Genomic DNA, 56,664 nt, shown 5'->3' on the forward strand with positions numbered 1-56,664 from the left:
GCGCAGACGGTGCAGGTGTCGGCCTACCCGGACGCGTACGCGCAGTGGGAGAAGCAGGCCACCGACCTCGTCAACCAGCACTGGACCAAGTAAGAACGCCACGAAGGCCGGCACCCCGGGCAGGGGTGCCGGCCTTCAGCGGCTCACCGGGCGGCGGCAGTGGTAGACCAGGGCCGGTGGCAGGTTCGCCCAGACCGTCCGCCCGATCGTCACCTCCTCGAACGCGCCGGTCAGCAGGTGCCGGAAGCGGCGGGCCGGCCGGGTCGCGAGCGCGTGCCGGTACGCGAACGTGGTGAACACGCCGCTCGGCCGTAGCGCCGCCCGCACCGCGTCGAGAACGGCCAGTTGCCGCCCGGCGCCGAAGGCCGCCCAGGGCAGCCCGCTCACCACCACGTCGGCGGCGGGAAGGTGCCGCTCGGTCAACACCCGGTCGAGGGTGGCCGCGTCGGCGCGTACCACCTCGACGGCGGCGTGACGACGTGCCAGCGCGGCGGCGAAGCTCGGGTTGAGTTCGACCGCCAGGTGCTGGCCGCGCCCGGCCAGCCGTTGCTGGATGGCCCGGGTGAAGGCGCCGGTGCCGGGGCCCAGCTCCACCACCAGCGGATGCCCGTTGCGGGGCACGGCGGCGGTGATGTCCCGGGCGAGAACCGACCCGCTCGGCAACACCGCGCCGGTGGCGAACGGGTGCCGGGCGAACTGGCCGAGGAAGGTGGAGGCGTCGCTGATCACGCCGACCGACGGTAGGCGCGCGGACGCCGCCCCGATCTCGTGCGGCGGGCCGGCACACCGGCCAGTCGGAGGAGGGGCGCCGGCCGGTGGAAGGGCTGGCCGCGGCGTCCGGCTCCGTATGGTGGCCGCATGGGGAGCAGGCGGTGGAGCTGGTGGCCCGAGCTGCTGCTCGGGCTCGGCACGGCCGCGCTGGGGTTGATCAGCACTCGGATCGTCATCCCCGGCATTCCGCGCGAGGCGTGGGCGGGGGTCTTCGCGGTGCTCACCGGCCTGGTCCTGGTGGGCGTCCGGCGCTGGCCGTGGCCGGTGCTGCTCGCCACGTCGGCGCTGCTGGTGGTGGCCGACGTGGTGACGGTGACCGGCGCGGACACCGCCCAGTTCGCCGCCGCGGTCGCGTTGGGCTACGTCGCGTACCGGTCGAGCTGGCCGGCCACGGCCGCCGGGTACGCGTTGCTGCTGACCGTGACGCTGATCAACGTGATCGACCCGGGCAACACGGAGGTCCTCCGTGGCGGTGTCGGCGTGTTGCGGCTGGTGATGCTGGCCGGGATAACCGCCGCGCCGGTGGCGTTCGGCCGCTATCTCAGCGGCGTGCGCCAGGCCGCCACCGCGGCCGAGGAGCGGGCCCGGGAGGCGGAGGAGCGGCGGGCGACGGAGGCCCGGATGGTTTGGCTGACCGAGCGCACCGCGATCGCCCGGGACCTGCACGACATCGTCGCGCACCACGTCGCGGCGATCGCGCTGCGGGCCGGCGCCGCCCGGTACGCGGTGCAGCACACCGGCCGCCCCGACGAGGCGGTGTTGGCGCTCGACGAGCTGCGGGACACCGCCGGCCAGGTGCTGGACGAGCTGCGGGAACTGCTGGAGGTGCTCCGTGACCCGGACGCGGTGGCGCCGGCCGAGACCTCGGTCGACCCGGCGCAGGTGATCCGGGACGCGGCCCGGCGGGTACGGGAGGCCGGCCTGGCGGTGCAGGTACGGATGCCCGAGGTGCTGGACATGCCGCTGGTGGGTGGCACGACCGCGGCCCGGGTGGTGCAGGAGGCGCTGACCAACAGCCTGAAGCACGCCGGGCCGGGCGCGGTCGTCTCGGTCGACGTCCAGGTGACCGGTGGCGCGTTGCTGATCGAGGTGTGGGACAGCGGCCCGGCCCGTCCGGGCCCTCGGCTGCCGGCCTCGGGGCACGGGCTGCGGGGCATGCGGGAGCGGGTGGGCCTGCTCGGTGGGACGCTCGTCGCGGGTGGCACCGAGGGCGGCGGCTGGCGGGTCCGGGTGCGGCTGCCGATCAGGGAGAACGAATGATCAGAGTGTTGGTGGTCGACGACCAGACGCTGGTCCGGGCCGGGGTCGGCCTGGTGCTGCGGACGGCCGGGGGCTTCGAGGTGGTGGGCGAGGCCGGCGACGGCCACGAGGCGGTCCGGCTCGCCGAGCGGCTACGGCCGGACGTCATCCTGATGGACCTGCGGATGCCCCGGCTGGACGGCATCGAGGCGACCCGGCGGATCCTGCGGCAGCAGCCGGCGGCCCGGGTGCTGGTGCTGACCACGTTCGCGGACGACGCGAACGTCTACGGGGCGCTCGGCGCGGGCGCGCAGGGCTACCTGGTGAAGGACGGCGCCCCGGAGGAACTGGTCGACGCGGTCCGGCGGGCCGCCCAGGGTGAGCCGCTGCTCGCCCCGCCGGTGCTGGCCCGGGTGCTGCGCCGCGCGCTCGCCGCGCACGACCGCGACCGTACCCCCGATCCGGCCGTCGCGGGGCTCGGGCTGCTCAGCCCGCGGGAGCGGGAGGTGCTGGCGCTGGTCGGGGCGGGACTGTCGAACGCGGAGATCGCCGCCCGGTTGCACCTCGGCGTGACCACGGTGAAGACGCACGTCTCGGCCGCGATGGAGAAGCTGGAACTGCGGAACCGGGTGCAGGCCGCGGTGGTGGCGCACCGGCTCGGCCTGGTCGACGACGGGTTCAACCCGGTGCCGGATCCGGGTGGACCCTAGGGCCACGACCGGCCACCCGGAGGACCCGCCCCGGCCGCGGGCAGGACGTCACCGGCCGACGCCGCGACGACGCTGGTAGGCATGATCTTCCTGGACTCCCTGGTGGACCGGCTCGACACCCTGCCGCCGGGCCTCCTGCTGCTGGTCGCGGCGGCGGTGCTCGCCGGCGAGGTGGGGCTGCTGGCCGGGCTGGTGCTGCCGGCCGCGACCACCATGCTGACGGTCGGCCTGCTGGCCCGTTCCGGCCGCGTCGACCTGGGCGCCGCGCTGGCGGTGACCACCACCGCCGCGTTCGTCGGGGATCAGCTCGGCTATCTGGAGGGACGGCTGCTCGGCCCCCGCCTGCGTGGCGGGCCGGTCGGCAGGTGGGTGGGGGAACCTCGCTGGCGGCGGGCCGAGGCGCTGGTCGCCGCCCGGGGCGGGACCGCGGTGCTGCTGGGTCGCTGGACGGCGTTCGCCCGCACGCTGGTGCCCCGGGTGGCCGGGGCGGCCGGGTTGCCGTACCGCCGGTTCGTGCTCTTCGACGGCCTGGCGGTCGTCGTCTGGGTGCCCGGCACGGTGCTGGTGGGCTGGGCGGCCGGCGGACTGCCAGCCGGTCTCCCGGCCGCCGCCGGGGTGGCGGTGGTGGTGGCGGTCGCGCTCGCGGTGGCGTTCCGCCGTCTGCGGGTACGCCGACGGCGCGCGGCCCGCCGCGCCTGCTCCGGGCCGGTGCCGGCGCGGGCGGGCGGCGCCCGCCGCCGGCCGGGTTCCCGCCGTCCGGGGGAGGGCCGGACCGCGCCCGTCCGGCGGGGCGCGGTCGACCGCTGCTGACCCGGCCGGCTGCTCCGCCGGAAACCGGTCACCGGGTACGACTGGCTGCCGTCAGGTCGGGTATGCGGGCCTGCGCGTGGTGCGGCCCGCCGACGGTCAGCGCTTCCCGCCCGGCACCCATAGCACATCGCCGCCCGGATTAGCCGTTCTTGACAGGATAAAGAGCAGATCGGAGAGCCGGTTGAGATACTTTGCCGGGAGCGTGCTGGTCCGATCGGGGTCGTGCGCGACCAACGCCCATGCCGCACGCTCGGCGCGCCGGGCGGTCGTCCGTGCCACGTGCAGCAGCGCCGCGCCCGCGGTGCCGCCGGGGAGGATGAAGGAGTCGAGCTTGCCCAGGCGCGCGTTGAACTCGTCGCACCAGCCCTCAAGGCGCTCGACGTACTCCTCGGTCACCCGCAGCGGCGGGTACTCCGGGTCCGGCTCGACCGGTGTCGCCAGGTCCGCGCCGACGTCGAACATGTCGTTCTGCACGGACTCCAGCACCCCCCGCAGCTCGTCCGGGAGCTGCCCCAGGGCGAGCGCGACGCCGATCGAGGCGTTGCACTCGTCGACGTCCGCGTACGCGGCGATCCGCGGATCGGTCTTCGGCACCTGCTCGTTGTTGCTCAGCCTGGTCATGCCGGCGTCGCCGGCCTTGGTGTAGATGCGCGTGAGGTGGACGGCCATGACGCACAGCCTACGGATACCGGACCTGACCATCCCGGTACGGCCCGACCGGCCGACCGCGGTGGGGCCGGGTGACGCCGGCGACCCGGCGGTCAGCGACGTCGACGTCATCCGGGTACGCGGGGACGCCCGGCTGGCCGGCACCGTGCACGTGGTGGGCGCGAAGAACTCGGCGTTGAAGCTGATGGCCGCCGCGCTGCTCGCACCCGGCCGTAGCGTGATCACCAACGTGCCCCGGATCACCGACATCGCGATCATGGGTGAGGTGCTGCGCCGGCTCGGCTGCGGCGTACGCTTCGGCCCCGACGACCCGGTCGACCCGATGGTCGCCGGCGGCGGCAAGGAACGGTCCCGCTCGGTCGTCATCGACGTGCCGGAGCGGCCGGGCGCGGAGGCCGACTACGACCTGGTCCGCCGGCTGCGCGCGTCGATCTGCGTGCTCGGCCCGCTGCTGGCGCGGCGCGGGCACGTCCGGGTGGCCCACCCCGGCGGCGACGCGATCGGCTCGCGCGGCCTGGACATGCACATCGCGGGGCTGGCCCGGATGGGCGCGGACATCTCCGGTGAGCACGGCTTCGTCATCGCCGAGGCGCCCGACGGGCTGCACGGCGCGGACATCGTGCTGGACTTCCCGAGCGTGGGCGCCACCGAGAACCTGGTGATGGCGGCGGTGCTGGCCCGGGGCACCACGACGATCGACAACGCGGCCCGGGAGCCGGAGATCGTCGACATCTGCACCATGCTGAACCGGATGGGCGCCCGGATCTCCGGCGCCGGTTCCTCGACGGTGCAGATCGTCGGCGTGCCCGACCTGCGCCCGGTGCGGCACGCCACGGTGGGGGACCGGATCGTGGCCGGCACCTGGGCGTTCGCCGCCGCGATGACCCGCGGCGACGTCACCGTGACCGGCCTCGACCCGGCCTACCTGGAGGTCGCGCTGGACAAGCTGGTCTCGGCCGGCGGGCTGGTGGAGACGCGCGGCGACGCGTTCCGGGTCCGGATGGACGACCGGCCGGCGGCGGTGGACGTGGTCACGCTGCCCTATCCGGGCTTCGCCACCGACCTGCTGCCGATGGCGATCGGGCTGGCCGCGGTGAGCCACGGCGGCTCCCTGATCACGGAGAACATCTTCGACGGCCGGTTCATGTTCGCCAACGAGATGATGCGGCTCGGCGCGGACATCCGCACCGACGGCCACCACGCCCTGGTCTGCGGCCGGGAGCGGCTCTCCGGCGCCCCGGTCCGGGCCACCGACATCCGGGCCGGCGCCGGCCTGATCATCGCCGGGCTGTGCGCGGACGGGCTCACCGAGGTCTCGCACGTGCACCACGTCGACCGGGGCTACCCGGACTTCGTGGCGGACCTGCGGGCGCTCGGCGTCGAGGTGGAGCGGGGCACCGCGCCGGAGGAACCGGACCTGGCCATCTGACGGTCCTTATCTCTCGTTAAGTAGGGTTCTCCCAGACGTTGTCGGAAACGGGCGAGGGAGAAGCAGATGGCGGGTCGACTGGCGGTCGTCGGTGCCGGGCTGATGGGCTCGGGCATCGCCCAGGTGGCGGCGCAGGCGGGCTGGCAGGTGACGCTGCGCGACGTCGACGACGCGGCCACGAAGCGGGGCGTCGACGGCATCCGGAAGTCGCTGGCGAAGTTCGCCGAGAAGGGCAAGATCGAGGCGTCCGACGTCGAGGCGACGCTGGCCCGGATCACCCCGACCACCGAGCTGGAGGCGGCGGCCGACGCGGACATCGTGGTCGAGGCGGTCTTCGAGAAGATCGAGATCAAGCACGAGGTGTTCCGCGCGCTGGACAAGATCTGCAAGGCGGACGCGGTGCTGGCCACCAACACCTCGGCCATCCCGGTCACCCAGATCGCCACCGCCACGCAGCGTCCGGAGTCGGTGGTCGGCACCCACTTCTTCTCGCCGGTGCCGATGATGAAGCTCTGCGAGCTGGTCCGGGGCTACAAGACCGCCGACGCGACGATGGACACCGCCCGGTCGTTCGCCGAGGAGATCGGCAAGACCGTCGTGGTGGTCAACCGGGACATCGCCGGTTTCGTCACCACCCGGCTGATCTGCGCGCTGGCGATGGAGGCGGTCAAGCTGGTGGAGTCCGGCGTGATCTCCGCCGAGGATCTGGACACCGCCTGCAAGCTGGGCTTCGGGCACGCCATGGGCCCGCTGGCCACGGTCGACCTGACCGGCGTGGACGTGCTGCTCAACGCCACCCGCAACATCTACACCGACACGGCGGACGAGAAGTTCTTCCCGCCGGAGCTGCTCCAGCGCATGGCCACCGCCGGTGACCTGGGCCGCAAGTCCGGCCAGGGCTTCTACCCGTACTGAGCGGGTCGACCGCCCCGCCCCGGACGACTCACGGCCGGGGCGGGGTGAGCGCGCCGCCGATCAGCGCGAACGCGTCCGGGATGACGGTGCCCCAGTAGCCGAAGTTGTGTCGCCCGTCGGCCCAGGCCGCGCGTACCGGGCGTTCGGGCAGCACCCGGGCCAGCGCGCGGACGTCCTTCAGGAAGTTGTCCTGCCGGCCGCACCAGAGCCCGACCGGTGTGCCGCGCAGCCTGTCGACGCCGGTGAAGACCGCGTCGCCGCGGCCGACCGCCGGTGAGAAGGCCGCGACCATCCGCAGCCAGTCCGGGTACGTCTCAGCGAGCAGCAGCGCCCCGAAGCCCCCCATCGACCAGCCCCAGACGGCCAGCCGGCTGCTGTCGAAGCCGCGCCGGGCGCACCAGGCGGGCACCTCCTCGCGCACCATCCGCTGCGGGTCGTCGTTGCCCGACGGGCGCCAGGAGAGCCGGCCGCCGGTGGCGCCGGCGAGCGCGAACGGCGGGGCGCCGCGACGTACCGCGTCGGTGAGGAAGCGGGCCAGCCCGAACCGGCCGTAGTCGCGCGGGGTGGCCGAGGCGCCGTGCAGGACCAGGCAGACGGGCAGGCCGCGACCGTCGCCGTATCCCTCGGGCACGGCGGTCCAGAAGTCCACCTCCCGGCCCCGCGCTCCGGAGGCGATCCGGATCAGCCGTTCGTCGCCGGCCGGTGCGTCCGGCAGGGTGGGGCCGGGCCCGGGGCGGGGCTCGGCGAGCTGCCGGGCGGCCAGGCCGCCGACCAGGCCGGCGACGGCGATCCCGCCGGCGGCGGTCAGCACCGTCCGCCGGCTCAACGTGCGTCCCATGCCGGCGAGTGTGCCACCTCGGGTTAGGCGGGGCCCCTTCCTATACGCCAGGCGTCAAGAAGGGGCTCCGCCTCGCACCTCAGCCGTCGCGGCGGGTGGTCCAGCGGAAGGTGGTCAGGCAGAGGACCAGGCCGATCACGCACCATGCGCCGAGCACCAGCGCCACCTTGCCCAGCTCGAACGAGCCGCCCGGCTCCTGACCGCCGAAGCTGTCCGGCAGGAAGACCGAGCGCAGGCCCTGGCACATCCACTTCAGCGGGAAGATCGCCGCGACCTGCTGCATCCAGGTGGGCAGGCTGGTGAAGACGAAGAACACGCCGGAGATGAACTGGAGGACCAGCGCGACCGGGGTGACCACGGCCGAGCCGCTGCGGGCGGTGCGGGCCAGCGACGAGATGGCGATGCCGCAGAGCGTGCAGGCGGTGACGCCGAGCACGGCGACCCAGCCGAACGTGAGCCACTTGGCGGCGGTCTGCGGCAGGTCCAGGTCGAACAGCGCCACCGACACGGCGAGCAGCAGCGCGGTCTCGGCGACGCCGATCACCACCACCATGATCACTTTTCCGGCGAACCAGACCCACTTCGGCATCGGCGTGCCCCGGTAGCGCTTGAGCACGCCCCGGTCCCGCTCGATCGGGATCCAGATGCCGAGGTTCTGGAAGCTCACCGTCATCAGGCCGGTCGCGATCATGCCGGTGATGAAGTACTGGGTGTAGCTGACGCCCGGGGCGATCTCGTCGCTGAAGATCGCCGCGAAGATCAGGATCATGATGATCGGGAAGCCCATCGTGAACACGACGGACTCCCGGCTGCGCAGGAACTGGGTGATCTCCAGCCGGCCCTGGCGCAGCGCCAGCGCGCCCGCGCCGGTCCGCCGGGCCGGCGCGGCGACGACCGGGGCCGTCGGCTTCGTCGTGGTGGTCATCAGTGTCCGATCATCCGCAGGTAGACGTCTTCCAGGGTCGGCCGGGTCACGGTGAGGCCGGGCACCTCGCCGCCGAAGCGCGCGGCCAGGTCGTACACCAGCGCCGTCGGCGTCGCGGTCTGCGCCGACCCGGGCGTCCCGTCCGGGTTACGCCAGGAGACGGTCGCCAGCGCCTCCTGCCGGTTGCCAAGCATGTTCGGCGGCGCGACCTCCACCACCCGGCCGGCCGCGATCACGCCGACCCGGTCGGCGAGCGCCTCGGCCTCGTCCAGGTAGTGGGTGGTGAGCACGATGGTGGTGCCGGCGGCGGCCAGGTCCCGGATCAGTTCCCAGAACTCGCGCCGGGCCTCGGGGTCGAAACCGGTGGTCGGCTCGTCGAGGAAGAGCAGCTCGGGGCGGCCGATGATGCCCAGCGCCACGTCCAGGCGGCGCTTCTGGCCGCCGGAGAGCGTGTGCGTCCGCGCCTTCGCCTTGGCGCCCAGCCCGACGCGTTCGACCACCTTGGCCGGGTCGTCGGCGTCCGGGTAGAAGCCGGAGAAGTGCCGGACCACCTCACCCACGGTCAGCTCGTCGAACTCGCCGGTGCCCTGGAGCACGATCCCGACCCGGGCACGCCAGTCGGCGTCGGGTCTGGCCGGGTCGACACCGAGCACCCGCACCTCGCCGGCGTCGCGGTGCCGGTAGCCCTCCAGGATCTCGACCGTGGTGGTCTTGCCTGCGCCATTCGGGCCGAGCAGGGCGAACACCTCACCCCGGTGGACGTCCAGGTCCACCCCGGCCACCGCGACGTTGTCGCCGTACGTCTTGCGCAGTCCCCGTACGGAGATCGCGAGCTGCTGGTCCATGACTCAAGTGTGCGTCCTGCTGCCGTCCGAGCCGGTCCCGGGTTCTCTATATACTCGGGGTATACACTCGGTGTAGTCTGGGTCCATGACCGTTCCCCTGACCCTGCTCGGCCTGCTCGAACGCGAACCGAGCCATGGCTACGACCTGAAACGCGACTACGACACGTTCTTCGGGCGCGGCAAACCGCTGCCGTACGGGCAGGTCTACTCGACGCTGAGCCGGCTGGCCCGGGACGGCAAGGTGATGGTCAGCGACGTCGAGCCCGGCGCCGGCCCGGACCGTAAGCGCTACGTCATCACCGACCGGGGCGCCACCGAGGTGGAGCACTGGCTGACCGAGCCGGTGGAACCGGAACCCCACCTCCAGACCGTGCTGTTCGCCAAGGTCGTGCTCGCGCTGATGCTCGATCGTCCGGCCGAGGCGTACCTGGATACCCAGCGCGCCGCCCACCTGCGCCGGATGCGCGAGCTGACCGAGGTCAAGCGCAACGGCGGGCTGGTCGACGTGATGCTCGCCGACCACGGCCTCTACCACCTGGAGGCGGACCTGCGATGGATCGAGACGACCGGCGCTCGACTCGACGCGCTGCGGACGGAGGTCCGGCGATGACCGTGACGATCGAGGCCCGCGACGTCACGTTCGCGTTCGGCGAGACCCCCGCGCTGCGCGGCGCGAGCCTGGCCGTGGCGGCCGGTGAGGTCGTCGCCGTGATGGGGCCCAGCGGCTCCGGCAAGTCGACGCTGCTGCACTGCCTGGCCGGCATCCTGCCGCCCGACTCCGGCGAGGTCCGCTTCGACGGCAACCGGATCGACACGCTCGGCGAGGCGGAGCGCAGCGCGCTGCGCCGGGACCGCTTCGGGTTCGTCTTCCAGTTCGGCCAGCTCGTCCCCGAACTCACCGCCGCGGAGAACGTCGCGTTGCCACTGCTGCTCGGCGGGGTCCGCCGCGCGCCGGCGTTGCGGGCCGCGCACGGCTGGTTCGACCGGCTCGGGCTGGCCGGCCTGGAGCACCGCCGCTCCGGTGAGCTGTCCGGCGGGCAGGCGCAGCGGGTCGCGCTGGCCCGGGGCCTGGTCGCCCGCCCGCAGGTGCTCTTCGCCGACGAGCCCACCGGCGCGCTCGACTCGCTCACCGGCGAGGAGGTGATGGCCCTGCTCGTCGACACCGCCCGGGAACAGGGCACCACCGTCATCCTGGTCACCCACGAACCGCGCGTCGCCGCGTACGCCGACCGGGAGGTCGTGGTGCGGGACGGTCGAATCAACGCCCCGGCCGGAGTCGCCTCGTGATCGCCCTCGCGCTGCGGCTCGCCGTCGCGGGCGGCCGGGAGGCGCTCGTCCGGCTGGCCGCCATCGCCGCCGCCGTCGCGATCGGCACCGGGCTGCTGCTCACCACCGTCGCCGGCGTGCACGCCACGAACGCCCAGCTCGGCCGGTACGCCGCGACGTACCCGCAGGAGACGGCGGGGGGCGCCACCGATCCGCTGCTCTGGTCGACCCGGTTCGACTACTTCCACGGCACCCAGATCCAGCGCATCGACGTCGCGGTGACCGGGCCGGCCGCGCCCACCCCGGTCGGCGTGCCCCGGGCGCCCGGCCCCGGCGAGTACTACGCCTCCCCGGCGCTGCGGAAGCTGCTCGCCACCACCCCGGCCGACCAGCTCGGCGACCGCTATCCCGGCCGCGACCTCGGCCCTGTCGGCCCGGCAGCGCTCACCTCGCCGGACGCCCTGCTCATCCTCGTCGGCGGCACCCCGGACCGGGTGGGCGCGTTGGCCGGGGTGCGGGAGGTCACCCGGCTGGACGGCAACGAGGCGCCGCTGCCGGAGACCGCGATCGACCTCATCCTGGGCGTGGTGGTCGGCGGGCTGCTCTTCCCCGTGCTCATCTTCATCGGCACCGCGACCCGGCTCGGCGCCGCCCGCCGGGAGCAACGCTTCGCCGCGATGCGCCTGGTCGGGGCCACTCCTCGACAGATCTCGGTGGTCGCGGCCGTGGAAGCCACGCTCGCCGCGGCCGTCGGCGCCGCGGTCGGCTTCGCGCTGTTCCTCGCGTTCCGCCCGCAGCTCGCCGGGATCCCGTTCACCGGCATGCCGTACTTCCCCGACGATCTCGCCCTCGGGGCGCCGGACGTCGTGGTGGTGGCGCTCGGGGTGCCGGCGGGCGCGGCGGTCGCGGCCCGGGTCGCCCTGCGCCGGGTGCGGATCTCCCCGCTCGGCGTCACCCGGCGGGTGACACCGAGGCCGCCGCGGGCGTACCGGTTGATCCCGCTCGTGCTCGGGTTCGCCGGGCTGGGCCTCGGCCTGCTCTACCGGCCCGTCACCGGTGACGGCCAGACCGCGCTCTTCCTGCCGTCCCTGCTGCTGGTGATGACCGGGCTGGTCACCGGCGGGCCCTGGCTGACCATGGTCGGCGCGCGGGCGATGGCGGCCCGGGCCAGCCGACCGGCGGCGCTGATCGCCGCCCGCCGGCTCGCCGACAACCCGGCGGCCGGGTTCCGGGCGGTCAGCGGCGTGATGCTCGCGTTGTTCGTGACGACCGTGGCGGTCGGCGTGATGGGCACGATCGCCGCCGAGCGCGGTCCGGCCCCCCGGGGTTCGCTGGAGGCGGGTCGGCTGTCCTTCTATCTGGGGGACGACGCGCCGGTGCCCGCCACGCTGCTGACCGACCTGGCCGCGGTGCCCGGCGTGCGGGACCCGGTGGTCGTCCGGGAGAACCCGGTGCGCGGCGGCGACCGCGAGCCCGGCGTGATCGCCTGCGCTGACATCCCACCGGCCTACGGGCGGTGTCCGGCCGGGGCGGTCGTGGCCGAGGTGGCGCCGGACCTGGTGCCCTGGTTGGCGTCCGCCTCGGCGGATCGGGTCTGGTCGCCGTCGACGGTCGACCCGGCCGCGCTCGCGCGGCTGCCGGTGGAATCCGTGGCGCTCGACGCGGACGGTCCGGCCACGGTGGAGCGGGCCCGGACGGTCATCGAGGCCGCGTTCCCCGCCTACGTGGTGGCGCCGAACGTGCCCGGCGACTTCGAGTCCGACTTCGCCAACACGATGCGGGGCTGGCAGCGGTTGGCCGACGTGGTCGTGGTGGCCAGCCTCGTGCTCGCCGGATGCAGCCTGGCGGTCGGTGTGGCGGCCGGCCTCAGCGAACGGAAGCGGCCGTTCAGCCTGTTGCGGCTCAGCGGCGCGCCGGTGCGGCTGCTGCGCCGGGTGGTGGCGCTGGAGAGCGTGGTGCCGATGCTGACCGTCGCCGCGGTCGCGGTCGGGATGGGCCTGGTCGCCGCGCACCTGTTCCTCCGCGCGCAGATGGACTACGACCTGCGGCTGCCCGGGCCCGGGTTCGCCGCCGTGGTGGCCGTCGGGCTGCTCGGCTGCCTGGCCGTCATCGCCGCCACGCTGCCGCTGCTGGAACGCGTCACCGGCCCGCAGACCGCCCGCAGCGAGTGACCCGCCCGGTGGGTCGGCCACATGTGCGGGCCCGGCCGACCCACCGGCGCGGACATCCAACTGTGTGGTTTTGCACAGCCGCTTTTACTGAACGGTAACTTAGACTCCGGCCATGGACGACGCGATGCCGGGACGCCTGCCGGAGCGGGACCGCCCGTGGGTGATGCGCACGTACGCCGGGCACTCCTCCGCCGCGGCCTCCAACGCGCTCTACCGCCGCAACCTGGCGAAGGGGCAGACCGGGCTGTCGGTCGCGTTCGACCTGCCCACCCAGACCGGCTACGACCCCGACCACGAGCTGGCCGCCGGCGAGGTGGGTCGGGTCGGCGTGCCGGTGGCCCACCTCGGCGACATGCGCACGCTCGTCGAGGGCATCCCGCTGGCCGAGATGAACACCTCGATGACCATCAACGCGCCGGCGATGTGGATGCTCGCGCTCTACGGCACGGCCGCCGTCGAGCAGGGCGCCGAGCTGCGCCGCTGCGCCGGCACCACGCAGAACGACATCATCAAGGAGTACCTCTCCCGGGGGACGTACATCTTCCCGCCGGCCGCCTCGCTGCGGCTGACCGCCGACGTCATCGCGTACACGCTGCGGGAGATGCCGCGGTGGAACCCGGTCAACATCTGCTCGTACCACCTCCAGGAGGCCGGTGCGACGCCGGTGCAGGAGGTCGGCTTCGCGCTCGCCACCGCGGTCGCCGTGCTGGACACCGTGCGCGACTCCGGCCAGGTGCCCGCCGAGCGGATGGGCGACGTGGTGCAGCGGATCTCCTTCTTCGTCAACGCCGGTGTGCGCTTCGTCGAGGAGATCGCCAAGATGCGCGCGTTCGGCGCGCTCTGGGACGAGATCACCCGCGACCGCTACGGCGTGACCGAGGCGAAGCAGCGCCGGTTCCGCTACGGCGTGCAGGTCAACTCACTGGGCCTGACCGAGGCGCAGCCGGAGAACAACATCCAGCGCATCGTGCTGGAGATGCTCGGCGTCACGCTGTCCCGGGACGCCCGGGCCCGCGCCGTGCAGCTCCCCGCCTGGAACGAGGCGCTCGGCCTGCCCCGCCCGTGGGACCAGCAGTGGTCGCTGCGCATGCAGCAGGTGCTGGCGTACGAGTCGGACCTGCTCGAATATCCCGACCTGTTCGACGGCTCGCACGTGATGACCGCGCTCGTCGACGACATCGTCACCGGTGCCCGGGTCGAGCTGGACAAGGTGCTGGAGATGGGCGGCGTGGTGACCGCCGTGGAGTCCGGCTACCTCAAGAGCGCGCTGGTCGCCTCGCTGGCCGACCGACGCCGGCGGATGGAGGCCGGCACCGACGTGGTGATCGGCGTCAACCGGTTCACCGAGACCGAGCCGTCCCCGCTGACCGCGGCCGGCGCCGAGGCGATCGAGCAGGTGGACCCGGCGGTCGAGGCGGCTGCCGCGGCCGGCGTACGCGAGTGGCGGGCCGGCCGGGACGCGGCGGCGGTCGACGCCGCGCTGGCGCGCCTGCGCGCGGACGCCGCGACCACCGTGAACCTGATGCCGGCGACGCTTGCCTGCGTGGCCGCCGGGGTGACCACGGGGGAGTGGGCCGGCGCGCTGCGCCAGGTGTTCGGCGAGTACCGCGCGCCGACCGGGCTGACCGGCGCGGCCGGGGCCGGCGGCGACGCGAACCTCGCGGCGGTCCGGGAACGGGTCGCCGCCACCGCGCGGGAGCTGGGCACCGGCCGACTGCGGCTGCTGGTCGGCAAGCCGGGGCTCGACGGGCACTCCAACGGCGCGGAGCAGATCGCGGTACGCGCCCGCGACGCCGGCTTCGAGGTGGTCTACCAGGGCATCCGGTTGACCGCCGGGCAGATTGTGGCCGCCGCGGTGGAGGAGGACGTCGACCTGGTCGGGCTCTCCGTGCTCTCCGGTTCGCACCTGGCCGCCGTGCCGGCGGTGCTGGATGGGCTGCGGGCGGCCGGCCGGGGCGACCTGCCGGTGGTGGTGGGCGGCATCATCCCGCCCGCCGACGCGGACGCGCTGCGGGCCGCCGGGGTGGCGCGGGTGTTCACGCCGAAGGACTTCGCGCTCACCGGCATCATCGACGAGCTGGTCACCGTCATCCGCGAGCGGATCTAAGGAGGGGCCCCTCCTTGACGCATTCGGTAGAGGCGGGGCCCCTTCTTGACACCTGTCGGCCGAGCGGGCGGTCAACGGCCCCGGTAGGTCATGCAGTCGGCCATGTCCATGTCCGGGCCGACCGTGATGGCCGGGGCGTGGCACTCCAGATCCGCATTGTGCTGACAGTCGGATCGCGAGCAGGCGCCGACCTGGGCGATCGACTGTTCGATGCCGCCGCGCACCGGCATCTCCACGAAGGTGTGGCAGTGCGCGTGATCGCTGCTGCCGATCGTGATGGCGAAGGCATGGCAGTCGTTCGTGTGGTTGTAGGCGCAGGAGCGCACGGCGCACTCCTGGACCCGTGGCATTTCCATCGACGCGGTCATTCCCGTACCTCCATGGGTTTCTTGCCCCGATTTTAGAGGTTCTGGGGGTTGATGCGGGTCAGACGCGGAAGCCGGCGGCCCGCGCCGCCGCGCGTTCCCGGCGGCGGTCCTTGCGGCGGCGGAACAACCAGACCACGAAGACCACCAGGCCGACCGCGAACACCAGCACCAGCACCGGCAGCAGGATCGCCGCCACCGACATGACCACGCTCGTCGCGTCCTCGGCGGTACTGGCCACCGGTGCGCCGAAACCGGCCGTGGTGGCGTTGACGACCGGTCGGGCGGCGGCCTTGAGCAGGTGCACGCCGAGCGCGATCAGCACGCCCATCACCACCGGCACCCACTGGTGGGTGGAGAAGAACGTGTCCGGGTCGCTGACCGTGACCGTCTCCGAGCCGGATCCGGCGCCGAAGGCCAGACCGCCGGCGGTCGGCCGGACCACGGTCTGCACCATGTCGTTGACGTGGTCGACCACGGGCACCTTGTCGGCCACCACCTCGACCGCCAGCAGGACGGCGAGGATCGCCAGCACCCAGCCGTTGCCGAGCCACTGCCAGCCGCTCGGCAGCTCGATCAGGTCGGTGTAGCGGGCCAGCAGGCCCATCAGCATCAGCGGGATGTAGGCGTTCAGACCCGCCGAGGCGGCGAGACCGGAACCGGTGAGGACTTCGAGCACGATCTCAGAATGGCACCGGTGCGCCAGTGGCGCTCGTCGGCGACGGTCGAGGGCTCGGCTACCCTCGTCGGGTGCGGTTGGTCATTGCGAAGTGCTCGGTGGACTATGTCGGACGGCTCTCGGCGCACCTGCCGCCGGCCACCCGGCTGCTCATGGTCAAGGCGGACGGCTCGGTGTCGATCCACGCGGACGACCGGGCCTACAAGCCGTTGAACTGGATGAGCCCGCCGTGCCGGCTGGAGGAGGCGCCCGGCGTCTGGCGGGTGGTCAACAAGGCCGGCGAGGAGCTGCGCATCACGCTGGAGGAGATCTTCCAGGACACCTCGTACGCGCTGGGCGTCGATCCCGGGCTGCGCAAGGACGGCGTGGAGGCGCACCTCCAGGAGCTGCTCGCCGCCAACCCGGGCACGCTCGGCGAGGGCTACACGCTGGTCCGGCGGGAGTACATGACCGCGATCGGCCCGGTCGACCTGCTCTGCCGGGACGCCGACGCCGGCGCGGTCGCGGTCGAGGTGAAGCGGCGCGGCGATATCGACGGGGTGGAGCAGCTCACCCGCTACCTGGAGCTGATGAACCGGGACCCGCTGCTCGCGCCGGTCACCGGCGTGTTCGCCGCGCAGGAGATCAAGCCGCAGGCCCGGGTGCTCGCCACCGACCGCGGCATCCGCTGCGTGGTGGTCGACTACGACAAGCTGCGCGGCATCGAACGCGACGAGCTGACGCTGTTCTGAGCCGGGCCGAGCTGACGCTGTGCTGAGCCGGGACCGCCCGGCCGGGCGGTCAGCCCTTCCGGCCGTACATCAGCTTGGCGACCTTGACCAGGCGGGCGACGTCGGCCGGGGTGCGCTCGAACGTCATGGCCGGCAGCAGTGAGCGGGCCCGACGGCGGGTGACCGCCTTGGGTCGGCCGAACTCGCGCAGCCCGTCCTCGCCGTGGATCCGGCCGAAGCCGGACTCGCCGGTGCCGCCGAACGGCAGCGTGGACATGCCGGCGAAGGTCAGCGCCGAGTTCACCGAGGCCATCCCGGAGCGCAGCCGCCGCGCCACGGCCACCGCCCGCGCCCGGCCGAAGACCGAACCCCCGAGCCCGTACGGCAGCGCGTTGGCGCGCTCGACGGCCTCGTCGACGTCACGGACCCGGTTGACGGTCAGCGTCGGCCCGAACGTCTCCTCGCGGACGGCGGCGGAGTCCTCTGGCACGTCGACCAGCACGGTCGGGTGCACGTACGGCGGCTGGACCGCCTCCGGACCGCCGAGCACCGCCCGGCCGCCCCGGGCGACCGCGTCGTCGATGTGCCGCCGGATCACGTCGATCTGGGACGGCATGGTGATCGGGCCGAGGTCGGTGCCGTCGGCGCCCACGGTCAGCCGGCCGGCCTTCGCCACCACCTTGTCGACGAACGCGTCGAAGACCTGGTCGACCGCGTAGACCCGCTCGATGCCGATGCAGGTCTGGCCGGCGTTGGTCAGCCCGCCCCAGACGGCCGCCTCGGCGGCGGCGTCCAGGTCGGCGTCCGAGTCGACGATCATGGCGTCCTTGCCGCCGGCCTCCAGCAACACCGGGGTCAGCGTCTCGGCGCAGGCCGCCATGACCTTCTTCGCGGTGGCGGTCGAGCCGGTGAAGGCCACCTTCGCCACGCCGGACCGGCACAGCGCCGCGCCGACGTCGCCGAGCCCGTGCACCGCCTGGAACACCGGCTGCTCCGGCACCACCTCGGCGAACCGGTCGACCAGCCATTGGCCCACCGCCGGGGTGTACTCGCTCGGCTTGAACACCACCGCGTTGCCGGCGGCCAGCGCGTACGCCGCCGAGCCGATCGGGGTGAAGACCGGGTAGTTCCACGGACCGATCACGCCGACCACGCCGTACGGCTGGTATTCCAGGTGGCCGGTGAACTCGGCGAGGATCAGCCGGGAGCGGACCCGGCGGGGCCCGAGCACGCGCCGGGCGTTGCGGGCCGCCCAGTCGACGTGCTCCAGCGCGGTGAGGATCTCCACCACGGCGTCGCCGACCGGCTTGCCGCCCTCGGTGTGCATCAGGTCGGCCAGCTCCTCGATGCGCCGGGCGAGCACGCCGCGCCAGCGCTGGAGCCGGTCCCGCCGGCCGGTGAAGCCGAGCCCGGCCCACCACTCGCCGGCCGGACGGGCCCGGTCGACGGCGGCGCGCACGTCCGCCTCGGTGGCCACCGGGAGCCGCCCGGCCTCCGCGCCGGTCGCCGGGCTGGTCGACACCAGTCGACCGGCCTCGATGAGCGGGGTTCCGGGGAGATGCACTGCGGTCATGGCCGAAGTCTAGACCCGAATATTACTCATGGGTAGGTGGTGGAGGCCCGCTACGCTGCCCGGACCGATGCCCGTCATATCGACACACGTGATGTCCGAACGCGCCCTGTACGGCCAACCGAACGGCGAACGGGAGGTGACCGGCCGGGGTCGCGCGGGTGACCGCGCGGGGGTGGGAGCCACTACGGTGAGGTGGCAGGCTGACGCCGCGGGGCGATGTGGGGTGGAGGTCGACTGTCCATGGAGGAGCATCCGGAGTTGATGCCGTTGCTGACGGTGTCGGGCGGAGCGATGCGCGGGCTCAGTTTCCGGGTCGGCCGCGGCGTGCAGGTGATCGGCCGCGCGCCGACCGCCGACGTCGTGCTCGCCGACCCGCACCTGAGCCGACGGCACGCCACCATCCAGGCCACCGCGGAGGGGGTGCTGCTCACCGACCTCGGCTCGACCAACGGCACCTGGCTCAACGACACCCGGATCACCGGCAGCGTGCCGATCTCCGACGGCGACGTGGTCCGGCTCGGCCGCACCGACCTGCGCCTCTACGATCCCGGCGTAGCCCGGACCGACCCGGTCGGGATGACCTTCGGCGCGCCCCGCCGCGACCAGCGGCCCACGCTGCCGCTGCCGGTCCCGGCGCCCCGGCAGTCGATCGAGTCCCGCGAGGCGCAGCCCGCCGACGCCCGCTGACCGGCGCCCACGCGCGCACTCCCACGCACTCGCGCCCACTCCCACGCCCACGCCCACGTTCACCGTGGGCGCGAATTCACGGAAAGTGTGGCTGTCGCGGCCCGAATGGGCGCACCTTCCGTGAAACAGGGCGCCGCGGGGTGGCGCGGCGGTGTGTGGGGCGGGCACATGGCTTCCCGGCGGGCGGTGTGCCAGCATGCGCTGATGCGGAGCGCGCGGCACACGGTCCAGGCCAACGGCATCACCCAGGCGGTCCGGGTGGCCGGGCCCCTCGACGGCGTGCCGGTGCTGGTGGTGCACGGCAACGTCTCGTCGTCGGCGTTCTGGGAGCCGCTGCTGCCGGAACTGCCGGCGACGCTCCGGGTGGTCGCGCCCGACCTGCGCGGCTACGGCGAGACCGACACCGCGCCGGTCGACGCCACCCGCGGCGTCGGTGACTTCGCCGACGACGTGGCCGCCCTGCTCGACGCCCCCGGGCTGTTCGCCCCCGGCGCCCGGCCGGTGGTGGTCGGGCACTCGCTGGGCGGCGGCGTGGCGATGCGGCTGCTGGTCGACCGGCCGGAACGGGTGGCCGGGCTGCTGCTGGCGGCGCCGGTGTCCCCGTACGGCTTCGGGGGCACCCGGAACCTCGACGGCGCTCCCACCACGCCCGACTTCGCCGGCACCGGCGCGGGCGGCGCGAACCCGGACTTCGTGGCCCGGCTCGCCGCCGGTGACCGGGGCGCCGACGGCCCCACCAGCCCGCGCAACGTGCTGCGCGCCGCGTACGTGGCCGACCCGGCGTCGCTCAGCGACCACGAGGACCTGCTGCTGGAGAGCATGCTGACCACCGCCACCGGGGACGACAACTATCCCGGCACCGCGACCGCGTCGGACCACTGGCCGGGGACCGCCGCCGGGCGGCGCGGCGTGCTCAACGCGTTGGCCCCGACCCACTTCCGGCTCGCCGACGAGCTGGTCGCCGTGCCGGTCAAGCCGCCGGTGACCTGGGTACGCGGCGACGCCGACGTGATCGTCTCGGACACCTCGCTGTTCGACCTGGCGTACCTCGGTCAGCTCGGGATCGTGCCCGGCTGGCCCGGCGCCGAGCGGTGCCCGCCGCAGCCGATGGTCGGCCAGACCCGCGCGGTGCTGGACCGGTACGCGGCGGCCGGCGGGTCGTACCGGGAGGTGGCGCTGCCCGGCTGCGGGCACAGCCCGCACCTGGAACGGCCGGCGGAGTTCGTCGCCGAACTGCTGGCCCTTGCCGGGGTGACCGCGCCGGCGTGAGGCGCGGTGCGTGAAATATCCCACCGCGTCTCGACAACACAGCGTCACGTGGCAGACTCCGGCGCATAACCTTAGCGGCCGTTCATGTCGGCAACGGCGGAGGCAACCGAGGGAGGCCGGTCGTGGCGCGCGAGTTCACCCGGGTGGGCGTGGTGGGTCTGGGCACCATGGGTGCCGGCATCGTCGAGGTGTTCGCCCGCAACGGTGTCGACGTGACTGCGGTGGAGATCTCCGACGCCGCGCTGGAACGCGGCCGGGTCACGCTCACCGGTTCCACCGACCGCGCGGTGGCCAAGGGCAAGCTCGCCGAGGCCGACCGGGACGCGCTGCTGGCGCGGGTGGACTTCCGGGTCGGGCTGGGCGCGCTGCACGACGTGGACCTGGTGATCGAGGCGGTGCCCGAGCACCTGGACCTCAAGCAGCGGATCTTCGCCGAGCTGGACCGGGTCTGCAAGCCCGACGCCATCCTGGCCACCAACACCTCGTCGCTGAGCGTCACCGAGATCTCGGTCGCCACCACCCGGCCGAACCAGGTCATCGGCATCCACTTCTTCAACCCCGCCCCGGTGATGAAGCTGGTCGAGGTGGTGCGCACGGTGGTCACCTCCGCCGAGGTGGTGGCCGACGTGGAGGCGCTCTGCGCCCGCCTCGGCAAGGTCGACGTGACGATCAGCGACCGGGCCGGCTTCATCGCGAACGCGCTGCTCTTCGGCTACCTGAACCACGCGGTCGGCATGTTCGAGGCGCGCTACGCCACCCGCGAGGACATCGACGCCGCCATGAAGCTCGGCTGCGGCCTGCCGATGGGCCCGCTGGCGCTGATGGACCTGATCGGCCTGGACACCGCGTACGAGATCCTGGACACGATGTACCGGCGCGGCGGCCGGGACCGCCGGCACGCCCCGGCCCCGCTGCTCAAGCAGATGGTCACCGCCGGGCTGCTCGGCCGGAAGTCCGGCCGCGGCTTCTACACCTACGAGCGGCCGGGCTCGCCCAAGGTCGTACCCGACGAGCACACGCCGGTGGCCGCGGAGGCCGCGCTCGCCGACGGCGCACGCGTGGTCGCGAAGGTCGGTGTGGTCGGCTCCGGGACCATGGCCACCGGCATCATCGAGGTCTTCGCCAAGTCCGGCTACGAGGTCATCTCGGTGACCCGGGGCGCGGAGAAGTCCGCCAAGGTCTGCGAGGCGGTCAAGACCTCGCTCAACAAGGGCGTCGTCCGGGGCAAGCTCGCCGAGACCGACCGGGACGCCGCGCTGGGCCGGATCACCTGGTCCGCCACGCTGGAGCACCTCGCCGACGTCGACCTGGTGGTCGAGGCCGTGGTCGAGGAGCTGAGCGTCAAGAAGGCGCTGTTCGCCAGCCTGGACGAGATCTGCAAGCCGGGCGTGGTGCTCGCCACCACCACCTCGTCGCTGCCGGTGATCGACGTGGCGATGGCCACCCAGCGCCCGGCCGACGTGATCGGCCTGCACTTCTTCAACCCGGCGCCGATCATGCCGCTGGTGGAGATCGTGCGGACCATCCGCACCTCCGCCGAGACGTCGGCCACCGCCCGCGCGGTCTGCGCCACGCTCGGCAAGACCGGCGTGGTCTGCGGCGACCGGTCCGGTTTCATCGTCAACGCGCTGCTCTTCCCGTACCTGAACGACGCGGTGAAGATGCTGGAGGCCAGCTACTCCACCGCCGACGACATCGACCACGCGATGAAGCTCGGCTGCGGCTACCCGATGGGCCCGTTCGAGCTGCTCGACGTGGTCGGCCTGGACGTCTCGCTGGCCATCCAGCGGGAGCTGTACCTGGAACTGCGCGAGCCCGGCTTCGCGCCGGCGCCGCTGCTGGAGCACCTGGTCACCGCCGGCTACCTGGGGCGCAAGAGCGGTCGCGGGTTCCGCGACCACACCAACCGCTGACCGGTCAACGGCTCGCGCCGGTGACGGCGTCATGAGGGTGTGACCTTCGAGGAGTACGTCGGCAGCCGGGGCCCGGCCCTGTTGCGCCTGGCCCGGCTGCTGACCGGCGACGCGCACCGCGCCGAGGACCTGACCCAGGACGTGCTGGCCCGCGCGTACGTGCACTGGCGGCGGATCGCCCGCGCCGACCGGCCCGACGTGTACGTGCGCCGGATGCTGGTCAACGCCAACAACTCCTGGTGGCGGCGGCGGTCCAACCGCGAGCTGGCGACGGACACGTTCGCCGAGCGGCCCGAGCGGGGCGACCTCGACGGCGAGGCGGCCGACCGGGACGAGATGTGGCGGCTGATCCGCGCCCTGCCCGACCGCCAGCGTGCCGTGCTCGTGCTGCGCTACTACGAGGATCTGGACGACGCGACGATCGCCCAGATCCTCGACTGCTCCCCGGTCACCGTCCGCACCCACGCGATGCGGGCGCTCGCCCACCTCCGGGAGCGCTGCGGCGTCCCGACGACCAAGGGGAGCCGGCCGTGACCGACCTCGACCAGCGGATCGCCTCGGTGCTGCGGGAGCACGCCGAAGGGGAGACCGACACCGGCCGCCTGCTGCGCGGTTCCCGCATGCTCGGCCGGCGTCGGCAGGCACGCCGCCGGGCCGCCGCCGGCACCGCGCTTGCCCTGGTCGGTGTGCTCGGCTTCGTCGGGGTGGAGCGGGCGGACGTGGGTGGGCTGGCGGGGCGCCTGCCCTGGACCGCCACCACGCCGGCGACGCCCCCGCCCCCGGTGCCGCCGACGGCCGACGGGGTGCCGGGGGCGGCCACCGACCCGGCCCGGATCGGCGCCGACCCGGGGGTGCTGCACTTCGGCGTCGACCCGACCCGGGTCCGTTATCTGAACTGGGAGGTCCTCGACCAGGTCGAGTCCGTCCAGGTGGACACCGGGCACGGCCCGCCGGTCACGGTGCAGGTGGCGCGTTCCCGGCAGGAACTCGATATCCGTGAGATCGAGGGGTTCTCGGCCCAGGTGAGCCGGGAACGGCTCAACTTCGACGGTGAGCGCTGGTCCAGGGTCGGCCCGGACGGTCGCACGCCCGTCGCCTGGATCCAGTCCTGGCAACCCGCACCGGGAGTCTTCGCCCGCGCGGCCACCAGCAGCGGTGACCTCTCGGTGCTGGCCCGAGCGGTGAACGCCCTCCGATGGGACGAGGCGCGCCGGTGCGCCGCACCGGTACGGATCGACGCGCTTCCGACCGGATCGATGGTCGGCTCGTGCCGCGCCGACGTCTCCTCGTACCCGAAGTTGGTCACCGCCCAGTTCTCGGTGATGCGGAACGGCGCGACGATGACCGTCTGGTATCGCTACGCGGTGGGCGCGGGCACCAGCACCAAGGCCAACCGGTCGTACGCCGGCCGGCCGGCGTACGTGGCGCCTGGTGGATGGACGCTCGACCTGGTCGGCGTCCCGAAGGTGGAGCTGAGGGCCACCGTCGGCGCGGCGGCGCCCGGATTCACCGAGGCGGAGGCGGGGATGCTGCTTGCCGACGCGCGACTGGCGAAGGACCCGTCCGACCTGACGACGTGGCCCTGACCGTGCGACATCCTGGTACGGGAGCCGCCCCGCGAGCGCGGGGCCGTACCAGGATCACCCGGATGCGGGCCGTACGCTTGGTGACCGTGAGCCCCCGTCGCAATCGGCCCCGCCGGGACGAGTCCACCGGTCTGGACGCCGAACGAGCCCGCCACGGTGTGCCGACCGTGCAGCAGTGGCGCGACGGCGACTGGCAGGTGCGCGGGATCAGCGGTGGCGCGTCCGCCAAGACGTACCGTTGTCCCGGGTGTGACCAGGAGATCCGTCCGGGCGTGGCGCACCTGGTGGCCTGGCCGGCCGACGACCGGGGTGACCTGACCGATCGCCGGCACTGGCACAGCGGCTGCTGGCGGGCCCGGGACCGGCGCGCCCCCAACCTCCAGCGCGGCCGGGGCGCACCCCGGCACGGCTGAGCGATCTGGATCACCCGGTTCCCGCCCCGGCGGGCGGCGGGGCCGGCGGCGCGGGACACTGGCAGGGTGAGCACTCCGATTCGCGCGTCGTCGATCCTGCCCGGCCGCCGGGAGGACATCGAGCTGCACACCGCCGACGGGCTGACGCTGGTCGGCGAGCTGGCCCGGCCGGTGGAGCGCGAGCCGGTCGGCACGCTGGTGTGCCTGCACCCGCTGCCCACCCACGGCGGGATGATGGACAGCCACGTGTTGCGCAAGGCCGCCTGGCGACTGCCCGCGCTGGCCGACCTGGCCGTGCTCCGGTTCAACACCCGGGGCACCAGCAGCGTCCGCGGCACCAGCGAGGGGGCGTTCGACAACGCCGTCAGCGAGCGGTTCGACGTGGCCGCCGCGATCGAGTACGCCGAGTTCCACGAGCTGCCGAACATCTGGCTGGTCGGCTGGTCGTTCGGCACCGACCTGGCGCTGAAGTACGGCTGCGACCCGGCTGTCACCGGCGCGATCCTGCTCTCCCCGCCGCTGCGCTTCGCCGCCCCGGAGGATCTCGCGGTCTGGGCCGAGTCGGGCCGGCCGCTGACCGCCCTGGTGCCGGAGTTCGACGACTACCTGCGCCCGGACGAGGCCCGGCAGCGGTTCGCCGCCGTGCCGCAGGCCGAGGTCGTCGGCGTGGACGGCGCCAAGCACCTCTGGGTCGGCGACGCGGAGAAGGCGCTCGACGAGATCGTCCGGCGCGTCGCCCCGGGCGTGCCGGTGCCGCTGCCGACGAGCTGGGACGGCCCGATGGAGACCGGCGACGTCAGCGCGTACGCGGACCGGACGGTGGCCGCGTTCGCCGACACCCCGGTCCCCGGCCCGGCCCAGCGCAGCGCCGAGTAACGCTGTCCCAGCCGGCCGGCCCTCCCTCTGGGTGGACGACGGGTGATCAAGGAATTCGCGTCAGCGCGGAGATCGACTGTGACGCGAACTCCTTGATCGATCCCTGGGGTCAGTCCTTGTCGACGGTGACCGCGCTGGGCTTGGCGCTGCGCTCGTCGGTGGTGGGCTTGGTCGGGCGCTTGCCGTTCTCGCCGGTACTGGTGATCTTCGTCGGGGTGGCGCCCCGGCCGCCCTCGCCCGGCACGGCGGCCACCGTGGGCTCCCCGTCGACGCCCGTGCCGGCGGCCGAGTCCATCGTGGTCACCGGCTCGGCGACCGGCTTCGCCGGCCCGGCCTCCGCCGGCTCGCCGGCCGACCGGTTCCCGCCCTGCTCCGGCCCGGCGCCGTTGGCCGTCACCGCAGCCGTGCCCTTCGCCGTGCCACGACCAACCGGGGAGCCGCCCACGGGTACGCCGTCACCCGCCGGCCGGCCGCTGTCGCCCGCTGGCCGCCCGCCGGCGTCGGCCGGCCGGCCGCCGGCGGCGGCGGCGGTGGCCAGCGCCGCCGGGTCGACCGGGGTGGCCGAGATGCCAACCGAGTCGGCGTCCCGACGCAGCTCGGTGAGCCGGCGCTCCAGGTCGTCGGACTCCTGCCGGGACTTCCACGTCGCGGTGCGCAGGTCGGCCAGCTCCTGCTGCGCCGTGGCGATCTCCAGCATCACGTGGGCGAGCTGCTGCCGGCCGGCGGCCACCTCCTGCTGGGTGGCGGCGAGGTGCTGCTGGGTGGTGGCCAGGTGCTGCTGGGTGGTGGCCGCGTACTCCTCGAACTGGCGACGCGAGGCCGCCACGTGCTCGTCGGCCCGGCGGCGTTGCTCGGTGGCGTCCGCCTCGGCCCGGCGCAGCAGCTCGGCGGCCTCCAGCTCGGCCTGCTGCCGCATGGTGAGCGCGTCGGCCTCGGCGGCCTGCCGGATGCTCGCGGCGTTGCGCTCGATCTCGTCGCGCCGGGCGGCGTACGCCTGCTCCAGCTCCTCGTGCCGGCTGGTGTGCTGCTTGTCGAGCTCGTCGCGGCGCTTGGCGAACTCCTGCTCGGCGGCGGCGCGGCGCTGGGCCAGCTCCTTCTCCGCCTTCTCGCGCTGGCCGGCGACCTCCTTCTCCACCCCGGCCCGCCACGCGCCCAGCTCCTGCTGGGTCTGCGCGCGGGACTGCTGCACGTACGCCTCGGTCTCGGTGCGCATCCGCTGCACGTACGCCTCGACCTCGGCGCGGTTGCGCTTACCGGCCTCGGTGGCCTCGGTGGTGAGCCGGCTGGCCTCGGTGCGGGCCCGGCCGCGGGTGGCCTTGGCGGCCTCCTCCGCGTCGTCGACGATCTTCTTGGCCTCGGCGAGCGCCTTGGCGTGGGTGGCCCGGCCCGCCTCGGCGGCGGCGTCGGTGAGCCGCTTGGCCTCCTGCTGACCCTTGGCGTGCACCTCCTTGGCCGCCTCGCGGAGCTGGTTGGCCTCCCGCTGCGCCTTGGCCAGCACCTCCTTGGCCGCCTCGCGCAGCCGGGCCGCCTCCTGCTGGGCCCGGGCGTGGATCTCCTTGGCGGTGTCCCGGAGCTGGGTGGCCTCCTGCTGCGCCTTGGCCAGCGCGTCCTGGGCCGTCCGGCGCAGCTTCTCGGCCTCGTCCTGGGCAGCCGTACGCAGCTTGGCGGACTCGTCCCTGGCGGCCTTCAGCGTCGCCTCCGCCTCGGCCTTGCGGGTCGCGGTGTGCCGCTCCTCCTCGGCGCGGCGGGCGGCGAGCGCGATCTCGAAGTCCTTGAGCGCCTGCGCGGCCTGCTCCCGGGCCTCCTCGACGATGTGCTCGGCGGCGGCCCGACGGGCCTCGATCTCCTCGTTGGCGGCGGCGAGGATGTCGTCGGCCTGCTCCTCGGCCATGGTGAGGATCTGCTCGACCCGGGGACCGAGGTGCCGGAACGAGGCGCGGTCCACCACACCGACCTGCTTGCGCACCTGGGCGAGATCGCGCTGGAGCACCTCGACCTGGCCGGCGAGCTTGTGGATCTGGGTGTACGCCTGTTCCCGCTCGGTGGTCAGCGCCGCGATCTCGTGTTCCGCGCGGGCGACGTAGCGGTCGACCTGTCGTTTCTCGTATCCCCGCAGCGCGGACTCGAAGCTGGGCTCCGTGGTCACGTCCCCGCCGAGCGCGAACAGTTCCTCGCCGTGCGACATGCCCCCATCCTCACACGCCTCCGCCTCCACGGGGGCGATACGGACGCCCCTTCTGGGACCTACTTCACCCTCGTGGCGAAACGGGCCGGGGAAAGCATGACGGCGCGGGGCGGCACCGGTCACCCGGTGTCACCCCGCGCCGTGGCTCATGCCCCGTCAGCGGGTGGTGGCTCAGCCGGCCGACTCGGCCGTGACCTTCTGCCCGGAGGTGTCGGCCTTCGCCGCCTCGGCCGCCTTGTTGCCGCCCGCCGGCACGCCCGGCACGATGCCGGCCAGGCCGGAGAGCATCTGCCCGAGCTGGGAGGTGACCGCGTCCTTCTGGCGGGTCAGGTCCTCGACCTCGCGGCGGGCCGCCTGCGTGGTCAGCTCCGCCTCGGTGCGGGCCTCGTTGAGCACCCGCTGCGCCTCGGCCCGCGCCTCGTTGAGCGTCTTGTCGGCCAGCGCCTTGGCCTTGTCGACCGTGTCGTTGGCGGTGCGCTCGGACTCGACCCGGCGCGACTCGGCCCGCTGCTCGATCTCCTTGGCCCGCTCCTGGGCGGCCCGGGCCCGCTGCTCGGCCTCGTTGACCATCTTCTGGGTCTGCGCGACCTGGGCGGCGTGTCGCGCCGACTCCTCGCGCTCGGACTTCTCCCGCCGCTCGGCGAGCTGGAGCTCCAGGGCCTGGAGGTCCTTGTCGCGCTTGTCGCGCGCGTCGGTGAGCAGCTTGGTCGCCTCGGCCCGCTTCTCCTCGGCCTCCCGGGCGGCCTTGGCCCGCTGCTGGGTGATCTCCCGCTCGGCGGTGGCGCGCAGCGTGGCGACCTCCCGCTCGACCGTCGACTTCAGCTCGGCCACCTCGTGCGCGGTGACCGTACGCAGCTGCTTGGTCTCCCGGTCGGCGTCGGAGCGCAGCGTGTCCGCCTCCCGGCGGGCCTGCACGCGGACCTCGGCGGCCTCCCGCTCGGCGGCGGTGCGGACGGTGCCGGCCTCCCGCTCGGCGGTGGCCTTCATGGCGGCGGCCTCGGCGCGTGCCTTGTCGGTGATCTCGCGCGCCTCCAGGCGGGCGGCGGAGAGGATGCCCTCCGACTCGCGCTTGGCCTCGTTGCGGTGGTCGTTGGCCTGCTCCTCGGCCAGCCGCAGGATCTGCTCGACGCGGGTGCCCAGGCCGGAGAGGGTCGGCCGGCTGTTCTCCTCGAGCTGCTTGTTGGTCTCGGTGAGCTTCTGTTCGAGCGCACCCTGGCGCTGCTCGGCCTGCCGGAGCCGGCGCTGGGCGTCGTTCATCCGCTGCTCGGCCTCGGCGCGGGCCTGCTCGGACTGGCTCAGTGCGGCGCTCAGCCGGCCGATGAAGTCGTCGACCTGGTTGGTGTTGTATCCGCGCAGGCCAACAGTGAAATCGGGCTGTGAGTTCGCGTTATCGAAGAACGCAAGAGGGGAGGACTGCTGCTGGGGCATTGGGACATACTCGCAGACCCCCCAGGGTGGTTCGCAAGAGTGGTCGGCAGCTTTCGCGTCCTCTTTACATGGTCAACTTCTGTCGGCCGGGGGACCGGACCAATCGGCGATCTTGGCAGGTCCCGGGCCGGACGGTGGCGCCGGGCGGTCGGCGGGAAAGGGCCGCGGACGGGTGCCCGCGGCCCTTTGTGTTCACGACTGTCTTCATGAGTGTCCGGGCGACAGTCGAATGGCGTCCGGCTCCGCCGGAAAGGCAATCCGTCGACGCCGTACGGTCAGTGCCCGCGGAACCGGTTGATCGCGCTTTCGTGCCGGGAGCGCAGCTCGGTGTCCCGGACGCCGAGACCGTCGGTGGGCGCCAGGCAGCGCACGCCGACCTTGCCCTGGTGCGCGTTGCGGTGCACCTCGTACGCGGCCTGACCGGTCTGCTCCAACGGGTACGTCTTCGACACCGTCGGGTGCACCTTGCCGAGCGCGACGAGCCGGTTGGCCTGCCACGCCTCGTGGTAGTTGGCGAAGTGGCTGCCGATGATGCGCTTGAGGTGCATCCACAGGTAGCGGTTGTCGTACTGGTGCAGGAACCCGCTGGTGGAGGCGCAGGTGACGATCGTGCCACCCTTCTTGGCGACGTAGACGCTGGCGCCGAACGTCTCCCGGCCGGGGTGCTCGAAGACGATGTCCGGGTCCTCACCGCCGGTCAGCTCGCGGATCCGCTCGCCGAAGCGCCGCCACTCGTCCTGGTCCTGCGTGTGCTCGTCGGACCAGAACCGGAAGCCCTCGGCGGTGCGGTCGATGACCAGCTCGGCGCCCATCCGCCGGCACAGCTCGGCCTTCTCCGGCGAGGAGACCACGCAGACCGGGATCGCGCCGCCGCCCAGCGCCATCTGGGTGGCGTAGCCGCCCAGGCCGCCGGAGGCGCCCCAGATCAGCACCACGTCGCCCTGCTTCATGTTCGCGCCGTGGTGCGAGACGAGCTGCCGGTACGCGGTGGAGTTGACCAGCCCGGGGCTGGCCGCCTCCTCCCAGCTCAGGTGGCGCGGCTTCGGCATGAGCTGGTTGGCCTTGACCACGCACAGCTCGGCCAGGCCGCCGAAGTTGGTCTCGAAGCCCCAGATGCGCTGCTGCGGGTCGAGCATGGTGTCGTCGTGGCCGGCGGCGTCCTCCAGCTCGACCGACAGGCAGTGCGCGACCACCTCGTCGCCGGTCTTCCAGCGGGTCACGCCGGGGCCGGTCCGCAGCACCACGCCGGCCGCGTCCGAGCCGACCACGTGGTATGGCAGGTCGTGGCGGCGGGTCAGCTCGGAGAGCCGGCCGTAACGCTTGAGGAACGTGAACGTGGGCAGCGGCTCGAAGATGCTGGTCCACACCGTGTTGTAGTTGATCGCGCTGGCCATGACCGCGACCAGCGCCTCGCCCGGCCCCAGCTCGGGGGTGGGCACCTCCTGGACGTGCAGCGCCTTGCGCGGGTCCTTGTCCCGGGTGGCCATGCCCTCGAACATCCGGGTGTCCTCGGCCCGCACCACCACGCCCCGGTAGCTCTCCGGCACCGGCAGGCCGGCCAGGCCCGCGAGGTCCCGTTCCGGCCGCGCCGAGCCCTCCGTCGCCATGATCGCTTCAAGGATGTCCTGCACGGTGACCTCCCGTTCGTCAGCACCCGCACCGGGGCAGGGGTGCTGCCATCGTCGGCGCCGGTGCGACGGGACCGCCATGTCGGCAATCGACACATCCGGCACCGGTCGCGCTCCTGTGGGCCGGGACGTTACTGAACGGTAGCTTGGGTCGGAAGGGCTGTGTGAAAAACTGCATCGGCCGATGCGTGGAGATGTCCGTGGGAACGCGCAACCGCGCATGGCCGCGCGTGTTCCCACTTGTTAGGAAGGGCCCTTGTTAACGGACGTCTGTCAACAAGGGGCCCCTCCTTGCGCCTCAGGCGGGTTGGACCAGCTCGATCAGCACGCCGCCGGCGTCCTTCGGGTGCACGAAGTTCACCCGGGAGTCCGACGTGCCGCGCCGGGGCGCCTCGTACAGCAGCCGGACGCCGCGCTCGCGCAGCGCCGCGCAGGCCGCGTCGATGTCCGCCACCGTGTACGCGACCTGCTGGATGCCCGGCCCGCGCTTGTCCAGGAACTTGCCGATGGTGGTGTCCGGCGAGAGCGGGGCGAGCAACTGCACCATGCCGCCGGAGGCGTCCGGCCCGACCGCCAGCATCGCCTCGCGTACGCCCTGCTCGTCGTTCGTCTCGGTGTGCACGCAGCGCATCCCGAAGGTGCGCTGGTAGAAGTCGATCGCGGCGTCCAGGTCCGCGACCGCGATCCCGACGTGGTCGATGCGGCGCAGGCCGATGTCTGTGACAAACTCGGCAGCGGGCTCGACGGGGGAGTTCTCAGCCATGGCGCTAGTCTGACCGAACAATCGTTAAGGCGTACAGGTCGGCACCCCTCGGAGGCAGGCATGGCTTCGGTGATCGTCAGCGGCGCGCGAACCCCGATGGGGCGCCTGCTGGGCAACCTCAAGGACCTCCCCGCGACCGCACTCGGTGGCATCGCGATCAAGGCCGCGCTGGAGCGCGCCGGCGTCGCGCCGGACCAGGTGCAGTACGTGATCATGGGGCAGGTGCTCCAGGCCGGCGCCGGGCAGATCCCGGCCCGCCAGGCCGCCGTCGAGGCCGGCATCCCGATGTCCACCCCGGCGCTGACCATCAACAAGGTGTGTCTCTCCGGGCTGGACGCCATCGCGCTGGCCGACCAGCTCATCCGGGCCGGCGAGTTCGACATCGTGGTGGCCGGCGGCATGGAGTCGATGACCAACGCCCCGCACCTGCTGCTCGGGCAGCGCGCCGGCTACAAGTACGGCGACGTCACGGTCAAGGACCACATGGCGCTCGACGGTCTCACCGACGCCTGGGACTGCTGCTCGATGGGGGAGTCCACCGAGCGGCACGGCGCGAAGCACGGCATCACCCGCGCGGAGCAGGACGCCTTCGCCGCGGCCAGCCACCAGCGCGCCGCCGCCGCCCAGAAGAACGGCCACTTCGCCGAGGAGATCACTCCGGTGATCATCCCGCAGCGTAAGGGCGACCCGCTGGTGGTCAGCGAGGACGAGGGCATCCGGCCGGACACCACCGCCGAGTCGCTGGGCCGGCTGCGTCCCGCCTTCGCCAAGGACGGCACCATCACCGCCGGCAGCTCCTCGCCGATCTCCGACGGCGCCGCCGCGGTGGTCGTGATGAGCAAGGCCAAGGCCACCGAGCTGGGCCTCACCTGGCTGGCCGAGATCGGCGCGCACGGCAACGTGGCCGGGCCGGACAACTCCCTGCACTCGCAGCCGTCCAACGCCATCAACCACGCGCTGCGCAAGGGCGGCCTGAGCCTGGACGACCTCGACCTCATCGAGATCAACGAGGCGTTCGCCGCGGTCGGCATCCAGTCCACCCGTGACCTCGGGATCAGCGCGGACAAGGTCAACGTCAACGGCGGCGCGATCGCGCTGGGCCATCCGATCGGCATGTCCGGCGCGCGGCTGGTGCTCACGCTGGCGCTGGAGCTGAAGCGGCGCGGTGGCGGCACCGGCGCGGCGGCGCTCTGCGGCGGTGGCGGCCAGGGCGACGCGCTGATCATCCACGTGCCGACGGGCGGCGAGTCGCACGCGTGAGTGACGTGACCAATCCGGCCACCCCTCCGGTGCGCCGCAGCCGCGACGTACCCCTGCTGGTCGAGCGGGCCCGCGCGGGCGACGCCCGCGCGGTGGCCCGGCTGATCACCCTGGTCGAGTCCGGCGACGAGGTGCTGCCGCAGGTCGCGGCGGCCCTCGCGCCGTACGCCGGGCACGCCCAGGTGGTCGGGCTGACCGGTTCGCCGGGCGTGGGCAAGTCGACCACCACGAACGAGCTGGTCCGCGCGCTGCGGGCGCGCGGTCACCGGGTCGGCGTGCTGGCCATCGACCCGTCCAGCCCGTTCACCGGCGGGGCGATCCTCGGCGACCGGGTCCGGATGCAGGACCACGCCACCGATCCCGGCGTCTACATCCGTTCCATGTCCAGCCGGGGCCATCTCGGCGGGCTCTCCGCCGCGACGCCCCAGGCGGTGCGCGTGCTGGAGGGCGCCGGCTGCGACGTGGTGCTGGTGGAGACCGTCGGGGTGGGGCAGGCCGAGGTGGAGGTGGCCTCGCTGGCCGACACCACGCTGGTGCTGCTCGCGCCGGGCATGGGTGACGCGATCCAGGCGGTCAAGGCCGGCATCCTGGAGATCGCCGACGTGTTCGTGGTGAACAAGGCCGACCGGGACGGCGCGGACGCCACGGTCCGCGACATCCAGGGCATGATCGCGCTCGGCGAGCGTGGCCCGGGGGAGTGGCGTCCGCAGGTGGTGCGCGCGATCGCGGCCCGCGCCGAGGGCATCGACGACATCGCCGCCGCGATCGACAAGCACCGCGACTGGCTGGAGCGCCACGACGAGCTGCGCCGTCGCCGGGAGGCGCGGGCCGCCGCCGAGATCGAGGCGATCGCGCTGGGCGCGCTCCGCGCCCGGATCGGCTCCCTGCGCGACGGTACGCAGCTCCCCGCGCTCGCCGCCAAGGTCGCCCAGGGCGCCCTCGACCCCTACGCCGCCGCCGACGACCTCCTCACCCAACTCGCCACCTGACCCGCTCTCCCCTTCCCCCTTCCCTGCCTCCGGCTCGTCGATCTTGCGGTTGCTGCCCCGGCAAAGGCGACACAGGGGGCATCCGCCGGGCACAAAGTCCATGATCGACGGTGGTGTCGGGCGGGGGCGTGGCCGGAGCGGGGTGGCTTGTACGCTCCCGGGGTCGGTTGGAGCGAGGGTGGGGGAGAGCGTGGAGCACGAGGCTACGCAGGAGCTGTCGATCACGCCGGCCGCGACGGCGGGCGGGACGACGCACGTCGCCGACGAGGTGGTGGAGAAGATCGCGGTGGCCGCCGCGAAGTCCGTGCCCGGCGTGGCCGAACTGGGCGGCGACGTGGCCCGGTTCTTCAACGCCGTGCTGGACCGGGTCGGCCTGGACCAGGTCGGCGACGCCCGGCGCGGCTGCTCGGCCCATGTCACCGACGGTGCGGCCGTGGTCAACCTGGTCATCGTGATCGACGGCGGTCACCCGGTGCCGCAGGTCACCGACGGTGTGCGGGCCGCGGTCACGTCCGCGGTCGAGGCGTACGGGCTGCGCGTCGACGAGATCAACATCCGGGTGGACGACGTGGCGATCGGGGAGCCGGGCGCGCCCCTCGGCTGATCGTGCGCGACGAGCGACGCTCGGCTGGACCCAGAGCTGACCGAGGCGGCGCAGGACCCGCCTCGGCGTGAATCTTGGTACGGGAGCGCCCCCGGAGGGGCCGTTTCGTACCAAGATCTCTCAGCGGTGTGAGCGCGGACCGCGCTCGGGTTCGGCCTGCCGGGTCGGTCAGGCGGATGGTCGGGGCCGGCGCTGTCTGCTCCGCGCCGACCATGACGGGTCCGGCTCCCGGTTACCGGCCGGTACGCCGGTCCTTAGCGATCGTTCAGGCATTCGTTCTACACTCGGTCTTCACGAGGACCGAGGAGGAGCTCCGCGCATGGACGCTGACGAGATCGCCGCCGGCCGGGCCCGCTGGCAGGCCCGCTACGACGCCGCCCGCAAGCGCGACGCGGACTTCACCACGCTCTCCGGCCTGCCGGTCGACCCGGTGTACGGCCCACCGGAGGGGACCGCCTACCCGGGCTTCGAGCGGATCGGCTGGCCGGGCGAGTTCCCGTACACCCGGGGGTTGCACCCGACCGGCTACCGCGGACGGGCCTGGACCATCCGGCAGTTCGCCGGCTTCGGCAACGCCCAGCAGACCAACGAGCGCTACAAGATGATCCTCGGCGCGGGCGGCGGCGGGCTCTCCGTCGCGTTCGACATGCCGACGCTGATGGGCCGCGACTCGGACGACCCGCAGTCGCTCGGCGAGGTCGGCCACTGCGGCGTCGCGATCGACTCGGCCGCCGACATGGAGGTGCTCTTCGACGGCATCGACCTGGCCGGCGTCACCACCTCGATGACCATCTCCGGGCCGGCTGTGCCGGTGTTCTGCATGTACCTGGTCGCCGCCGAGCGCCAGGGCGCCGACGTGTCCACGCTGGACGGCACGCTCCAGACGGACATCTTCAAGGAGTACATCGCGCAGAAGGAGTGGCTCTTCGACCCCGAGCCGCACCTGCGCCTGATCGGCGACCTGATGGAGTACTGCGCGGCGGAGATCCCCCGCTACAAGCCGCTCTCGGTCTCCGGCTACCACATCCGCGAGGCCGGCTCGACCGCCGCGCAGGAGTTGGCGTACACGCTCGCCGACGGGTTCGGCTACGTCGAGCTGGGCCTGTCGCGCGGGCTGGACGTCAACGTGTTCGCCCCCGGGCTGAGCTTCTTCTTCGACTCCCACCTGGACTTCTTCGAGGAGATCGCCAAGTTCCGCGCCGCCCGCCGGATCTGGGCCCGCTGGCTGCGCGACGTGTACGGCGCGACCAGCGAGAAGGCGATGTGGCTGCGGTTCCACACGCAGACCGCCGGGGTGTCGCTGACCGCCCAGCAGCCGGTCAACAACGTGGTGCGCACCGCGGTGGAGGCGCTGGCGGCGGTGCTCGGCGGCACCAACTCGCTGCACACCAACGCGCTGGACGAGACGCTCGCCCTGCCCACCGACGAGTCGGCCGAGATCGCCCTGCGGACGCAGCAGGTGCTGATGGAGGAGATCGGCGTGACGAACGTGGCCGACCCGCTCGGCGGCGCCTGGTACGTCGAGGCGCTCACCGACCGGATCGAGGCCGAGGCGGAGGAGATCTTCGCCCGGATCCGGCAGCTCGGCGGCGACGGGCCGCACCAGATCGGGCCGATGACCTCCGGCATCCTGCGCGGCATCGAGGACGGCTGGTTCACCGGGCACATCGCCGAGTCGGCGTTCGTCTACCAGCAGGCGCTGGAGAAGGGCGACAAGAAGATCGTCGGCGTCAACTGCCACACCGGCACGGTCGCCAAGGAGTTGGAGATCCTCCGCATCTCGCACGAGGTGGAGCTGGAGCAGCGCCGGGTGCTGGCCGAGCGCAAGTCGGCCCGCGACGACGCCGCGGTCACCGCCGCCGTACGCCGGATGGTGGAGGTCAGCCGGACCGGCGAGAACATGATCCCGGCGATGCTGGACGCGGTCCGCGCCGAGGCCACCCTGGGCGAGATCTGCGACGCGTTGCGCGGCGAGTGGGGCGTCTACCGCGAGCCCGCCCGCTTCTAGGCGAGAAGAAGGGCCTTCCTGACGCGGCGTCTGTCAGGAAGGCCCTTCTTGCGCACTCTGAGCAGGGGTGAGAGTCGCAACGTCGCCGTTGCGGGTGAGCGGAGTTCGGTGCGGTACGTGCGAGACTAGACAACCATGAGCGACCCACGGATCACCTCGTCGATCTTCACCCGCGGCGCGGTCGACCTCAGCGCGCTGCGCACCCCCGCACCGGCCGACACCTCTCCCGCCACACCGTCCCAGGGCGGCCCGCCCGCCGGGCTGCCGGGCAGCCCCGCCGGCTCGGCCGCCGTGATCGACGTGACCGAGGCGAACATCCAGTCCGAGGTGCTCGAACGCTCGCTCGCCACACCCGTCGTGGTCTTTTTCGGCGCCGCCGGGTACCCGGAGAGCGACCAGTTCGCACCGGTGCTGGAGCGGCTGGCCGCCGAGGGCGCCGGCGCGTGGCTCCTGGCCCGGGTCGACGTGCAGCAGCAGCCCCGGCTCGCGCAGATGTTCCAACTCCAGACGTTGCCGACCACCTACGCGATCGTCGGCGGGCGGCCGGTCGACGCCTTCCCGGGCGTGGTGCCCGAGGCGCAGCTGCGGCAGTGGATCCAGGCCGTGCTCAAGGCCGCCGGCGTCGAGGTGGCCGAGCCGGAGGACCCGCGGCTCGACGCCGCCGACGACGCGCTGATGAGCGGTGACCTGGACGCCGCCGAGGCGGCGTACCGGAAGATCCTGGCCGAGACCCCGACGGACGCCGCGGCGGAGGCGGGTCTGGCGCAGGTCGGGCTGGCCCGCCGGGTGGCCGGGGCGGACCCGCAGGGGGCGCTCGACGCCGCCGCGGCGGCCCCCGACGACGTCGACGCCCAACTGCTGGCCGCCGACATCGAGGTGCTCAGTGGCCTGGCCGATCGGGCCTACCAGCGACTGGTCGGCCTGGTTCGCCGCACCGCCGGTGAGGAGCGGGACCGGGTCCGCCAGCACCTGATCGGCCTGTTCACCATCGCCGGCCCGGACGACCCCGCCGTGGCCTCCGCCCGACGCGCCCTGGCCAGCGCCTTGTTCTGAGTTCGTCGCACGCCCGCGCGGGCCGGCGCGCCGCCGGCCCGCCCGACCATCGAGGACGGGAGCTCATGATGCGCCGGATCGCCGTCCTCGACGCGCCGACGAACCTCGGGCTGCGCCCGCCCACGGTCAGTTCCGTACCCGGCTGCGGCAAGGCGCCCGGCGCGCTGCGCGACCACGGGCTGCTCGCCCGGCTGCGGGCCCGCGACGCCGGCTGTCTCACCCCGCCCCGGTACGACCCGGGCGACTGGCGGCCCGGCGACGGCGTCTGCCACGCGCCGGAGATCTCGACCTACTCGGTGGCGCTGGCCGACCGGATCGGCGCGATCATCGACCGGGGCGAGTTCCCGTTGGTGCTCGGCGGGGACTGTTCGGTGCTGCTCGGCTCGGCGCTGGCCATGCACCGGCTCGGCGAAGCGGTCGGCGGGCGGATCGGGCTGGTCTTCGTGGACGGCCACTCCGACTTCCGGCACCCCGGCAACGCCTCCTACGTCGGTGCGGCGGCGGGGGAGGACCTCGCCCTGGTCACCGGGCGGGGGCAGCCCGACCTGGCCGCCATCGAGGGGCGGCGCCCCTACTTCCGGGACATCGACGTGGTGGTGCTCGGCATCCGCGCGCAGGACGAGTACCGCCTCGATCTCCAAGCCGCCGGCATCACCACCCGACCGGTGCCGGCGCTGCGCGCCGAGGGCGCGGCCCGGACCGCCCAGTGGGCGCACGAGCAGCTCGTCGACTGTGCCGGCTACTGGGTGCACATCGACGTGGACGTGCTCGACCCGGCCGTGATGCCCGCCGTCGACGCGCCCGACCCGGGCGGTATCGCCTTCGCCGAGCTGGAGATCCTGCTCGCCGGGCTGGTGGACACGCCGCACTGCCTCGGCGTCGAGCTGACCGTCTTCGACCCCGACTACGACCCGGACGGGGCGTACGCGGCGGAGATCGTGAACACGGTGGTGGCCGGGCTCGCCCCGGTCGTCGCCCCGGACGCGGTGCCGCCCCGACTGCTGCCGGCCGGCCCGGCGGCCCCGGCACCCCGGGCGGGTGACGGCCGGGTGCCGCGCCCGGCGACGACGGTGCCCGTACCCGCCGTCGCGGCGGACCCGATCGGCCCACCGGCCGTCCTGGACGGGCACGACGGTGACGACGACCCGGCGGCGTGGCTGCCGGAGCCGGGCGAGAAGGACTCCGGGCCGGCCGTCGGCCCCGGGCTGCTCCGCCGCGTCGCGGTGCCCGGGACGGACGTGTCGCCGGTCGGGGAGTCGTCGCCGGCCGCCGAGGACAGCGCCTGACCGAGTAGCCGGCTCAGGCGAACAGCACCAGCGGCCGGCCGGCGTCGCGCACGCCGACGAAGCAGGCCGCCGTCGCCCGGGAGCCCCGCGCCACCCGGCGTACGCCGTGCACGCGCGCCGCGTCGAACATCAGCAAGTCTCCCTGGCCGGGCTCGCAGGACCAGTGTGGCTCGCCGAGCTGCTCCCGGTCCAGGCCGTAGTCGGTGCGACGTCGCGTGTCGTACGTGTCCTCGTCGGACCAGAGCGACCAGAAGTCGACCTGCCCGCCGCTGCCGGGCGGTGGCACCTCAAGGTAGACGTTGGTGCCGATCCGGCGGCGCAGACCGAGCCCGGCGAGCAACGGGATCGCCCGCTGGTCGATGTGCGGGTTGGCGTGCCCGCCGGCCGGCCAGCGGCGGATGATGCCGGGCAGCATCAGCCGGCCCTCGTGCCGGGCCACCGTGGCGCCGGCCGGCCACATCTCGTCCAGCCGCAGCCGCAGCTCGTCGAGGGGCGAGAGCCGGCCCGCGAAGATCCCGTCCCGGATCAGGCCGAGCGTGTCGGCGGCGGTTTCCAGGTAGCGCCGCTCGTCGGCGGCGGACTCGGCGGCCTCACCGATCGAGGTGCCGACGCTCTGGAAGTCGCCGGTCAGCGTGTAACGCGACCGTTCGCACGCCTCGACCAGCCGGGGCAGCACCGCCCGGCAGGCGGACGGTGGGTGGAAGCCGCGGACCCAGACGGCGTCCAGCGTTCCCTCGGCGAGTTGGGCCAGCGTGACGGCGTTCAGTTCCTCGGCGTACTTCACGGTCAGACCGAGATCTCGCCGTGCCAGACCGTGACCGCCCGGCCGCCGAGCCGCATCCGGTCGCCCCGGCGGGCCAGGCGCAGCGTGCCGCCGCGCGGTGAGAGCTGCTCGGCGACGAGGTCGTCACGGCCCAGGCGCTGCGCCCACCAACTCCCGATGGTGCAGTGGGCGGAGCCGGTGACCGGGTCCTCCGGGACGCCGACCGCCGGATAGAAGCACCGGCTGACGATCCGGTTGCGGGCCGGATCGTGCGCGGTGAGGATGACGCCGCGGACCGGGATCGAGGCGAGCGCTGCCAGGTCGGGGCGGGCGGCCCGCACGTCGTCCGGCCCGGCGACTTCGACGAGCAGGTCGGACACGCCCCGGGTGACCGCGACGACGGTGACCCCGTCGCCGAGTGCGGCGCGGAGCGGCTCGGGCATGTCGATCGGGGCGGGCGGATCCGCCGGGAAGTCCATCTCGATCCACCCCTCCGGGGAGACCGAGCAGGTCAGGTCGCCGCTGCGGGTGCGGAACCGGGTGTGCCCGCCGAGCACGTGCGCGGTGGCGAGTGTGGCGTGCCCGCACAGGTCGACCTCGACGGTCGGGGTGAACCAGCGCAGGTGCCACCAGTCGTTCTCCGCCGGCGACGCGAATGCGGTTTCCGAATGGCGCATCTCGCTCGCGACCGACTGCATCCACGCGTCGCTCCGCTTGTCGGCGAGAATGACGACGCCGGCCGGGTTGCCGCGGAACGGTTCGTCGGTGAACGCGTCGACGACGAAGAGTCGGCTGCCGTTCGCGCTCATGCCCGATCGCCCGTCGGCTGCGCGCCGGCGACCATCGGGATCCGGCCGCCGAAGGAGAGCTGGGGGTCGACCTCCAGCGCCACCTCGTACGCCTTGACCATGTCGCGGGCGATCTGGCGGAGCGCCTCGGCCGGCGGGGCGGGGGGTGGCAGGTGCCCGTGGCAGGTGCCGGGTGATTCCGGCCCGGGCTGGTCGTCGACAGGCATTCGCGCCCCCCTGAGTCGAACGTTGTCCTTTGAGGTTGGTCCGCCCCGGCCGCCGGGACAACCGCCATTCGGAGGATGCCACGACGTCGACGGACGACATTGCCTCCGAGGTGACGGAAATCCGTCCAATCGAAGACCTGTCACGTTCCGGAATCCATCCGGTGCGGATTCCGCTCGCGCCGTTCCGGTTCGGTCCCGGCCGGCTGCCTGGGCCCCACGTACGGCGCCAGCCGGGCGAGTGTCTCGCGGGTGGCGACCGTGTCGGGATGCTGCTCCCCGATCACCCGCTCGCGGTCCTCCAGCAGCCCGGTCAGCACCGCGCGGGCGGCGACCACGTCCTTCCGGGCGATCAGGACCTGGGCGAGGGTCCACCGCAGCAGCAGCACCTCCGGGCGGACCATCTCGTCGGCCCGCAGGCCGGTCAGAGCCGCCCGGAGCTGCTGCTCCGCCTCGTCGAAGCGGGAGAGGTCGAACAGGCACCGGGCGAGGCTGTGCCGGACCAGCAGGGTCTCCGGTTCCTCCGGCTCCCAGTGCCGGAGTCGGATCGCGAGGATCTCCCGCAGCATCTCCTCGGCCTCCGCCGTCCGGCCCTGGTGGCGGACGGCCCGGGCCAGCGTGTGCCGGATGATCATCGTGTCGGAGTGTTCCGGACCGCGGACCTTGTCCTCCGCGGTGACGATCGACCGCAGCTCCTTCTCCGCCTCGCTCCACCGGTTCGACGCCATGATGGCGCGGGCGAGCTTGTGCCGGCTGGCGAGGGTGTCCGGGTGCTGCGCGGTCAGCACCGCCTCGCGGCCGGCGATCACGTCCCGCAGGAGCGCCTCCGCCTCCGCGGGGCGCTGCTGCTCCAGCGCCGCCCGGGCCAACTCGTGCCGCAGCGCGAGGATCTCCCGGTCGGCCGGGCTCATGCCGTACGCGGCGCAGTTCTCCACCACCGGGGTCAGTATCTCCTCGGCGGAGCGCGCCAGGCCGGTGGCGAGGAGGTACCGGGCGGTCAGCCGGACCAGTTCCAGCACGGCGAGCACGGTCAGCCGCTCGTACCGGACGCCGCTGCCCCGCAGGTGGTCCCGGGCCAGCGCGATGGTGTGCGGGGCCAGCAGGTACCAGCCGTCCCAGTCGGCGGCGGCGTCCGGGTTGAGGCCCCGGACCGCCGCGGTGAGCAACTGCGCGCAGAGCGCATGGTATTCGGTGGTCTGTCGGCGCAGCTCGCGGTCGTCCCGCATGATCCCGTGCACCAGCGGATGCAGCGAGAGCACGTACCGGAAGTCGTCGATCCGCACCTCCGGCAGTTCGTCCGGGGCCAGCAGCGACAGGTCGGCCAGTCCTTCGAGGACGGTCAACTGCTGCTGCGCGGTGAACTCGGAGAAGAGCGGGGACCGCTTCAGCACGTCCTGGTCGAGCAGTCGGTGGTAGGGCACCGGCCCGACGCTCAGGCAGGCGAGGACCCGCAGCAGGTTGCCGGCCTGGGTGAGACCCCGCCGGGCGAGCAGCTCCAGCGAGATGTCGAAGACCTGCGCGGTGATCCCCAGGCCGGTCAACTCGTCGAGTTTCGGCGCGCCGGGCGGCAGTTCGAGACGTCGCTGGAGGTCGAGCCGGTAGCTCTCGAAGTCACGGAGCACCTGCCGGCCCTGGTAGATCTGCGTGGTGTGGACGGACTTGAGGTAGTCGCCCACCGCGCGGAGCGCCAGCGGGAGCCCGCCGAGCGCCGCCGACAGCGCGCGCGCCTGCTCCACCGTGCCGGCCCCGCCGCCGGCCCGGGCCAGCAGCACCAGTGCGCCCTCGGCGTCGGTGAGCGGTCGCACCGCGTGCCGGCGGGACCAGGCGGGCCAGGTCTTCCGGTCGCCGTCCCGACTGGTGACCACGACGAGATTGGCCGGATCCTGCGGTGGACGCAGCCAACCCCGGCCGTCGGTGAGGTCGTCGTCGACCGGGTCCAGTTCCCGGGGATCGTCGGCGTTGTCGATGATGAGGACCCACCGGCGTTCGGCCTTGTCGAGAAAGCGCCAGACGAGGTCGGTGGCGCTGGCGTCTCCCGACCACGCCCGGTCGACGAGGCCGCTCGGGGCGCCGAGGCGGGTGGCCACCTCGCGCATGTTGGAGCTGAGGCGCTGCGCCGAGACCCACCACACCTGCCGGTCGGCGAGCCGACTGCGCCGGGCGATCTCCAGCGCCAGGTAGCTCTTGCCGGAGCCGGGCAGCCCGTGCAGGACGTGCACCGATGAGGGCTCCCCGGCCGGCGCCCGCCCGCCCGAGGTGATCTCCTCGATGAGCTGGTCCCGGCCGTACAGCGGGGAGTCCAGGCGGCCGAGTGGCGGTTCGACCGAGATGCGCCCGGCCCGCTCCGGCCGGTCGGTGAGCGCTCTGTCCGGGGCGCCGGAGCCCTCGGTCGAGGTCGTGGCGGGGTCCCCCGGCCACTCGCCGGCCTCCGCGGCGGTAAGGATCTCCTTGCGCAGCGCCAGGTAACGGGAATCGTCGCGGGTCGCCGGGCGAATCACCGAGAAGTGGTCGCCCGCCACCACCCCGCTCGCGGTGAATGATCCTTTCGCGATGAAGGGCGGAACGATGTTGTCCGACATTCCGGCGTACGTGGATATCGGTAGCGGCCACTCGTGTGGTCCCGCCGCGCGGGCCTGGAGGACGCCACGCTGGAGGGCGTCGTAGGTCTCGGCGATCTCCTTGGTGAGCGGACGCAATTCCCGTTCCTGGGGATTGCGGCAACGGAACGTCATTCGTCGCAGGGAACCGAGGAACTGTGATCCGGAATTCGGGCAGGCGTACATCGCCACCCGCCGGATCCGCGCCAGTTCCGGCCCGCCGCCCCGGGCCAGCGTCCGCACCAGGTACCGCTGGATCACCAGCCCGCCCTGGCTGTGCGAGACCAGCACGATCCGGCTCGCGGCGGCGACCTCGTGCGCGAGGTAGGTGCCGAGTCGGTCCGCGATGTCGTCCAGGCGCGGGATCCGCCGGTCCGGCCGCAGCCGGACGACCTGGGAGTCGTACTCGAAGAAGTGGGTCCGGACCTCGGGCAGGTCGGGGTCGGCGGCCAGCAGAGCGTCCATCTGCTCCCAGGCGCGTCGGGAGGAGAAGAGGCCGTGCACGAACACCACGTCGACTGTGTTCATCGCGGATCGTCCCGAAGCCCCGGCGCCGGCGGGGCGGTCGACGGCGGTGGCCCGGTAAGGGGTGGCACGCTGTCGCCGCCGGCCGGTTCGGCGCCGGTCGCGGCCACCACGTCGACCATGACGCGCGTGAGCAGCGTGGCCAGCGCCAGGAGCACGCAGATCGTCACCGCGGCCCGCAGCTCGGGACCGTGCGGCAGCACCTCGGCCAGGACCAGGAGGGACAGCGCCGTCCCGAGCACGATGGTGGCCACGATGAAAAGGGAGTAGACCCGCACGCGGGACCTGGTCCAGAAGAGGACACCATCGGGGTCCGCGCGCCGGAGGTGCCGGTTCTGCTCGCGCAGGCGGTCCAGAAAACGGGAATCCCAGATCAGCGCGAGCAGCAGAACCGGAAGCACCTGGGCGGCGGTCGCGTAGAGGTCGGGGAACATCGTGGCCCCTTTCCGCTGCGGTCGGAAGCCATATCATCCGGCGACTCGACATTGGCCAGGGTCGCACGAATGGGCAAGCCCGTTCGGCGGCCCGGCCGGAATCGATCGCGGAAAATGCGCCGCGGCCCGACGGATCGGCGTGATCCGGAAGGATCAGCGGGCGAGACCGCGCAGGAACCGCTCGGCGATCGGCACCGCGCTGGCGGTGCTGGAGCCGCCCTGCTCGACGAAGACGGCGAAGGCCACGTCGCCCTGCCAGCCCACGAACCAGGCGTGCGTGTGCGCCGGGTTGTTGTCGTACTCCGCGGTGCCGGTCTTGCCGTGCACCGGCTCGCCGGGCACCTTGGCCAGGGCGGTGGCGGTGCCGGCGGTGACCACGCCGCGCATCAGGGTCTTCAGCGCGGCCACCGACTCCGGCTTGAGCGCCGGCCCGGCCGGGGCGGGCTTGCCCGGCGCCGGGTCGAGCAGCAGCCTGGGTTGCTCGAAGCGGCCCCGCGCCACGGCCGCGGTGGCGCCGGCCATCGCCAGCGGGCTGACCAGCGTGGTGCCCTGCCCGATCGCGGCGGCGGCCTGCTCGGTGCGCTCCCCGTTCGCGGAGATCTTGCCGGTGAACACGTCCGCGCCCAGGTCCCACCCGGCCTCCAGCCCGAGCGTGCGGCCGGCCTGGGCGAGCCCGTCCGGGCCGAGCTGCGGGGCCAGCGCGGTGAAGGCGGTGTTGCAGGACTTCGCGAAGTCGGTGGCGAACGGCACCGCGCCGAGCGCGAAGTTGTCCGAGTTCTTGAAGATGCGCCCGTCGACCTCGGCGGTCTTCGGGCAGTTCACCGTGGTCTGCGGGGTCACCGCGCCGCGGTCGAGCAGGCCCAACGCGCTGACCATCTTGAACGTGGAGCCGGGCGGCACCTGGGCGGTGAACGCGAGGTTCTCGCCGGCCGCGCCGGGGCCGTTCGCGGTGGCCAGCACCGCGCCGTCGCTGATCCGCACCGCGACCAGCGCGGAGCGGCGGGTCTGGCCCCGCAGCGCGGCGTCGGCGGCGTTCTGGGTGGCCACGTCGAGCGTGGTCCGCACCGGCTGGCCGGGCTTCGGGTCGCTGCGGAACACCTCGGTGCCGGTGGGCTCGGTGGCGCCCTCGGCGGCGGGCCGCTCGGTGATCACGGTGACGCCGGGCACGCCGCGCAGCCGCTCGTCGTACCGGCCCTGGAGGCCGCCGTGGCCGACCAGGTCGCCGCGGGCGTACCGGTCGGGGTGGGCCTGGAGATCGTCGGCCTGGGCCTGGTCGACGGAGCCGAGCAGCGCCCGGGCGAACTCCCGGGTCGGGGCCAGCATGAGCTGGTCGGTGGGGAACCGGGTGCCGGGCAGGTCGTAGATGCGGGACTTGATCTGCCGGTACGCCTCGTCGCGCAGCGTCACCACCTCGACGAGCGCGTCCCGGTCGGCCTCCTTGAGCCGCTTCGGCAGGTCGCTGAGGTCGACCGGCGGGCTGAGCGCGGGCCGGACCGCCTTGAACGCGGCGTCGAGCTTGCGCACCAGGCCGGGCACGTCCTTCACCTCGCCGGGCGCGACCTGGACCCGGACCACCGGGCGGGGCGCCACGACGGGCTTGCCGGCGGCGTCCAGCACCGCGGCCCGCTCCGCGGGCTCCCGGCGCAGGGCGAGGCGGTCGCCCTCGGTCAGCTTCTCGTGCACCACGGCCGGCTCCCAGATCACCTGCCACTGGTCGCCGCTGCCCTTGAGGCGCACCGGGTTCTCGTAGGCCCAGCGGGCGCCGCCCGGCAGCGTCCAGGTCAGCCGGACCCGGGCGGTGGCGATGTCGCCGGCGGTCGTGACCTCGCCGGTGCGTTCCAGCGTCGGCGGCGTCGCGGCCAGGTCACCGGCGAGCGCCGTCAACTGCTTGGTCACCTCGGCCGCCGGCACCCGCGCGCCGGTCGGCGCGAGGAAGCCGACCGGTTGCAGGTCACCCGAGCGCCAGCCGCTCAGGAAGGCGTCGATGGTGCTCCCCGGCCCGTCCTCGCCGGAGCACCCGGTCACCGCGCCGGCGGCCAGCAGCGCGGCGACCAGTGCCGCGATCGGCCGGCGGCGGGATTGGCGACGGGGGTGGACGGGGTACGACAGGGGCATGAAGCGGTCCTCCGGTGTGAAGCTGACCTGCACGCTAGTACGCCACGTGGCTCCCCACCGCCCCGCCACCGCCCGCGGCGGGTTCAGAACTGGCATGTGGCAGTGTGATGAACATCGCCAGCCGGGGTAATCCGCGACCGGCCGACCACGGACCCGCAACAGGTGAAAGGGCACAGTCCCGATCCGGACGTCCGGCCGGTGGTCCGCCGACGGAGGGGCACAACGGCAGGGCCTAGGCTGGGCGGCAGAGTGACCCACAACGCGGTGGGTCGAGGGGAGTGGCACCGATGGACCGGCGTCCGGCGATCAAACCGGGACCCGATCTCCAGGCTGACACCAGCCGGGACGATGACAGCTTCGATTCGGCGACCGACGGGGACGGTTTCGGCCGTCTCGACACAGGAGTGACCGGCCTGACCGGTTCCAGCATCGACACCCTCTACGACCTGGGCCTGCCCGCGCAGGCACTGGCCGACGACGTGGAGGGCGCCGAGCTGGACGAGCCGGTGCCCAACGCGGAGCGGCTGGTCGCCCAGGCGGTCGCGCTGGCCGGCGACGACCACGACGCGGCCACGCTGGTGGACCGCTTCTGGCGGTTCGCGCCGGACGAGGAGCTGATCGGCTTCACCGCCGAGGAGATGCTGGAGGCGGCCCGGGCGCACCGGGACCTGGCCCAGCAGCGGGTGCCGGGCGAGCTGAAACTGCGCATCCACGAGCCGGACGCCGAGCAGCACCACACCGTGGTCGAGATCGTCACCGACGACATGCCGTTCCTGGTCGACTCGGTCACCGCGCTGCTGAACTCCCGCCACCTCGACGTGCACCTGCTGGTGCACCCGTTGGTCGTGGTCCGGCGGGAGCCGCTGGGCCGGCTCACCGAGGTCTCCGCGGACGTGGAACCGGACGACGCGATCGCCGGTGACCTGGTCGAGAGCTGGATGCGGATCGAGATCGACCCGGTCCGTGACCCGGCCGAGCGGGAGGCGGTGCGCCGCGAGCTCCAGCGGGTGCTCACCGACGTGCGGGAGGCCGTCGAGGACTGGCCCAAGATGCGGCAGCGGGCGTTGGCGCTCGCCGACGAGCTGGCCGCCGCGCGGACGTCGGACAGCCGCCCGCCGGTGCCGGAGAAGGACATCACGGACTCGGTGGAGTTGCTGCGCTGGCTCGCGCACGACCACTTCACGTTCCTCGGCTACCGGGAGTACCGCCTGGTCGACGCGGACGGGGCGGCCGGCGGGCAGGCTTTGGAGGCGGTCCTCGGCACCGGGCTGGGCATCCTGCGGTCCGACTCGCCGGAGGCCCGGTCGTTGAACTCGATGACCCCGGAGGCGCACGAGCGGGTGCTGGAGAAGCGCCTGCTCATCATCACCAAGGCCAACTCCCGGGCCACCGTGCACCGCTCGGCCTACCTCGACTACATCGGCTTCAAGATCTTCAACGACGCCGGTGAGGTGGTCGGGGAACGGCGCTTCCTGGGCCTGTTCTCCACCGCCGCGTACCGGACCAGCGTGCAGGAGCTGCCGGTGGTCCGCCGCAAGGTCGCCGAGGTGCTGGACCGTTCCGGCCTGAGCCTGCGCAGCCACTCCGGCAAGGACCTGCTCCAGATCCTGGAGACCTACCCGCGCGACGAGCTGTTCCAGATCAAGACCGACGACCTCTACCACGCGGTGATCGGCGTGCTGCGGATGGCCGGCCGCCGGCAGCTCCGGGTCTTCCTGCGCCGGGACGCGTACGGGCGGTTCATCTCCTGCCTGATCTACCTGCCCCGGGACCGGTTCACCACGCAGAACCGGCTGCGCATGCAGGACATCCTGCTGCGCGAGCTGAACGGCGTCGGCGTCGACTACACCACCCGGGTCACCGAGTCGATGCTGGCCCGGGTGCACTTCATCGTCCGCACCGACCCGAACAACCCGCCCGGCGAGATCGACGCCGACCTGCTCGCCGAGGAGCTGGCCGACGCCACCCGGCTCTGGGACGACGACTACCGGCTGGTGTTGGAGCGCAAGCTCGGTGACGAGCAGGCCAAGCACCTGTTCGCTCGGTACGCCGACGCGTTCCCGGAGGGCTACAAGGACGGGCACACGCCGTACGAGGCGATGAAGGACCTGGCCAAGCTGGAGCTGCTGGAGGAGCCCGGCCAGCTCGAGATGCACCTGTTCCGCAAGCAGGTGGCGCCGCGGGCCTACTCGGGCCGGGCGAACGACGGCGACGAGTCGCTGGACGTGCGGTTCAAGGTCTACCGGTACGGCGAGCCGATGATGCTCTCCGCCGTGCTGCCGGTGCTGCACTCGCTCGGCGTGAAGGTGGTCGACGAGCACCCGTACGAGGTGGAGCGCGTCGACGGCCGGATCTGGCTCTACGACTTCGGGCTGGAGCTGCCGGAACGGCACCAGGACCTGGCCGAGGTGCGCCCGCACGTGGAGAACGCGTTCGCCGCCGCCTGGCGGGGCGAGGCCGAGGTGGACGGCTTCAACGAGCTGGTGCTGCGCACCGGGCTCACCTGGCGGCAGGTGGTCGTGCTGCGCGCGTACGCGAAGTATCTGCGGCAGGCCGGCACCGTGTTCTCCCAGGAGTACATGGAACAGACGTTCATCGCGTACCCGAGCATCGCCGGGCTGCTGGTGCAGCTCTTCGAGATCCGGTTCGCGCCCAGCCCCATCACGATGGACGAGCGGCGCCAGCGCGGCGCCGAGCTGGTCGACGCGATCGGTGAGGCGCTGGACGAGGTGGCCAGCCTCGACCAGGACCGCATCCTGCGGGCCTTCCTGACGTTGATCCAGGCCACGCTGCGCACCAGCTTCTACCAGAAGCCGGTGGGCGGGCGGCCCAAGCCGTACGTGGCGTTCAAGCTGGACCCGCAGGCCATCCCGGACCTGCCGGCGCCGCGGCCGAAGTTCGAGATCTTCGTCTACTCGCCCCGGTTCGAGGGCGTGCACCTGCGGTTCGGGCCGGTGGCCCGGGGCGGCCTGCGCTGGTCCGACCGGCGCGAGGACTTCCGCACCGAGGTGCTGGGCCTGGTCAAGGCGCAGATGGTGAAGAACGCGGTGATCGTGCCGGTGGGCGCCAAGGGCGGCTTCGTGCTCAAGCAGAAGCCGGGCGACCGGGACGAGGCGGTGGTCTGCTACAAGGAGTTCATCTCCGCGCTGCTCGACGTCACGGACAACATCGTCAGCGGCGAGATCGTGCCGCCCGAGGACGTGGTCCGGCACGACGTCGACGACCCGTACCTGGTGGTGGCGGCGGACAAGGGCACCGCGACGTTCTCCGACATCGCCAACGAGATCTCCACCGCGCACCGCTTCTGGCTCGGTGACGCGTTCGCCTCCGGCGGCTCGGCCGGCTACGACCACAAGAAGATGGGCATCACCGCCCGGGGCGCCTGGGAGTCGGTGAAGCGGCACTTCCGGGAGCTGGGGCACGACACCCAGACCCAGGACTTCACCGTGGTCGGCGTCGGCGACATGTCCGGCGACGTGTTCGGCAACGGGATGCTGCTCTCCGAGCACATCCGGCTGGTGGCCGCGTTCGACCACCGGCACATCTTCCTGGACCCGGACCCGGACGCGGCCACCTCGTTCGCCGAGCGCAAGCGGCTGTTCGACCTGCCCCGGTCGTCCTGGGAGGACTACGACCCGGAGCTGATCTCGGCAGGCGGCGGCATCTTCCCGCGTACCGCGAAGTCGGTGCCGCTCACGCCGCAGGTCCGCGCGGTGCTCGGCCTCGACGACGACGTCACGCAGCTCAGCCCGCAGGAGCTGATGAAGGCGATCGTCACCGCGCCGGTGGACCTGTTCTGGAACGGTGGCATCGGCACCTACGTGAAGGCGTCGAAGCAGACCAACGCCGAGGTCGGGGACAAGTCCAACGACGCCATCCGGGTGGACGGCAAGAGCCTGCGCTGCCGGGTGGTCGGCGAGGGCGGCAACCTGGGCTTCACCCAGCAGGGCCGGATCGAGTACGCCGCCGGCGGCGGACGCATCTACACCGACTTCATCGACAACGCGGCCGGGGTGGACTGCTCCGACCACGAGGTCAACATCAAGATCCTGCTGAACACCGCGGTCGCCGACGGGGAACTGGACCGGCCGGAGCGGGACGAGCTGCTGGCCCAGATGACCGACGAGGTCGCCGAGCTGGTGCTGCGGGACAACTACGACCAGGCGCGGGCGCTCAACAACGCGCAGACCCAGGCCGCCTCGCTGCTCCCGGTGCACCGCCGGATGATCAACGAGCTGGAGCGGTCCGGTGCGCTGGACCGGGCGCTGGAGGCGCTGCCGTCGGACGAGGAGCTGGCGGTCCGCACCGAGACCGGGCTGACCCCGCCGGAGTTCGCGGTGCTGCTCGCGTACGTGAAGATCGTGCTGGAGCGGGAGATCGTCAGCGAGGGGCTGGCGGACGAGGAGTGGACGACCGACGTCCTGGTCAACTACTTCCCGACCCCGCTGCGGCAGCGCTTCGCCGACCGGATGGGCCGGCACCGGCTGCGCCGGGACATCGTCACCACGGTGCTTGTCAACGAGGCGATCAACCGGGGCGGCATCTCGTTCGTGTTCCGGGTGGTCGAGGAGACGGCCGCCTCGGCGGCGGACGTGCTGCGCGCGTACGTGGTGGTCCGCGAGGTGTTCGGGCTGGGCGAGCTGTGGAACGCGGTCGAGGCGCTTGACAACAAGGTCTCGCCCGAGTTGCAGACCGCCGTCTACCTGGACACCCGACGGCTGCTCGACCGCGCGGTGCGCTGGCTGGTCACCAACCGGCGCTCGCCGATCGACGTGCCGGCGGAGATCGCCCGGCTGCGCGACGGCGTGGCCCAGCTCATGCCGGATCTGGAGCACCTGTTTTGGGGCACCGAGCGGGAGGCGATCGCGGCGCACATCGAGACGCTGGTCGGCAAGGGGCTGCCGCGTGAGCTGGCCGTGCAGGCGACCCGCCTGATGTACAGCTTCGGCCTGCTCGACATCGTCGAGACGGCGAAGACGACCGGGCGGGAGGTGAGCGAGGTGGCCTCGGTCTACTTCGTGCTCTCCGACCGGTTCCGGGTGGACGCGCTGCTGTCGAAGATCTCCCTGCTGCCGCGGGAGGACCGCTGGCAGACGCTGGCCCGGATGGCGCTGCGCTACGACCTGTACGCCGCGCTTGCCGCGCTCACCGCGGAGGTGCTCAGCTCCACCTCGGACAGCCAGCCGCCGGTGGAGCGGGTGCAGGAGTGGGAGCAGGCGAACGCGACCTCGATCCACCGGGCGCACCGGGCGATGGGGGAGTTCGACGAGTCCCGCGCCGACCTGTCCGCCCTGTCCGTCCTGCTGCGCCAGATCCGTACCCTGGTCCGCACCTCCGCGGCGGCCTGACGCGTCTCGTCGTCCGGCCCGCTCGCTGATACACGGAAAGAGTGCCCATCGCGCTTCGGATGGGCACTCTTTCCGTGCCTGAGGTGGATCAGCGGGTCATCCGGGCGTAGACCACGATGTTGTTCAGGTAGCTGCCGGCGGTGCGGTCGAACACCCCGCCGCAGGTGACCACGCGTAGGCCGGGCACGGTGGACGGGCCGTAGACCTGTTCCGCCGGGAAGGCGGTCTTCGGGTACGACCGGACCTCCGCCACGGTGAACGTGACGGTCGAGCCGTCCTGCCGGGACACGGCGATGGTGTCGCCCGGCACCAGCGCGCCCAGGTTGAAGAAGACCGCCGGGCCGAGCTTGGCGGAGTCGACGTGCCCGACGATCACGGCGTTGCCGACCTCGCCCGGGCTGGCGCCGGGGGAGTACCAGCCCGCCTTCATCGCCTGGTCCAGCGGGGGCACCTGGACCGTTCCGTCCGGGTTGGTGCCGAGCGTCATGACCTCGGCACTGACCCCGATCCGGGGGATCACGACGGTGGTGGGCGCGGAGCGGGGCAGTGCGGCCGGGGCACCCGTGGGCCCGGTCGGCGCGGCGCCGGGGGCCACCGGCACGCTCCCGGGCGGTGTGCCCGGTGCGGTCCCGGACCCGGTCCCCGACGGCGTGCCCGGCGCGGTCCCGGGTGGGGTCCCCCACGGCGTGCCCGGCGCGGTCCCCGACGGCACTCCGGGTGGGGTCGCCGGCGTGGCACCGGAGGGCGTCCCCGGCACGGCGCCGGGTGGCGTGGCCGGGTCGGCGTAGGCGGTCGACGGGCCGTCCCAGGGCGCGCCGCCGTCGGCGTCCGGATCGGTGTCGGAGGCGGTCGGCGGGTCGGTGGCATCCGTCGTGCCGGCCGGTCCGGCCTGCGCGATCGGCTGCGGCGGGGTGGGCGGCGGGACGGTGCGGACGGACGCGCCGATCAGGCCGGAGCCCACCATGGCGAGCAGGACGACGACGGCCGCGCCGACGGCGCGCCACGGTTTCCCGTGACGGCCGCCGGCCCGGTTCGTCGTCCGGTCAGACCAGGCCACCGGCCCGCCGCCGACGCATCAGCACCAGCCCGCCGAGTGCGGCGGCGCCGATCATGCCGGCACCCCCGGTGGCAAGACCACGGTCCAGGCCGGTGGTGGCCATGCCGCCGTCACCGCCGTCGACCCCGCCCCGGGGCAGGACCACCAGTTCGCCCTCGCCGCAGGAGCCGTTCAGCTCGTAGCGGCCCGGGTGGACGTCCTCGGAGACGCGGGCCTCGCCGTAGTAGACGAAGTCCTTCCCGTGCTCCCAGCCGGCCTCGTCCTCGCCGTGGCCGTACCCCTTGTCGTCCTGCCGGTCGCCGTGGTGCTCGTCCTTGGCGTCCCTGCCCTGTTCGTCCTTGCTGGCCTCCGGCGGGGCGCCGTGCTCGTCCTTGGCGTCCCTGCCGTGCTCCTGCTTGGCGTCCTTGCCGTGCTCGTCCTTGTTGGCCTCGGACCGGGCACCGTGTCCGTCCTTGCCGTCGGCGCCGTGCTCGTCCCGGGTCCAGTCGGCGGCCGACCAGCCCGGCTCGGCGTCCTGGCCGTACTCCTCGTGGCCCTGCGGTCCGAGGTTCCCGGCGTCGGCGGCCATGCCGGCACCCGCACCGCCCGGCTTCGGCGCGTCGGCCGGCGGCTCCGGCATGCCCGCCTCGCCGGGACCGTGCCCGCCCTTGCCCTTCTCGTCCTTGCCCTCGGGGCCCTTGCCGTGTTCGTCCTTGCCGTGCTCGTCCTTGGCGTCCTTGCCGTGCTCGTCCTTGTCGGCCTCGGGCGGGGCACCGTGCCCGTCCTTGCCGTCGGGCCCCTGGTCCGCGTCCTCGGCCCGGTCGCCGCCCTGGTCGGCCCAGTCGCCGCCCTGGTCGGCCCAGTCCCCGTGCTCCCCGTCCCGGGCCGGGTGGAGGTCGACCTTGCCGGTCACCTTCGACCAGACGTAGGCGTGCTCCTGGGGCTCCGGGCAGATCTGGAGCAGTTCCACGGTGTCACCGGCCTTGACCACGTGCGGCTTGGCGATCACCTTGCCCTCGTCGTCGTGCCCGCCTGCGTAGGCCATTCCCGGGGTGAACACGAGAAGGCCCGCACCGCCGAGAGCGGCACCCGCGACGATCTTCCCGAGCATCTTGTCAGCCATACCAGCGTCACTCCATCCCTGTTCGTCCTGAGCCCGACGTCAGTCGAGCTACGGCCGACGTTAGACCTTTTCGCGAGCTATCCGGGGAAAGTTTCGTTTTTCGGCCTTTGTCGATGATGCCGCATTTCGCGTAGCCCCAGCACCCCCGAGCCCTCTGCGCCCTCTGTGCCTCCCGCCCGGTCCCCGCGCTCCCCGCACCCGGCGATCGACGATCGGTGATCATGGGTGGGGGTGGGGGTAGGGTCGGGGTGCGTATCGAGGCATTGCCATGGAAGCGCTCCCATGCAAGAATCGCTGCACGCGGTTCGGGGAGCCACACCGCGAGCACAGACGTCGAGGGCAACCGGTCTCACCGGACGACGTCGGGCTCCTTCGACCGGTCCTGCGGACCGGTCGGCACCACCACCACCCTCACGCCCGTCCGGGTCGGGCGTCCCCCGAAGTAACCCGTGGCGCGCACGGTCGTTCCCGCAGGGCCGACCACCGCCGCCATTCCGCCGGGCCGTACGCGGATCCGGTCTCGCCCAAGGAGATCAGTGGTATGAATCTGTGGAGAAGGCTGTCCGGCCGGAGCCGGACGCTCGCGCTCACCGGCGCCGGCGTCCTCGTGGCCGGCGGGCTGGTGACCCTCCCGGTCACCGCGGCACAGGCCGCGACGCAGTGCAGCGTGGACTACACCACCAGCGACTGGGCCGGTGGCTTCACCGCGAACGTGGTCATCAAGAACCTCGGTGACCCGGTCAGTTCGTGGACCCTCGGCTTCACGTTCGGCAACAGCAGCCAGCGCGTACAGCAGGGCTGGTCGGCGAAGTGGACCCAGAGCGGCCAGAACGTCACCGCGCAGAACGAGTCCTACAACGGCTCGCTGGGCACCGGCGCCAGCACCAGCATCGGGTTCAACGGCGCGTGGAGCGGCAGCAACCCGAAGCCGACGCAGTTCACGCTCAACGGCACGGTCTGCAACGGCGGCACGCCGCCCACCAGCACCCCGCCGACGAGCACGCCGCCGACGAGCACGCCGCCCACCAGCACCCCGCCCACCACCCCGCCGCCCACCACCACCCCGCCGCCGGGGCAGAAGGTGGACAACCCGTATGCCGGGGTCAAGGGGTACGTGAACCCGGAGTGGAAGGCCAAGGCCGAGTCGGTGGCCGGTGGCAACCGGGTGTCGAACAACCCGACCGCGGTCTGGCTCGACCGGATCGCCGCCATCAACGGCACCACGGACAGCAGCTCCAACGGCGCGATGGGCGTCCGCGCCCATCTGGACGCCGCGCTCGCCCAGGGCGCCGGCTACATCCAGTTCGTCATCTACAACCTGCCGGGCCGGGACTGTGCCGCGCTCGCCTCCAACGGTGAGCTGGGCCCGGACGAGCTGCCGCGCTACAAGTCCGAGTACATCGACCCGATCGCCGCGATCCAGGCCGACGCGAAGTACAAGAACCTGCGGATCATCAACATCATCGAGATCGACTCGCTGCCCAACCTGGTGACCAACACCTCGGGCAACGCGGGCGGCACCGCGATGTGCGACACGGTCAAGGCCAACGGCGCGTACGTCAACGGCGTGGGTTACGCCCTCGCCAAGCTCGGCGCGATCGGCAACGTCTACAACTACATCGACGCCGCGCACCACGGCTGGATCGGCTGGGACAGCAACTTCGGCCCGGTCGCCGACCAGCTCAAGGCCGCCGCCGTCGCGTCCGGCAGCACCGTGAAGAACGTGACCGGCTTCATCGTCAACACGGCGAACTACTCCGCGCTCAAGGAGCCGTACATCAAGATCACCGACTCGGTGAACGGCCAGACCGTGCGGCAGTCCAAGTGGATCGACTGGAACCAGTACGTCGACGAGCTCTCGTTCGCCCAGGCGTTCCGGCAGAAGCTGGTCTCGGTCGGCTTCGACAGCAACATCGGCATGCTGATCGACACCTCCCGCAACGGTTGGGGCGGCACCGCCCGGCCCACCGGCCCGGGCCCGCTGACCAGCGTGGACGCCTACGTCAACGGTGGCAAGGTCGACCGCCGCATCCACCTCGGCAACTGGTGCAACCAGGCCGGCGCGGGTCTCGGCGAGCGGCCGAAGGCGGCGCCGGAGTCCGGCATCGACGCCTACGTCTGGGTGAAGCCCCCGGGTGAGTCGGACGGCTCCAGCAAGGAGATCCCGAACAACGAGGGCAAGGGCTTCGACCGGATGTGCGACCCGACGTACACCGGCAACGCCCGCAACGGCAACAACCTCTCCGGCGCCCTGCCGGACGCGCCGATCTCCGGCGCCTGGTTCCCGGCCCAGTTCGCGCAGCTCATGCAGAACGCCTACCCGGCGCTGTAGAGCCCCGCGGCCGGACCACCCGCCGCGGCGGGAGTGAGGCACCGCCGCGCGGGTTTCCCCGGGCCCCTGGTCGACGCCCACGTCGACCAGGGGCCCCCGGCCGTTCCGGGTCAGGGCACCGTCTTCTCGATCGCCGCCTGGCCCAGCTCGGCCAGGTCACGGCGGGCCCGCTCGACGTTCTCCGGGGTCACGTCCTGGCCGCGGGCCCGGACCAGGTCCTCCGGTTCCCAGGGCTGCTCGGCGCCGGTACGGATGTTGTCCCCGCCCGCGCCGGTGCCGGTGCCGGTCGCGCCGGTGCCGGCCGCGTACGGGTCGCCGAGGATGTCCGGCGAGCCGGTGTCGGCCACCGCGCCGTCCGGCTCGGCGAACGCGGGATTGTCCGGATCGGTGCCGCCACCGCGGAACTGCGGCACCGTGCTGTCGTCCGCCACCGCGGCGGCCACCTCGGGGGTCTCCTCCAGCGGTCGCTCGCCACCGGGGTCACGATCGGTCATGCTGCTGCCTCCTGTCCCCATCCGTGCCTGGTGTACCCGGTGCGACGCCGGGCATGCCGGCGGGGCCGGTGCGGGGATCCGGTGCGGATCAGGACCCGTTGGAGCGCGTCGACGGGGCCTCGGTCGGGCGCAGCCGCTGCCAGAGCAGCATGAGCAGCCCGAATACCAGCATCGCCGCCCCGGCCCACAGGTTGATCCGCAACCCCTGCGCCTTGTCGATCTCGGCCGACGAGTCGAACAGCCCCATCAGCCCGACGATCAGCCCGTACGCGACGAACAGCCCACCGATGACCCGGCGGATGTCGAACAGCCGGGCCGCGGCGGAGTGCTCCTCCCGGGCGTCCTCGGTCTCGTCGACAAGCGGGTCGTGGGCCTCGCCGTCGGAGTAGCGGTCCGCGTTGTCTGCCATGACGTGGGTCCCTTCCTCAGAAGACCGGGATGTAGAAGAGGGCGGCGAGCACCACGGCGACGACGCCGAGCAGCACCGGGGAGCGGTACCACGCCGCGTCGCCGGCCAGCGAGTCGTCGGCGAGCGTGGTGTCGCTGAGGCCGTACACCAGGCCGGTCAGCTCCTCGTCGGTTTTCGGTCGGGTCAGTGGCGTGATGATCGCGGCCACCACGGCGACGGTGACGAAGGCCAGGCCGGCGCCCCAGAAGCTCTCCTCCAGGTCCGAGTTGAAGCTGATCACGCCGGTCTTGTAGAGCACGTACGTCGCGACCGCCACCACGGTGCCGGCCAGCAGCGACCAGAAGCCGGCCAGCGCGCTCATCCGCCGCCAGAACATGCCGATGATGAACGTGCCGAACAGCGGCGCGTTGAAGACCGAGAACAGCGCCTGGATGTAGTTCATGATGTTGCTGAAGCCGGCCGCGATGAATGCGGTGCCGATGCCCACCACCACCGCGATCACGGTG

General features: G+C 73.0%; 48 protein-coding genes (1 of these 48 only partly in view). 25 read left to right on the plus strand and 23 right to left on the minus strand.

Features of this window, described 5'->3' with window-relative positions; all coding sequences use genetic code 11:
* Positions 1–135: 135 nt before the first annotated feature.
* Positions 136–729, minus strand: a complete 594-nt coding sequence (locus tag ACIA6B_RS26185) for a class I SAM-dependent methyltransferase (RefSeq protein WP_396777243.1) — start codon at positions 727–729, stop codon at positions 136–138.
* A gap of 129 nt (positions 730–858) precedes the next feature.
* Between ACIA6B_RS26185 and ACIA6B_RS26190 the strand changes: the two genes are divergently transcribed.
* The 3 genes from ACIA6B_RS26190 to ACIA6B_RS26200 all read left to right on the plus strand — a co-directional run bounded on the left by ACIA6B_RS26190 (position 859) and on the right by ACIA6B_RS26200 (position 3,530).
* Positions 859–2,031, plus strand: a complete 1,173-nt coding sequence (locus ACIA6B_RS26190; protein WP_396777245.1) for a sensor histidine kinase — start codon at positions 859–861, stop codon at positions 2,029–2,031.
* Positions 2,028–2,720, plus strand: coding sequence for a response regulator transcription factor (locus ACIA6B_RS26195; RefSeq protein ID WP_281937587.1), 693 nt, complete (start codon positions 2,028–2,030; stop codon positions 2,718–2,720). Before ACIA6B_RS26190 ends, ACIA6B_RS26195 begins: the two co-directional genes overlap by 4 nt.
* Before the next feature lie 81 nt (positions 2,721–2,801).
* Positions 2,802–3,530 carry a DedA family protein gene (locus ACIA6B_RS26200; RefSeq protein ID WP_396777247.1) on the plus strand — a complete coding sequence of 243 codons (729 nt, stop codon included), beginning with the start codon at positions 2,802–2,804 and terminating at the stop codon, positions 3,528–3,530.
* A gap of 96 nt (positions 3,531–3,626) precedes the next feature.
* Here ACIA6B_RS26200 and ACIA6B_RS26205 read toward each other — a convergent pair whose 3' ends face one another.
* The gene (locus tag ACIA6B_RS26205) at positions 3,627–4,199 is read right to left on the minus strand and encodes a cob(I)yrinic acid a,c-diamide adenosyltransferase (RefSeq protein WP_107157005.1); all 573 of its coding nucleotides are present in this window, start codon (positions 4,197–4,199) and stop codon (positions 3,627–3,629) included.
* Here ACIA6B_RS26205 and murA point away from each other — a divergent pair.
* The gene (gene murA / locus ACIA6B_RS26210; protein ID WP_396777249.1) at positions 4,198–5,628 is read left to right on the plus strand and encodes a UDP-N-acetylglucosamine 1-carboxyvinyltransferase; all 1,431 of its coding nucleotides are present in this window, start codon (positions 4,198–4,200) and stop codon (positions 5,626–5,628) included. The genes ACIA6B_RS26205 and murA overlap by 2 nt on opposite strands.
* Before the next feature lie 66 nt (positions 5,629–5,694).
* Complete coding sequence (locus ACIA6B_RS26215) at positions 5,695–6,543, plus strand: 3-hydroxyacyl-CoA dehydrogenase family protein (protein ID WP_107157007.1); 849 nt, start codon at positions 5,695–5,697, stop codon at positions 6,541–6,543.
* A gap of 28 nt (positions 6,544–6,571) precedes the next feature.
* Here the strand turns inward: ACIA6B_RS26215 and ACIA6B_RS26220 are convergent, their stop codons facing one another.
* From ACIA6B_RS26220 to ACIA6B_RS26230, 3 genes are all read right to left on the minus strand, one after another.
* On the minus strand, positions 6,572–7,381 hold the full coding sequence (locus ACIA6B_RS26220; RefSeq protein ID WP_396777251.1) for an alpha/beta hydrolase: 810 nt from the start codon (positions 7,379–7,381) through the stop codon (positions 6,572–6,574).
* Positions 7,382–7,460: 79 nt separating this feature from the next.
* A complete protein-coding gene (locus ACIA6B_RS26225) occupies positions 7,461–8,306 on the minus strand; it encodes an ABC transporter permease (protein ID WP_281937579.1) in 846 nt (281 codons plus the stop codon).
* Entirely contained in the window at positions 8,306–9,151 is an 846-nt protein-coding gene (locus tag ACIA6B_RS26230; protein ID WP_396777253.1) for an ABC transporter ATP-binding protein, read from the minus strand. Before ACIA6B_RS26230 ends, ACIA6B_RS26225 begins: the two co-directional genes overlap by 1 nt.
* 85 nt (positions 9,152–9,236) lie before the next feature.
* On the opposite strand from ACIA6B_RS26230, the gene ACIA6B_RS26235 reads away from it, so the two are divergent.
* From ACIA6B_RS26235 to ACIA6B_RS26250, 4 genes are all read left to right on the plus strand, one after another.
* Complete coding sequence (locus ACIA6B_RS26235) at positions 9,237–9,761, plus strand: PadR family transcriptional regulator (protein WP_396777255.1); 525 nt, start codon at positions 9,237–9,239, stop codon at positions 9,759–9,761.
* Positions 9,758–10,438: an ABC transporter ATP-binding protein gene (locus ACIA6B_RS26240; RefSeq protein WP_396777258.1), complete on the plus strand. Its 681-nt coding sequence runs from the start codon at positions 9,758–9,760 to the stop codon at positions 10,436–10,438. The genes ACIA6B_RS26235 and ACIA6B_RS26240 overlap by 4 nt, the downstream gene beginning before the upstream one ends.
* On the plus strand, positions 10,435–12,588 hold the full coding sequence (locus ACIA6B_RS26245; RefSeq protein WP_396777260.1) for an FtsX-like permease family protein: 2,154 nt from the start codon (positions 10,435–10,437) through the stop codon (positions 12,586–12,588). Before ACIA6B_RS26240 ends, ACIA6B_RS26245 begins: the two co-directional genes overlap by 4 nt.
* A 112-nt stretch (positions 12,589–12,700) precedes the next feature.
* Positions 12,701–14,695: a protein meaA gene (locus ACIA6B_RS26250; protein WP_396777262.1), complete on the plus strand. Its 1,995-nt coding sequence runs from the start codon at positions 12,701–12,703 to the stop codon at positions 14,693–14,695.
* Positions 14,696–14,766: 71 nt separating this feature from the next.
* Here the strand turns inward: ACIA6B_RS26250 and ACIA6B_RS26255 are convergent, their stop codons facing one another.
* Complete coding sequence (locus tag ACIA6B_RS26255) at positions 14,767–15,063, minus strand: DUF1540 domain-containing protein (protein WP_396777264.1); 297 nt, start codon at positions 15,061–15,063, stop codon at positions 14,767–14,769.
* Between the two features lie 58 nt (positions 15,064–15,121).
* Complete coding sequence (locus ACIA6B_RS26260) at positions 15,122–15,739, minus strand: DUF4126 domain-containing protein (RefSeq protein ID WP_396777266.1); 618 nt, start codon at positions 15,737–15,739, stop codon at positions 15,122–15,124.
* A 71-nt stretch (positions 15,740–15,810) separates the two neighbouring features.
* On the opposite strand from ACIA6B_RS26260, the gene nucS reads away from it, so the two are divergent.
* Positions 15,811–16,470 carry an endonuclease NucS gene (gene nucS, locus ACIA6B_RS26265; protein WP_396777268.1) on the plus strand — a complete coding sequence of 220 codons (660 nt, stop codon included), beginning with the start codon at positions 15,811–15,813 and terminating at the stop codon, positions 16,468–16,470.
* Between the two features lie 49 nt (positions 16,471–16,519).
* On the opposite strand, the gene ACIA6B_RS26270 is transcribed toward nucS, so the two are convergent.
* Entirely contained in the window at positions 16,520–18,022 is a 1,503-nt protein-coding gene (locus ACIA6B_RS26270; protein ID WP_396777270.1) for an aldehyde dehydrogenase family protein, read from the minus strand.
* A 240-nt stretch (positions 18,023–18,262) separates the two neighbouring features.
* On the opposite strand from ACIA6B_RS26270, the gene ACIA6B_RS26275 reads away from it, so the two are divergent.
* The 7 genes from ACIA6B_RS26275 (at position 18,263) to ACIA6B_RS26305 (ending at position 24,766) form a co-directional block, all read left to right on the plus strand.
* Positions 18,263–18,709: an FHA domain-containing protein gene (locus tag ACIA6B_RS26275; protein ID WP_107157018.1), complete on the plus strand. Its 447-nt coding sequence runs from the start codon at positions 18,263–18,265 to the stop codon at positions 18,707–18,709.
* Positions 18,710–18,913: 204 nt separating this feature from the next.
* Positions 18,914–19,978, plus strand: coding sequence for an alpha/beta fold hydrolase (locus ACIA6B_RS26280; RefSeq protein ID WP_396777272.1), 1,065 nt, complete (start codon positions 18,914–18,916; stop codon positions 19,976–19,978).
* Positions 19,979–20,100: 122 nt separating this feature from the next.
* Positions 20,101–21,891, plus strand: coding sequence for a 3-hydroxyacyl-CoA dehydrogenase family protein (locus ACIA6B_RS26285; RefSeq protein ID WP_396777274.1), 1,791 nt, complete (start codon positions 20,101–20,103; stop codon positions 21,889–21,891).
* 39 nt (positions 21,892–21,930) lie between these two features.
* Positions 21,931–22,425 (plus strand): SigE family RNA polymerase sigma factor, encoded by a 495-nt coding sequence (locus ACIA6B_RS26290; RefSeq protein WP_396777277.1) that lies wholly within the window; start codon positions 21,931–21,933, stop codon positions 22,423–22,425.
* On the plus strand, positions 22,422–23,477 hold the full coding sequence (locus ACIA6B_RS26295) for a hypothetical protein (RefSeq protein ID WP_396777278.1): 1,056 nt from the start codon (positions 22,422–22,424) through the stop codon (positions 23,475–23,477). The genes ACIA6B_RS26290 and ACIA6B_RS26295 overlap by 4 nt, the downstream gene beginning before the upstream one ends.
* Before the next feature lie 80 nt (positions 23,478–23,557).
* Positions 23,558–23,890, plus strand: coding sequence for a hypothetical protein (locus ACIA6B_RS26300; RefSeq protein ID WP_396777509.1), 333 nt, complete (start codon positions 23,558–23,560; stop codon positions 23,888–23,890).
* A 66-nt stretch (positions 23,891–23,956) separates the two neighbouring features.
* Positions 23,957–24,766 (plus strand): alpha/beta hydrolase, encoded by an 810-nt coding sequence (locus ACIA6B_RS26305; protein ID WP_396777280.1) that lies wholly within the window; start codon positions 23,957–23,959, stop codon positions 24,764–24,766.
* A 109-nt stretch (positions 24,767–24,875) separates the two neighbouring features.
* Here the strand turns inward: ACIA6B_RS26305 and ACIA6B_RS26310 are convergent, their stop codons facing one another.
* From ACIA6B_RS26310 to mce, 4 genes are all read right to left on the minus strand, one after another.
* Positions 24,876–26,951 (minus strand): hypothetical protein, encoded by a 2,076-nt coding sequence (locus tag ACIA6B_RS26310; RefSeq protein ID WP_396777282.1) that lies wholly within the window; start codon positions 26,949–26,951, stop codon positions 24,876–24,878.
* A gap of 171 nt (positions 26,952–27,122) precedes the next feature.
* Entirely contained in the window at positions 27,123–28,379 is a 1,257-nt protein-coding gene (locus ACIA6B_RS26315; protein ID WP_396777284.1) for a DivIVA domain-containing protein, read from the minus strand.
* Between the two features lie 275 nt (positions 28,380–28,654).
* Positions 28,655–30,010: a crotonyl-CoA carboxylase/reductase gene (ccrA, locus tag ACIA6B_RS26320; RefSeq protein ID WP_396777286.1), complete on the minus strand. Its 1,356-nt coding sequence runs from the start codon at positions 30,008–30,010 to the stop codon at positions 28,655–28,657.
* A 295-nt stretch (positions 30,011–30,305) separates the two neighbouring features.
* On the minus strand, positions 30,306–30,770 hold the full coding sequence (gene mce, locus ACIA6B_RS26325) for a methylmalonyl-CoA epimerase (protein ID WP_396777288.1): 465 nt from the start codon (positions 30,768–30,770) through the stop codon (positions 30,306–30,308).
* Between the two features lie 60 nt (positions 30,771–30,830).
* On the opposite strand from mce, the gene ACIA6B_RS26330 reads away from it, so the two are divergent.
* The 6 genes from ACIA6B_RS26330 (at position 30,831) to ACIA6B_RS26355 (ending at position 37,970) form a co-directional block, all read left to right on the plus strand.
* Positions 30,831–32,030, plus strand: coding sequence for an acetyl-CoA C-acetyltransferase (locus ACIA6B_RS26330; RefSeq protein ID WP_396777290.1), 1,200 nt, complete (start codon positions 30,831–30,833; stop codon positions 32,028–32,030).
* Entirely contained in the window at positions 32,027–33,019 is a 993-nt protein-coding gene (meaB, locus tag ACIA6B_RS26335; protein WP_107157030.1) for a methylmalonyl Co-A mutase-associated GTPase MeaB, read from the plus strand. Before ACIA6B_RS26330 ends, meaB begins: the two co-directional genes overlap by 4 nt.
* A gap of 190 nt (positions 33,020–33,209) precedes the next feature.
* Positions 33,210–33,623 (plus strand): Asp23/Gls24 family envelope stress response protein, encoded by a 414-nt coding sequence (locus ACIA6B_RS26340; protein WP_396777292.1) that lies wholly within the window; start codon positions 33,210–33,212, stop codon positions 33,621–33,623.
* Positions 33,624–33,942: 319 nt separating this feature from the next.
* A complete protein-coding gene (locus tag ACIA6B_RS26345; protein WP_396777294.1) occupies positions 33,943–35,631 on the plus strand; it encodes a methylmalonyl-CoA mutase in 1,689 nt (562 codons plus the stop codon).
* 135 nt (positions 35,632–35,766) lie between these two features.
* Positions 35,767–36,684: a tetratricopeptide repeat protein gene (locus ACIA6B_RS26350; protein WP_396777296.1), complete on the plus strand. Its 918-nt coding sequence runs from the start codon at positions 35,767–35,769 to the stop codon at positions 36,682–36,684.
* 65 nt (positions 36,685–36,749) lie between these two features.
* Positions 36,750–37,970, plus strand: a complete 1,221-nt coding sequence (locus tag ACIA6B_RS26355; RefSeq protein WP_396777298.1) for an arginase family protein — start codon at positions 36,750–36,752, stop codon at positions 37,968–37,970.
* Positions 37,971–37,983: 13 nt separating this feature from the next.
* Here ACIA6B_RS26355 and ACIA6B_RS26360 read toward each other — a convergent pair whose 3' ends face one another.
* From ACIA6B_RS26360 to ACIA6B_RS26385, 6 genes are all read right to left on the minus strand, one after another.
* On the minus strand, positions 37,984–38,754 hold the full coding sequence (locus ACIA6B_RS26360; RefSeq protein WP_396777299.1) for a 2OG-Fe(II) oxygenase: 771 nt from the start codon (positions 38,752–38,754) through the stop codon (positions 37,984–37,986).
* A gap of 2 nt (positions 38,755–38,756) precedes the next feature.
* Positions 38,757–39,542, minus strand: coding sequence for a PhzF family phenazine biosynthesis protein (locus ACIA6B_RS26365; protein ID WP_396777301.1), 786 nt, complete (start codon positions 39,540–39,542; stop codon positions 38,757–38,759).
* A complete protein-coding gene (locus tag ACIA6B_RS26370) occupies positions 39,539–39,748 on the minus strand; it encodes a hypothetical protein (protein ID WP_396777303.1) in 210 nt (69 codons plus the stop codon). The genes ACIA6B_RS26365 and ACIA6B_RS26370 overlap by 4 nt, the downstream gene beginning before the upstream one ends.
* A gap of 140 nt (positions 39,749–39,888) precedes the next feature.
* On the minus strand, positions 39,889–42,870 hold the full coding sequence (locus tag ACIA6B_RS26375; protein ID WP_396777305.1) for an alpha/beta fold hydrolase: 2,982 nt from the start codon (positions 42,868–42,870) through the stop codon (positions 39,889–39,891).
* A complete protein-coding gene (locus ACIA6B_RS26380; RefSeq protein WP_396777307.1) occupies positions 42,867–43,301 on the minus strand; it encodes a hypothetical protein in 435 nt (144 codons plus the stop codon). Before ACIA6B_RS26380 ends, ACIA6B_RS26375 begins: the two co-directional genes overlap by 4 nt.
* 153 nt (positions 43,302–43,454) lie before the next feature.
* Positions 43,455–45,416, minus strand: a complete 1,962-nt coding sequence (locus ACIA6B_RS26385) for a penicillin-binding transpeptidase domain-containing protein (protein ID WP_396777308.1) — start codon at positions 45,414–45,416, stop codon at positions 43,455–43,457.
* 287 nt (positions 45,417–45,703) lie between these two features.
* Between ACIA6B_RS26385 and ACIA6B_RS26390 the strand changes: the two genes are divergently transcribed.
* Complete coding sequence (locus tag ACIA6B_RS26390) at positions 45,704–50,764, plus strand: NAD-glutamate dehydrogenase (RefSeq protein WP_396777310.1); 5,061 nt, start codon at positions 45,704–45,706, stop codon at positions 50,762–50,764.
* An 88-nt stretch (positions 50,765–50,852) separates the two neighbouring features.
* Here the strand turns inward: ACIA6B_RS26390 and ACIA6B_RS26395 are convergent, their stop codons facing one another.
* Positions 50,853–51,728: a class F sortase gene (locus ACIA6B_RS26395; protein ID WP_396777510.1), complete on the minus strand. Its 876-nt coding sequence runs from the start codon at positions 51,726–51,728 to the stop codon at positions 50,853–50,855.
* Between the two features lie 79 nt (positions 51,729–51,807).
* Positions 51,808–52,923, minus strand: coding sequence for a hypothetical protein (locus ACIA6B_RS26400; protein ID WP_396777312.1), 1,116 nt, complete (start codon positions 52,921–52,923; stop codon positions 51,808–51,810).
* 541 nt (positions 52,924–53,464) lie between these two features.
* Between ACIA6B_RS26400 and ACIA6B_RS26405 the strand changes: the two genes are divergently transcribed.
* Positions 53,465–55,255, plus strand: coding sequence for a glycoside hydrolase family 6 protein (locus ACIA6B_RS26405; RefSeq protein WP_396777315.1), 1,791 nt, complete (start codon positions 53,465–53,467; stop codon positions 55,253–55,255).
* A gap of 110 nt (positions 55,256–55,365) precedes the next feature.
* Here ACIA6B_RS26405 and ACIA6B_RS26410 read toward each other — a convergent pair whose 3' ends face one another.
* The 3 genes from ACIA6B_RS26410 to ACIA6B_RS26420 all read right to left on the minus strand — a co-directional run.
* Positions 55,366–55,749, minus strand: coding sequence for a hypothetical protein (locus tag ACIA6B_RS26410; RefSeq protein WP_396777316.1), 384 nt, complete (start codon positions 55,747–55,749; stop codon positions 55,366–55,368).
* Between the two features lie 88 nt (positions 55,750–55,837).
* Complete coding sequence (locus ACIA6B_RS26415; RefSeq protein ID WP_396777318.1) at positions 55,838–56,158, minus strand: hypothetical protein; 321 nt, start codon at positions 56,156–56,158, stop codon at positions 55,838–55,840.
* Between the two features lie 16 nt (positions 56,159–56,174).
* A protein-coding gene (locus tag ACIA6B_RS26420) for a sodium:solute symporter family protein (protein ID WP_396777320.1) crosses the window boundary here: on the minus strand, positions 56,175–56,664 show its end. 1,166 nt of this gene lie beyond the right edge of the window; only the last 490 of its 1,656 coding nucleotides appear in the window; its start codon lies off the right edge, out of view — the gene reads right to left on this strand; the stop codon is at positions 56,175–56,177.

Origin of the sequence: Micromonospora sp. NPDC051141 (assembly GCF_044455765.1) — a bacterium.
In the GTDB taxonomy this organism is placed as follows: Bacteria; Actinomycetota; Actinomycetes; order Mycobacteriales; family Micromonosporaceae; genus Micromonospora.

What these genes read in the sequence shown, in the direction of transcription:
- ACIA6B_RS26280 (WP_396777272.1), top strand. Translation starts at nt 18,914, where the DNA reads ATGCGGAGCGCGCGGCACACGGTCCAGGCCAACGGCATCACCCAGGCG.
- ACIA6B_RS26410 (WP_396777316.1), bottom strand. Translation starts at nt 55,749, where the DNA reads ATGACCGATCGTGACCCCGGTGGCGAGCGACCGCTGGAGGAGACCCCC.
- ACIA6B_RS26390 (WP_396777310.1), top strand. Translation starts at nt 45,704, where the DNA reads ATGGACCGGCGTCCGGCGATCAAACCGGGACCCGATCTCCAGGCTGAC.
- ACIA6B_RS26350 (WP_396777296.1), top strand. Translation starts at nt 35,767, where the DNA reads ATGAGCGACCCACGGATCACCTCGTCGATCTTCACCCGCGGCGCGGTC.
- ACIA6B_RS26230 (WP_396777253.1), bottom strand. Translation starts at nt 9,151, where the DNA reads ATGGACCAGCAGCTCGCGATCTCCGTACGGGGACTGCGCAAGACGTAC.
- ACIA6B_RS26345 (WP_396777294.1), top strand. Translation starts at nt 33,943, where the DNA reads ATGGACGCTGACGAGATCGCCGCCGGCCGGGCCCGCTGGCAGGCCCGC.
- ACIA6B_RS26205 (WP_107157005.1), bottom strand. Translation starts at nt 4,199, where the DNA reads ATGGCCGTCCACCTCACGCGCATCTACACCAAGGCCGGCGACGCCGGC.
- ACIA6B_RS26255 (WP_396777264.1), bottom strand. Translation starts at nt 15,063, where the DNA reads ATGACCGCGTCGATGGAAATGCCACGGGTCCAGGAGTGCGCCGTGCGC.
- ACIA6B_RS26220 (WP_396777251.1), bottom strand. Translation starts at nt 7,381, where the DNA reads ATGGGACGCACGTTGAGCCGGCGGACGGTGCTGACCGCCGCCGGCGGG.
- ACIA6B_RS26385 (WP_396777308.1), bottom strand. Translation starts at nt 45,416, where the DNA reads ATGCCCCTGTCGTACCCCGTCCACCCCCGTCGCCAATCCCGCCGCCGG.
- ACIA6B_RS26315 (WP_396777284.1), bottom strand. Translation starts at nt 28,379, where the DNA reads ATGCCCCAGCAGCAGTCCTCCCCTCTTGCGTTCTTCGATAACGCGAAC.
- ACIA6B_RS26380 (WP_396777307.1), bottom strand. Translation starts at nt 43,301, where the DNA reads ATGTTCCCCGACCTCTACGCGACCGCCGCCCAGGTGCTTCCGGTTCTG.
- ACIA6B_RS26330 (WP_396777290.1), top strand. Translation starts at nt 30,831, where the DNA reads ATGGCTTCGGTGATCGTCAGCGGCGCGCGAACCCCGATGGGGCGCCTG.
- ACIA6B_RS26215 (WP_107157007.1), top strand. Translation starts at nt 5,695, where the DNA reads ATGGCGGGTCGACTGGCGGTCGTCGGTGCCGGGCTGATGGGCTCGGGC.
- ACIA6B_RS26400 (WP_396777312.1), bottom strand. Translation starts at nt 52,923, where the DNA reads ATGGCTGACAAGATGCTCGGGAAGATCGTCGCGGGTGCCGCTCTCGGC.
- ACIA6B_RS26415 (WP_396777318.1), bottom strand. Translation starts at nt 56,158, where the DNA reads ATGGCAGACAACGCGGACCGCTACTCCGACGGCGAGGCCCACGACCCG.
- ACIA6B_RS26310 (WP_396777282.1), bottom strand. Translation starts at nt 26,951, where the DNA reads ATGTCGCACGGCGAGGAACTGTTCGCGCTCGGCGGGGACGTGACCACG.
- ACIA6B_RS26195 (WP_281937587.1), top strand. Translation starts at nt 2,028, where the DNA reads ATGATCAGAGTGTTGGTGGTCGACGACCAGACGCTGGTCCGGGCCGGG.
- ACIA6B_RS26240 (WP_396777258.1), top strand. Translation starts at nt 9,758, where the DNA reads ATGACCGTGACGATCGAGGCCCGCGACGTCACGTTCGCGTTCGGCGAG.
- ACIA6B_RS26190 (WP_396777245.1), top strand. Translation starts at nt 859, where the DNA reads ATGGGGAGCAGGCGGTGGAGCTGGTGGCCCGAGCTGCTGCTCGGGCTC.
- ACIA6B_RS26225 (WP_281937579.1), bottom strand. Translation starts at nt 8,306, where the DNA reads ATGACCACCACGACGAAGCCGACGGCCCCGGTCGTCGCCGCGCCGGCC.
- ACIA6B_RS26275 (WP_107157018.1), top strand. Translation starts at nt 18,263, where the DNA reads ATGGAGGAGCATCCGGAGTTGATGCCGTTGCTGACGGTGTCGGGCGGA.
- ACIA6B_RS26395 (WP_396777510.1), bottom strand. Translation starts at nt 51,728, where the DNA reads ATGGTGGGCTCCGGCCTGATCGGCGCGTCCGTCCGCACCGTCCCGCCG.
- ACIA6B_RS26375 (WP_396777305.1), bottom strand. Translation starts at nt 42,870, where the DNA reads ATGAACACAGTCGACGTGGTGTTCGTGCACGGCCTCTTCTCCTCCCGA.
- mce (WP_396777288.1), bottom strand. Translation starts at nt 30,770, where the DNA reads ATGGCTGAGAACTCCCCCGTCGAGCCCGCTGCCGAGTTTGTCACAGAC.
- ACIA6B_RS26235 (WP_396777255.1), top strand. Translation starts at nt 9,237, where the DNA reads ATGACCGTTCCCCTGACCCTGCTCGGCCTGCTCGAACGCGAACCGAGC.
- ACIA6B_RS26405 (WP_396777315.1), top strand. Translation starts at nt 53,465, where the DNA reads ATGAATCTGTGGAGAAGGCTGTCCGGCCGGAGCCGGACGCTCGCGCTC.
- ACIA6B_RS26365 (WP_396777301.1), bottom strand. Translation starts at nt 39,542, where the DNA reads ATGAGCGCGAACGGCAGCCGACTCTTCGTCGTCGACGCGTTCACCGAC.
- ACIA6B_RS26200 (WP_396777247.1), top strand. Translation starts at nt 2,802, where the DNA reads ATGATCTTCCTGGACTCCCTGGTGGACCGGCTCGACACCCTGCCGCCG.
- ACIA6B_RS26270 (WP_396777270.1), bottom strand. Translation starts at nt 18,022, where the DNA reads ATGACCGCAGTGCATCTCCCCGGAACCCCGCTCATCGAGGCCGGTCGA.
- ACIA6B_RS26250 (WP_396777262.1), top strand. Translation starts at nt 12,701, where the DNA reads ATGGACGACGCGATGCCGGGACGCCTGCCGGAGCGGGACCGCCCGTGG.
- murA (WP_396777249.1), top strand. Translation starts at nt 4,198, where the DNA reads ATGACGCACAGCCTACGGATACCGGACCTGACCATCCCGGTACGGCCC.
- ACIA6B_RS26355 (WP_396777298.1), top strand. Translation starts at nt 36,750, where the DNA reads ATGATGCGCCGGATCGCCGTCCTCGACGCGCCGACGAACCTCGGGCTG.
- ACIA6B_RS26370 (WP_396777303.1), bottom strand. Translation starts at nt 39,748, where the DNA reads ATGCCTGTCGACGACCAGCCCGGGCCGGAATCACCCGGCACCTGCCAC.